Genomic DNA, 55,357 nt, shown 5'->3' on the forward strand with positions numbered 1-55,357 from the left:
CACGGCGCCACCCCCGTGCGCGCCGTGACCGCGTGGCCGCGCGGCTCTTTCTGTCGTGCTCACGCAGACATGGTGGTGATGCCGGTTCCGCGGCGCAACGGAGTTTCCGCCCTCGGAGAAACGCCGGGGAAAGCGCGGGAAAACGACCGGTCTGCACGGATGACCGGCCCGGAACGCCCCGGTCTGCCCTCTTGTGCCGAGCGAGCCGAAGGTCTTGGGTGGGACGAGTTGATCCCGGCCCGGGCCGTCATGAAGCCCGGACCGGTGGCATGGTGGAATCTCAGGAGGATTCAGACATGTCCGATACGTCCAGTGCTCCGGCGGGTGACTGTACCCAGCCCCACAGCGCACTGAACGAAGCAGAGGTCGAGGCGCTGGTCCGCGGCATCTGTTTCAAGACCGGCCCGCCGCGCCGCCTCGGGGTCGAGGTGGAATGGCTCGTCCACGAGCTGCGCGCACCGCAGCTCCCCGTCACACCCGAAAGACTCCGAGCGGCCTACGCCGCACTGCGGACCCTCTCCCTGAGGTCGGCACTCACCGTGGAGCCCGGCGGCCAGCTGGAGCTGAGCTCGCCTCCCGCCGCCTCGCTGACGGAGTGCATCCGTACCGTCTCCGCCGACCTCGACGCCGTCCGCGCGGCCCTGCGCGACGACGGTCTCACTCTCGTCGGCCTGGGCAACGATCCCTGGCACGAACCCAGCCGGTTCCTGCGCGAGCCCCGCTACGACGCCATGGAGGCCTGCCTCGACCGCACAGGCCCGGCCGGTCGCGCCATGATGTGCACCTCCGCCTCCGTACAGGTGTGCCTGGACGCGGGCCACGAGGAACCCGGCCCCCTCGGCTTCGTACGGCGCTGGTGGCTGGCCCATCATCTGGGCCCGGTCCTGGTGGCCGCGTTCGCCAACTCCCCGCTCGCCGGTCACCGGCCGACCGGCTGGCTCTCCACCCGGCAGCTGACCTGGACCAGGATCGGCACCGGCAGGGCGGGCGGACCGCCCCTGGACGCCGACCCGCGCGGCGCCTGGGCCAGGCACGTGCTCGACTCCCCTGTGATGTGCGTACGGCGCGACAGCGGGCCCTGGGACGTCCCGGAAGGGCTCACCTTCCGGGAGTGGACCCGGAAGGGGCTCCCCCGCCCGCCCACCCACGAGGACCTCGAGTACCACCTGACGACGCTGTTCCCGCCGGTCAGGCCGCGCGGCCATCTCGAACTGCGCATGATCGACGCGCAACCGGGCGACGACGGCTGGATCGTGCCACTGGCCGTGACGACGGCGCTGTTCGACGACCCGCAGGCCGCCGAGACCGCCTACCGGGCCGTGAAGCCGCTGGCCGAACGCACACTGGGCCTGCCCGCGCCGCACAACCCGCTGTGGCTCGACGCGGCCCGCGACGGCCTGGCCGACGCCGAACTGCGCGAGGTGGCCGTCTCGTGCTTCACGGCGGCGCTGGACGCCCTGCCGCGGCTCGGCGCCACCCCCGAGGTGACGGACGCCGTCACGGCCTATCTGGACCACTACGTCGTCCGGGGCCGCTGCCCCGCCGACGACCTGCTCGACGGAGAGCGCGGCACGGACGGCCGCGTACACGGGAAGGACCTCCGCCCATGACCGACACCAGCCCCGCCACCGGCACCACCGCCGGAGCCGGGACCGCCGACCCCGAGGTGCTCCGCGACCGCGCCGTCGCCTCGCTGGTCGTCGCCCGTGACCGGACCACCCTGCTGACGAGCTGCGTCGAGGAGCCCGACCTGACCGCGCAGCACTCGCCGCTGATGTCGCCGCTGGTGTGGGACCTCGCGCACATCGGCAACCAGGAGGAGCAGTGGCTGCTGCGGGCCGTCGCCGGGCACGAGGCGATACGTCCCGAGATCGACGGCCTCTACGACGCCTTCGAGCACCCTCGGGCCGAACGCCCGAAGCTGCCCCTGCTGTCGCCCGCCGAGGCCCGCTCGTACGCGGCCGACGTACGCGGCCGCGCGCTGGACGTGCTGGAGAGGGCCGCGTTCCACGGGACGCGGCTGACGGAGGCCGGGTTCGCCTTCGGCATGATCGCGCAGCACGAACAGCAGCACGACGAGACGATGCTGATCACCCATCAGCTCCGGCGGGGCCCGCAGGCCCTGACCGCGCCCGATCCGGAACCGGTGCCCCTGTTCACCGGCCCCACCGAAGTCCTCGTCCCGGGCGGCCCGTTCACCATGGGCACCTCGGACGAACCGTGGGCCCTGGACAACGAACGCCCCGCGCACCGGCGCGAGGTGGCACCCTTCCGGATCGACACCACCCCGGTGACCAACGGCGCCTACCAGGCCTTCATCGAGGACGGCGGTTACGACGACCCGCGCTGGTGGACACCGGACGGCTGGACCCACATCAAGCGGAACTCCATCGCGCACCCGCTGTACTGGCGTAAGGACGGCAGGCAGTGGCTGCGGCGGCGCTTCGGCGTCACCGAGGTGGTCCCGCCGGACGAGCCGGTACTGCACGTGTGCTGGTACGAGGCCGACGCCTACGCCCGCTGGGCGGGACGCCGGCTGCCCACCGAAGCCGAGTGGGAGAAGGCGGCCCGGTACGACCCGGCCGGGGACCGCTCGATGCGCTATCCGTGGGGCGACACCGACCCGGGGCCCGAGCACGCCAACCTGGGCCAGCGGCACCTCCGCCCCGCCCCGGCGGGGAGCTACCCGGCCGGTGAGTCGCCGCTCGGGGTACGGCAGTTGATCGGCGACGTGTGGGAGTGGACGGCGAGCGACTTCCTGCCGTACCCGGGGTTCAAGGCGTTCCCGTACAAGGAGTACTCGGAGGTCTTCTTCGGCTCCGACCACAAGGTGCTGCGCGGCGGTTCGTTCGCCGTGGACGCGGTGGCCTGCCGGGGCACGTTCCGCAACTGGGACTACCCGATCCGGCGGCAGATCTTCTCCGGGTTCCGCACGGCCCGGTCGGAGGAGATCTGATGTGCCGCCATGTGGCGTACGTGGGCCCCGGGGAGCCGCTCGGCCGGCTCCTCGTGGAGCCCGAGCACGGGCTGTACCGGCAGTCGTGGGCGCCGCGGCGGCAGCGGTACGGGACGGTCAACGCCGACGGTTTCGGCGTCGGCTGGTACGCCGAGGGTGACCCGGTGCCGGCTCGCTACCGCCGGGCCGGGCCGATCTGGGCCGACCTGTCGTTCGCCGATCTCGCCCGGGTGGTCCGCAGCACGGCGCTGCTCGGCGCGGTACGGGACGCGACCCTGTCGGGCGCGGACGCGGAGGCCGCGGCGGCTCCGTTCGCCGCGGGGACGTGGCTGTTCAGCCACAACGGGGCGGTCAAGGGCTGGCCCGGCTCGCTGGCACCCGCAGCCCGCACCCTGCCGCCCGAGGACCTGCTGTCGCTGGAGGCCCGCAACGACTCGGCGCTCGTGTGGGCACTGGTCCTGGCCCGGCTGAGGAACGGCGACGAGCAGGGCCAGGCGCTGGCCGACACGGTCCTGGAGGTCGCCGCGGCGGCCCCCGGTTCCCGGCTCAACCTCCTCCTCACCGACGGCGACACCATCACCGCGACCGCCTGGGGCGACACCCTCTGGCACCTCGCCCGGCCCGGCGGCGGCACGGTCGTGGCCTCCGAGCCCTACGACGACGATCCGCACTGGCGGGAGGTCCCCGACCGCACCCTGCTGGCGGCGAGCCGCACGGACGTGCTGCTCACGCCGCTGAAGGAGCCGGCCGACGCCTTCGTCCCCGCATCATCGAAGGAGCCCCGTACGTGAGTCCGTTCCATCTGACCCGCACCCTTCCCGAGGACGCCACGGACGCCGCGCTGCGCTCCGACGTCCACCGGGGCCTGACCGGCCGGCCCAAGACGCTGCCGCCGAAGTGGTTCTACGACGCGCACGGCAGCGACCTGTTCGAGAAGATCACGGAACTGCCCGAGTACTACCCCACCCGCGCCGAACGCGAGATCCTGCTCGCGCGCTCCGGCGACATCGCAGCGGCGACCCGGGCCCGCACCCTGGTCGAGCTCGGCTCCGGCTCCTCCGAGAAGACCCGGCATCTGCTGGACGCCCTGACGGACCTGCGCACCTACGTGCCCGTCGACGTCAGCGAGAGCGCCCTCACCCAGGCCGGGCAGGCGCTCGTCGCCGAGCGGCCGGGCCTCGACGTGCACGCGCTGATCGCCGACTTCACCGCGGAACTGACGCTGCCGGAGACGCCGGGGCCCCGGCTGGTGGCGTTCCTCGGCGGGACGATCGGCAATCTGCTGCCCGCCGAGCGCGCCGCGTTCCTGACGTCGGTGCGTGCCCTGCTCGCCCCGGGCGACGCCCTGCTGCTGGGCACGGACCTCGTCAAGGACGAGGAGGTACTGGTCCGGGCGTACGACGACGCGGCCGGGGTGACGGCCGCGTTCAACAAGAACGTCCTCAGCGTGATCAACCGTGAGCTCGGCGCCGACTTCGAACCCGCCGCGTTCGACCACCTGGCCCGGTGGGACGCCGGGCACGAGTGGATCGAGATGCGGCTGCGCTCCCGTACGGCGCAGACCGTGAAGGTGCCGGCGCTCGGCCTCGCCGTCGACTTCGCGGCGGGAGAGGAGATGCGCACCGAGGTGTCGGCGAAGTTCCGGCAGGAGGGTGTGCGGGCCGAACTGTCCGCGGCGGGGCTGGAGCTGGCCCACTGGTGGACGGACGGTGCCGGCCGGTTCGCGCTGTCGCTGAGCGTGGCGCGCTGACGTCGGTGACCCCACTGACGGCGGCGTGGCGCGAGGTGACGTCTCGCGTTTCGCCGCCACTTGGGGCACGGTGGAGTGACGCGTGACACTCCCGTCACTGAAGAGGAGCAGCGGCATGTCAGACCACACCTACCGCGTCACGGAAATCGTCGGCACCTCCCCCGACGGCGTCGACCAGGCCATCCGCAACGGCATCGGCCGGGCCTCGGAGACCCTGCGCAATCTGGACTGGTTCGAGGTGACGCAGGTGCGCGGCCAGTTGGAGAACGGCCAGATCGCGCACTGGCAGGTGGGCCTCAAGGTGGGCTTCCGTCTGGAGGAGACCGAGTAGAGCGCGCCCTCAGGTCCGGCCTTCCCGCTCCTGCGCCACCTTGAGCTCGGCCGACCGGGCCGCCCAGTCGGCCTGCAGGACGGTGAAGCCCGCGCGCCTGGCGTTCTCGCAGACCAGTTCGTCGTCGTCCACGAGGACACGGATCTCGCGGGTGCGGGCGAGCCGCCGCAGGATCTCCAGCTTGGTGAACCGGGCAGGCCTGCGGTCGGCGTCGCGCCGCATGTACACCCGCCCCTCGGGCAGCTCCTGCGCCGCGAGCCAGTCGAGCGTGTCGCGCCGGCAGCGCTCGGGACGACCGGTGAGGTAGACGATCTCGCACTCCCGGGCGCTCTCCTTGACCAGCGCGACGCCCTCCGGGAGCGGCGGGTCCTGCGGTGCCGCCGAGAAGAAGCCGTCCCAGTCCCGCGGCCTGCGCTCCAGGAAACGCTGCCGGTGCGCGGTGTCGGCGAGCGTGTTGTCCAGGTCGAACACGGCCAGCGGGGTCTTGCTGCGGTCGTCACTCACACCGCCCACCCTAGGCCTTGCCGCCGGCCTTCACCGTCGCAGGCGTACGAAGAGGTTTTGAGACAGCCCGGCCGAAGAAATGGTCCGGACTATTCACCGGCTGACCCTTTCGTGCAGGCCGTCGCAGTACCGCCATCCCCTCGACGGGGGCGTGAACGAGCCATGCACAACCGTCAATTCATCACCACAGTTGATGGCTCAAGCACAGCACTGACATACTCCGCTTTCAGCCTCGCCACCACCCGTGGCCGGGGCTGGTCGGGGCTCTCCACACAGAACCCCGAGGCCGTCCGCGTGATTCCGGACAGCAGTTTTCCCGGTTTCACGAGCCCCCACAGAGCCCGCACCCCCACAGCGTGTTCGGCATCCCTCCACCCTGCCCGAAACGCCGGACACCCATTGACTCGACGGGGTCGAGTGCGGGGCACGAAGCAGCGAAGAAGGTGCGCCTGTGCCCGAATTTCCACCGCGGCGGGAGGACACTCCCACATTTCCGCTTCCGCACATCGAACACACTCCGCCGTCTCGTATATCCGACCATCCTGAATTTCACTCTCTGCGTCGCGCGCAGCGCCGGTTCGGTATCCGGGCGACGATCCTGTCCGTCGGCGGATTCCTGCTGTACGTGCTGCTGTCCTTCTTTGCGCCTTTGGTGATGAACCAGCCGTTGTTCGGCCGCCTCACGATCGGGCTCGTCCTCGGTCTCGGGCAGTTCGTCGTCATGGGTGTGACCGCGTGGTGCTACGTCCGGCACATGCGCACCCGGGTCGATCCGCTCGCCCGCGGCCTCCGGACCCGGTTGCAGGAGGACGAGAACCGTCGCGCGCGTCAGGCCGCGGCGCAGCCCGAAGCCGGCCGGCTCTTCCAGCAGGGCTCGAGGGGGTTCCGCGCGTGGTGACCGTCGCCGCGATCGACGACAGCACTCTCCAGCTGACGTTCGTCCTGTTCCTGACCGTCGTGGTGGTCACCCTGTTCACGGCGCTGCTGACAGCCCCTCAGCGCGACGAGATCAGCGAGTTCTACCTCGGCAACCGTTCCATGTCGCCGCTGCGCAACGGCCTGGCCATGTGCGGCGACTACCTGTCCGCCGCCACTCTGCTCGGCAGTACGGGACTGGTGGCCCTGACCGGGTACGACGGGCTGATGTACCTGGGCGGCACCACGGTCGCCTGGATGATGGTGCTGCTGCTGATCGCCGAACCCCTGCACCGCACGGGCAAGTTCACGCTGGGCGACACCATCGCGCTGCGTCTGCCCCGGCAGCAGCGGCAGGTGCGGCTGGCCCTGTCGGTGTGCATCCTGGCCATCGCGACGCTGTACCTGGTGGCCCAACTCGTCGGCAGTGTGGCCCTGCTGACGCAGTTCACCGGAGCGCCCAGCGCCACCACACGGACCCTGTGCGTGGTGGTGATCGGCACCTTCGTGATCCTGTACGCCTCCCTCGGCGGCATGCCCGGAGCCACCGTCGTCCAGATCATCAAGGCCGTGATGCTGGTGGTGGGTGTGCTGTTCACGGCGGGCTGGGTGCTGCACCACTACGACTGGAACCCCAACGCCCTGCTCACCGCGGCGGCCGACCGCAGCGGAAACGGGGTGCAGTACCTCGAACCCGGGCTGCGCTACGGCGGCACCGTCAGCAACAAGCTGGACTTCCTCAGTCTGGAACTGGCCATCGTCCTCGGCCTCGCAGCCCTCCCCCACGTGCTGATGCGACTGCTCGCCCCCCGCGGCAGCGGCGTACTGCGCTCCTCAGTCCTGTGGGCCATCGGCCTGGTCGGCGCGGTCTGCTTCGGGGCCGGCATCATGGGTCTCGGCGCCACCGCGCTCGTCGGCCAGGACACCATCGTCGACACGGACCGCACCGGCAACGCGTCCGTGCTGCTCCTCGCCCACGAACTCGGCGGCAGCCTCCTCACCGCGCTGCTGACCTGTCTGGCCTATCTCACGCTGCTCGCCGTGGCCGTCGGCCTCACGCTGGCCGCCGCCTCCTCCATCGCCCACGACCTGTACGGCGAGGTGATCCGCAAGGGCAGGGCCAGCGAGACGGAGGAACTGACCGTCGCCCGGCTGTCAGGCGCGGTCATCGGCGTCCTCGGCATCCTGCTCGCCCTCGTCGCCTGGGGCGCGAACACCGCGACGCTGGCCTTCCTGGCCTTCGCCATGGCGGCGTCCGCCATCCTGCCGACGATCGTCTACACCCTCTTCTGGCGGCGTTTCTCGGCGAAGGGAGCCCTGCTCAGCCTTTACGGCGGCCTGGCCTGCTCCGTCCTGCTCGTGGTCTTCTCACCGGTGGTCTCCTCCACCCAGGCCTCGATCTACCCGGACGCGGACTTCGCCTGGTTCCCGCTGCAGAACCCCGGCATCGTCTCCATCCCGGCGGGCTTCTTCCTGGGCTGGCTCGGCACGGTGCGGGACAAGGGCCGGCCCGAGGAGAGCAGCGCCCACGAGGAGTTCGAGGTGCGGATGCTGGTGGGCGCCGACGACTGACGGCCCCGCGGGACACGGGGGCAGGGCACCGGGGACGCACATTGTTAATGGTATCCATTTTCATGTAGCGTCCTCGGTGCCCTGCCCGTGTGGCGCAGGAGTCCCGAGAAGGAGTCCCATGGCTGTCCCGAAGCGGAAGATGTCCCGCAGCAACACCCGTCACCGCCGCGCCCGGTGGAAGGCGGCCACGCCCGTCCTGGTCCCGGTCACGGTCGGCGGCGTCCGTCACCTCGTACCGCAGAACCTCGTCAAGGCCTACGAGCGCGGACTGCTGCGGCCCGAGGACTGACGCCACGGCGTGACCACGGGGGCCGGGTGGGCCGCGATCCAGTGCCGCAGTTCGGCGCTTCGGAACTGGTACGCGGGACCGGAACAGCGCATCAGTGCTACCGCGCCGCCGACGGCCAGACCGCCGAACAGCCCGGTGGAGACGGCGTAGACGAGTCCGCAGACCGTGTCGTCGCGCAGCCCAAGCCGTCCAGGACGGGCGGGTCCGCGAAGAGGCCGCCGGGAATCCCCGCGCTCCAGGGGCGTTGAACATCATGTGAGCTCAGTGATCGCTTCGACCCGTTTCTCCGTCCTCGACCGCTCCCGCACCCGCGAGGGACACACGCACGGCGAGGCGCTGCGTGACACCGTGCGTCTGGCGCGGGAGCTGGAGCGGCTCGGTTATCACCGGGTGTGGGTGTCGGAGCACCACGGGGTGCCCGGGGTCGCCGGTTCGGCGCCGACCGTGCTGGCCGGTGCCGTCGCCGGCGCGACCCGGACGATCCGGGTCGGCACGGGCGGGGTGATGCTGCCCAACCACCGGCCGCTGGTCGTCGCCGAGCAGTTCGGGGTGCTGGAATCGCTGTTTCCCGGGCGGATCGACATGGGGCTCGGACGCTCCGTCGGTTTCACGGACGGGGTGCGCAGGGCCCTGGGCCGCGACAAGGGTGACGCCGACGACTTCGAGGCGCAGCTGCGGGAGCTGCTCGGCTGGTTCGAGGGCACCTCACCCACCGGGGTCCACGCCCGCCCGGCCGAGGGGCTGACCGTACCGCCGTTCGTCCTGGCCATGGGCGAGGGCGCCGGCATCGCCGCCCGCCTCGGTCTGCCCATGGTCATCGGCGACCTCAGGAACCGGGAGAAGATGCGGCGCGGCATCGACCACTATCGCGACCACTTCCGTCCCTCCGTCTGGTCCGCCGAGCCCTACGTCGTCGTCTCCGGCACGGTCGCGGTGGCGGGCACGCCCGAGGAGGCCCGACGGCTGCTGATCCCGGAGGCATGGTCGATGGCGTACTCCCGCACCCGCGGCACCTTCCCGCCCCTGCCGCCCGCCGAGCGGGTCGAGGCGCTGACCATGACCGGCAAGGAGCGAGGTCTCTACGAGGCCGGACTGGCCGGTCATGTCGCGGGCACCGAGGAGCAGGTGGCGCAGGAGCTGGAGACGGTGCTGAAGGAGACCGGGGCCCAGGAGGTCCTGGTCACCACCAGCACGTACGACCGCGAGGCCCTGCTGGACTCCTACCGGCGGCTGGCCGCGATCACCTCCGGTTAGAGTCGGTGTCCATGCACGACCCCCGCAGCCCCCACGACCCGTACGTCCGTGTCCGCGGCGCCCGCGAGCACAACCTCAAGGGCATCGACGTCGACATCCCCCGGGACGTGCTGGCCGTCTTCACCGGCGTGTCCGGCTCGGGGAAGTCGTCGCTGGCCTTCGGCACGATCTACGCGGAGGCGCAGCGGCGCTACTTCGAGTCGGTCGCGCCGTACGCGCGGCGGCTGATCCACCAGGTCGGCGCGCCGAAGGTCGGGGAGATCACCGGTCTGCCGCCGGCCGTCTCGCTCCAGCAGCGCCGCTCGGCGCCCACCTCGCGCTCCTCCGTCGGCACCGTCACCAACCTCTCGAACTCTCTGCGCATGCTGTTCTCCCGGGCCGGCACCTATCCGCCCGGTGCCGAACGGCTCGACTCCGACGCCTTCTCGCCCAACACGGCGGTGGGGGCCTGCCCGGAGTGCCAGGGCCTCGGCCGGGTGCACCGCACGAGCGAGAAGTCGCTGGTTCCCGACCCGTCGCTGTCGATCCGCGACGGCGCGATCGCCGCGTGGCCGGGCGCCTGGCAGGGCAAGAACCTGCGGGACATCCTCGACGCGCTCGGGTACGACGTGAACCGGCCGTGGCGGGAGCTGCCGGCCCACGAGCGGGAGTGGATCCTGTTCACGGACGAGCAGCCGGTCGTCACGGTGCACCCGGTGCGGGACGCGGACCGCATCCAGCGGCCGTACCAGGGCACGTACATGAGCGCCCGCCGGTATGTGATGAAGACCTTCTCGGACTCCAAGAGCCCGACGCTGCGGGCGAGGGCCGAGCGGTTCCTGACCAGCACGCCCTGCCCGGCCTGCGGCGGCAGCCGGCTGCGGCCCGAGGCCCTGGCCGTGACGTTCGGCGGGCGGACCATCGCCGAGCTGGCGGCGCTGCCCCTGGTGGAGCTGGCCGCCGGTCTCGACGCGACGTCGGAGGCCGCCCGGGTGCTCACCGGCGACCTCAGGGCGCGTATCGCACCGGTCGTCGAGCTGGGTCTCGGCTACCTCAGCCTCGACCGGGCCACGCCCACCCTCTCCGCGGGCGAGCTGCAACGCCTGCGCCTCGCCACCCAGCTGCGCTCCGGCCTGTTCGGTGTGGTCTACGTCCTCGACGAGCCGTCGGCCGGGCTGCACCCGGCGGACACCGAGGCGCTGCTCACCGTGCTGGAGCGGCTGAAGGCGGCCGGGAACTCGGTGTTCGTGGTGGAGCACCACCTCGACGTCGTACGCCGCGCCGACTGGCTGGTGGACGTGGGCCCGCACGCGGGCGAGCACGGCGGACGGGTGCTGCACAGCGGCCCGGTGGCCGGGCTGGCCGCCGTCGGGGAGTCGGCGACGGCCCGTCACCTCTTCGACCGCTCACCCGCCCCGGTACGGGAGGTCCGCGAACCGCGCGGGTGGCTGAAGACCGGCCCGGTCACCCGGCACAACCTGCGCGGCGTCATCGCCGAGTTCCCGCTCGGCGCCTTCACCGCCGTCACGGGGGTGTCCGGCTCCGGCAAGTCCACGCTCGTCGGCGAGGTCACCGAGGACACGGCGGGGGTGGGCCGGCTGGTCTCGGTCGACCAGAAGCCGATCGGGCGCACCCCGCGCTCGAACCTGGCCACCTACACCGGCCTCTTCGACGTCGTGCGCAAGGAGTTCGCGGCCACCGACGGGGCTCGCGCCCGGGGCTTCGGCATCGGCCGGTTCTCCTTCAACGTGGCGGGCGGCCGCTGCGAGACCTGCCAGGGCGAGGGGTTCGTCAGTGTGGAGCTGCTGTTCCTGCCGAGCACGTACGCGCCCTGCCCGGACTGCGGCGGTGCGCGGTACAACCCTCAGACGCTGGAGGTGACGTACCGGGGGCGGAACATCGCGCAGGTGCTGGACCTGACGGTGGAGAGCGCCGCGGAGTTCTTCTCGGGCACCCCGGCCGTGGCCCGCAGCCTTCGCACCCTGCTCGACGTGGGCCTCGGCTATCTGCGCCTCGGCCAGCCGGCGACGGAACTGTCCGGCGGGGAGGCCCAGCGCATCAAACTGGCCGGGGAGCTCCAGCGCGGCCGCCGCGGCCACACGCTGTACCTCCTCGACGAGCCGACGACCGGCCTCCACCCGGCCGACGTCGAGGTGCTGATGCGCCAGTTGCACGGCCTCGTCGACGCCGGGCACACGGTGATCGTCGTCGAGCACGACATGTCCGTCGTCGCGGGTGCCGACTGGGTGGTCGACCTCGGCCCGGGCGGCGGCGACGCGGGCGGCCGGATCGTGGCGGCGGGCCCGCCCCGGGAGGTGGCACGGTCGGAGCGGAGCCGTACCGCGCCCTATCTGGCGCGCGCTCTGGCCGGGGAGTGACCGGGCGGGCCGTCGCTGCGGCCCCGGGCGTTGGACACCGCGCGCAGGCGGTCCACGGCGCCGTGAGACTCCCTCCTACGCCACGAGCACCGTGTGCGTCCAGGCGGGCACGGCCGTCTCCCGCGGCTGGGCCGAGGCCGCCAGGGAACGGCGGTCGGGGTGGCTGCCCGGTGGGATGGCGCCCCGTACCTCGACCTCGGCGACCAGGCCGCGGGACATCGCCACCCGCCACAGTGAGGCGAGCAGCGTGTCGTCGCCGACGAACGCGGGGGCGGTGGTGGCTCCGTCGGTGAGCCGGTAGCCGATCCGCACCGGCTGGACCGGCACCCCGGCGTCCAGGGCAGCCTGGAAGACGGCGCGGCGGAAGGTGCCCTGGGCGCGACCGCACCAGGTGCTGCCCTCGGGGAAGGCGGCGACCGCGGCGCCCTCGCGCAGAGCACCGGCGATCCGGGCGACGGTGTCCGGGAGGGCGCGCAGCCGGTCCCGGTCGATGAACAGGGTGCCGCCGCGCGCGGCCAGCGGCCCGGCGACCGGCCACCGCCGCACCTCGGTCTTGGCCAGCATCCGGGCGGGGCGTACGGCGGCGAGCAGCGGGATGTCCAGCCACGAGATGTGGTTGGCGACCAGCAGCAGGCCACCGGTGGGCGGTGCGGTACCGGTGATACGGACCCGGACCCCGGCGGCCCGTACGATCCACCGGCACCACCGCCGGACCAGGGACGCCGGTATGCGCGGGCCGAGGGGCGACAGCGCGGACCCCGCGAGGAGGAGCAGGACGACCGCGGTGAGCCGCAGGACGGCACGCGGCACGGCACGGGCGGTCGCCGCCGCCGGCGCCTCGACACAGGCCTGCGGAGTACAGGGCGCGGTGGGCAGCCAGGCGCTCATCAGGCGGGCACGAGGGAGAGGAAGTGCCGCAGGTAGCGCGGGTTGACCCGGCTCATCGGCAGCAGCACGTACAGGTCGGCGACGCCGAACTCGGGGTCGTGGGCCGGTTCGCCGCACACCCAGGCGCCGAGCCGCAGGTAGCCGCGGAGCAGGGCGGGCAGTTCGACGCGGGCGGCGGGCGCGGGGGCCGGGGTCCACGGCAGCAGCGGCCGGACCCGGTACTCCGGCGGCGCCAGGTGCCTGGCGGCGACCCGGTCCCAGGTGGCGGAGGCGAGGGTGCCGCCGTCCGCCAGCGGGACGGAGCAGCAGCCGGCGAGCCACTCGTGTCCGCGGTCGACCATGTAGCGGGCGATACCGGCCCAGATGAGGCTGATGACCGCGCCGTCGCGGTGGTCGGGGTGCACACAGGAGCGGCCGACCTCGACGAGCTCCGGCCGGATCCCGGCCAGGGACGTCAGGTCGAACTCGCTCTCGGAGTACAGCCGCCCGGCGACCGCCGCGCGCTCGGGCGGCAGCAGCCGGTAGGTGCCGACGACCTGGCCGGTCGTCTCCTCGCGCACCAGCAGGTGGTCGCAGTACGCGTCGAAGGAGTCGACGTCCAGCCCCGGTTGCGGGCCGGACAGCAGGGCGCCCATCTCCCCGGCGAAGACGTCGTGCCGCAGCCGCTGCGCGGCGCGCACGTCCTCCTCGTTCCGGGCGAGGGCGACGGTGTAGCGGGTGGGGGCCGTGGGCTGCGCGGGGCGGTCGACGGTCAGTACGCCGGTCATGGCTCTCTCCTGGTCACGGGCCGGAGGCGGCGAGCGGTGCCGCCGCCCACTGTTGTGCCCATGCCGCCTGACCTCAGCGTGACCAGTGCCAGGAGGGCGGATGCCGAACGGTTGAATGCCAGAAGCCCAACGCCCCCTCAGGGGCGCGGGGAACTGCGCGACCAGCCACAACGCACCGCACCCGGCGACTAGCGCTTGCCCGCCCTCCGCGTAGCCCGCAACCACTCCTTGTTCATGCTGGTGATGGACATCAACGGAATGCCCTTGGGGCACGCGGTGGCACACTCACCAGCCAGCGTGCACCCCCCGAACCCCTCCTCGTCCATCTGCTCCACCATGTCCAGCACCCGTGTCTCCCGCTCCGGCGCCCCCTGCGGCAGCACATTCAGATGGTTGACCTTCGCGGACGTGAACAGCATCGCCGCCCCGTTGGGACAGGCCGCCACACACGCCCCGCACCCGATGCACTCGGCGTGCTCGAACGCGAAGTCGGCATCCGGCTTGGGCACCGGAGTGGCGTGCGCCTCGGGAGCCGCCCCCGTCGGCGCGGTGACGTAACCACCGGCCTGGATGATCCGGTCGAACGCCGACCGGTCGACGACCAGGTCCTTGATCACCGGGAACGCCGACGCCCGCCACGGCTCCACGTCGATCGTGTCGCCGTCCTTGAACGACCGCATGTGCAGCTGGCAGGTGGTGGTGCGCTCGGGTCCGTGCGCGTCACCGTTGATCACCAGACTGCACGCGCCGCAGATGCCCTCACGGCAGTCGTGATCGAAGGCGACGGGGTCCTCGCCCTTGAGGATGAGCTCCTCGTTGAGCGTGTCGAGCATCTCCAGGAACGACATGTCGGGCGAGATCCCGTCCACCTCGTACGTGGACATCGTGCCGTCGGCGTCGGCGTTCCGCTGCCGCCAGACGCGCAGGGTGAGCTTCATGCGTAGCTCCGCTGAGTGGGGTGGACGTACTCGAAGACCAGGTCTTCCTTGTGCAGGGCCGGCGCCTCGCCGGTGCCGGTGAACTCCCAGGCGGCCGCGTACCCGAACTCCTCGTCCTTGCGGGCGGCCTCGCCGTCGGGCGTCTGGGACTCCTCACGGAAGTGGCCGCCGCAGGACTCGGAGCGGTGCAGCGCGTCGAGGCACATCAGCTCGGCCAGCTCCAGGTAGTCGACGACGCGGTTGGCCTTCTCCAGCGACTGGTTGAACTCCTCGCCGGTGCCGGGCACCTTGATCCGCCGCCAGAACTCCTCCCGGATCTGCGGGATCCGTTCCAGCGCCTTGCGCAGCCCCGAGTCGGTGCGGGCCATGCCGCAGAACTCCCACATGAGTTCGCCGACCTCGCGGTGGAAGGAGTCGGGGGTGCGGTCGCCGTCCACGGACAGCAGCAGGTTGAGCCGGTCCTGCGTCTCGGCCAGCACCTCCTGGACGACGGGGTGTTGGTCGCTCACCTCGTCGTGGTGCGGGTTGCGGGCAAGGTAGTCGTTGATGGTCGCGGGGAGGACGAAGTACCCGTCGGCCAGGCCCTGCATCAGCGCGGAGGCGCCGAGGCGGTTGGCCCCGTGGTCGGAGAAGTTGGCCTCGCCGATCGCGAACAGGCCGGGGACGGTGGTCTGGAGGTCGTAGTCGACCCACAGTCCGCCCATCGTGTAGTGCACGGCGGGGTAGATCCGCATCGGCACCCGGTACGGATCCTCGTCGGTGATCCGCTGGTACATGTCGAAGAGGTTGCCGTACTTGGCCTCGACGGCCTTGCGGCCCATGCGCCGGATCGCGTCGGCGAAGTCCAGGTACACGCCCTGGCCGCCGGGACCGACGCCCCTGCCCTCGTCGCAGACGTTCTTCGCGGCGCGCGAGGCGATGTCTCGCGGCACCAGGTTGCCGAAGGACGGGTAGATGCGCTCCAGGTAGTAGTCGCGCTCGTCCTCGGGGATCTCGCCCGGGGGCCGGGTGTCGCCCTTCGCCTTCGGGACCCAGATCCGCCCGTCGTTGCGCAGCGACTCGCTCATCAGTGTCAGCTTGGACTGGTGGTCACCGGTGCGCGGGATGCAGGTGGGGTGGATCTGGGTGAAGCAGGGGTTGGCGAAGTACGCGCCGCGCCGGTGGGCCCGCCAGATGGCGGTGGCGTTGGAGTTCATGGCGTTCGTCGACAGGTAGAAGACGTTGCCGTAGCCGCCGGAGGCCAGCACGACGGCGTCCGCGACGTACGTGTCGATGCGGCCGGTGACGAGATCGCGCGCCACGATGCCGCGCGCCTTCCCGTCGATGACGATCAGGTCCAGCATCTCGGTACGGGGGTGCATCTCGACGTTGCCCGCGGCGATCTGCCGGCTGAGCGCCTGGTAGGCGCCGAGGAGGAGCTGCTGGCCCGTCTGGCCGCGGGCGTAGAACGTGCGCGACACCTGGACGCCGCCGAAGGAGCGGGTGTCGAGCAGACCGCCGTACTCGCGGGCGAAGGGCACGCCCTGGGCGACGCACTGGTCGATGATCTCGACGGAGATCTGTGCGAGCCGGTGGACGTTGGACTCCCTGGCGCGGAAGTCGCCGCCCTTGACGGTGTCGTAGAACAGGCGGTGGACGGAGTCGCCGTCGTTGCGGTAGTTCTTCGCCGCGTTGATGCCGCCCTGCGCGGCGATGGAGTGGGCGCGGCGCGGGGAGTCCTGGTAGCAGAACTGGACGACGTGGTAGCCCTGCTCGGCGAGGGTGGCGCCGGCGGAGCCGCCGGCGAGGCCGGTGCCGACCACGATGACGGTGTGCTTGCGCCGGTTGGCGGGGTTGACCAGCTTGGCTTCGAAGCGGCGCTTGTCCCAGCGCTCGTGCACGGGCCCCGCGGGGGCCTTGGTGTCGGTGACCGGCTCACCGGTCACGTAGTCCGTGTAAGAGGTCATGTCAGCTCACCACTCCGGTCATGACGCCCACGGGCACGGCGATGAACCCGGCCGTGAGCAGCAGCGCGAGGACGTTCGCGACGGTCTTGAGGGCACGGTCGCGGGTGCGGCTCCCGGCGCCGAGGGTCTGGGCGGCACTCCAGAAGCCGTGCCGGACGTGCAGGCCGAGCGCGAGCATCGCGACGATGTAGACGACGTTGCCGTACCAGGTGGAGAAGGTGTCCACGACGTTCTGGTACGGGCGGCCCTCCTGGAAGCCGCCGGGGTGCGCGGTGCCGGTCGTCAGGTCGAGGATGTGCCAGACGATGAACAGGCCGAGGATGATGCCGCCCCACCGCATGGTGCGTGTCGCGTAGGAGGCGCGCGGTTTCTTGTGCACGTACTTGCTGGGGCGGGCCCTGATGTCGCGGCGGCTGAGCTGGTACGCCGCGGTGGCGTGGGCGACGACGGCGACGACCAGGACCACGCGGACCAGCCAGAGCGTCCACTCGTAGTGCATGAACGGCTCGCCGACGGTGCGCAGCCAGTGCGCGTAGTGGTTGAACTCGCCCGCCCCGAAGAAGATCTTCAGGTTTCCGATCATGTGGACGACCAGGTACAGCAGCATGATCAGCCCACTGACCGCCATCACGGTCTTCTTGCCGACGGTGGAGTCCCACACGGTGCGTGCCATGGACGGCCGTCGGTCCGTCCGCGTTGCCAGAGCCATGGCACATGACGCTACGGACCGGCGAGCGATCGGTCCAAGACATGGTCCGGCTTGATTCAATAGGGAGCGACTATCGTACGAGGATGCAGTTCCAGCAGCTCCAGTACTTCGTGGCCGTTGCCGAGACCCGGCACTTCACCCGGGCCGCCGATCTGGTCCATGTCGCGCAGCCGTCGCTGTCGCAGCAGATCAAGGCGCTGGAGCGGGAGCTGGGCGCGGACCTGTTCCTGCGCGCACGCGGCAACATCACGCTCACGGACGCCGGGGAGGCCCTGCTGCCGCTGGCCCGGCGCATCCTGGCCGACGCGGACACGGCCCGGCACGAGGTGCAGGAGCTGGTGCAGCTGCGGAGCGGGCGGGTGCGGCTGGGGGCGACGCCGAGTCTGTGCACGGGGCTGCTGCCGGATGTGCTGCGGGCCTTCCACGACCGCTATCCGGGGATCCGGCTGCTGATCGAGGAGGGCGGGTCGCACGACCTGGTGCGGGAGCTGGCACGGGGTGCGCTGGACCTGGCGCTGGTGGTGCTGCCCCTGCCGACGCCGTCACCGGCGCTGACCACGGTGGAGCTGCTGCGGGAGGACCTCGTCGTGGTCTCGTCCCCGGACGCGCCACGGCCCGGGCAGGGGCGGCGCACCGTGCGGATCTCCGACCTGGAGGGTGAGCGTCTGGTGATGTTCCGGCACGGGTACGACCTGCGGGAGCTGACGGTGGCGGCGTGTCGTGCGGAGGGGTTCGAGCCGGACTTCGCGGTGGAGGGTGGGGAGATGGACGCCGTGCTGGGGTTCGTGCGGGCCGGGCTGGGGGTTGCCGTGGTGCCTCGGATGGTGGCGGCGAGGGCCGGGCGCGGGCTGCGGGTCACTCCGCTGGCCCGGCCCGGACTGCACCGCGTGATCGCCCTGGCACACCGCAGTGACGTGGCTCCGCCGCGGGCGGCGCGGGAACTGCAGCGGATGCTGCTGGAACGGTGACGGGCTCTTCGGAGAGCCTGGCACGGCCACCGCCCGGCCCGCGGCCGGCTGGTGCGGGACGGTGGCTACGGTGCAGCGGGATGACCGGTGGTCACCTCGCGGGAGGACGCCAAGTGCAGGAGTTCGTCGACCGGCCACTGGTCGTAGACGTGTTCGCCGTACTTGGCGGCGAGGACCCGTCCGTCGGGCCCGATCAGGAAGTCGGCGGGCAGGCCGAGGCGGCCGCCGGGCTGACTGGCCGCAGGGAGCCGCCCCCGGCCGCGGATGACCTCCCACCCGCCGCGCAGCACCGCCCGGACGACCGGTCCCCAGGCGCGTGGACTGAGGAGCGCGCGGGGCGCCGACTCCACGCCGAACTCCACGTACAGCCGCTTGTCCGGGTCGGCGACGACCGCGAACGGCAGGTCGGCGGTGTGCTGGTGCAACTCCTCGGCGGGTGAGTGGAAGACCACCACCTCACGGACGCCGGCGGCCTCGATCTCCGTGTGCCTGCGGACGACCGACCGCAGGTGCAGATGGCACACCGGGCAACCGGCGAACCGCCGGAACTGAAGGTGCACCATCCGCTCGGGATCGGGGACGGTGACCGAATCTCCGGAGACAGTGACGAAGCGGCGTCCGGTGACGATGGAGCCGGGCTGGATCGACCGTGCGGGCATGCGCATGAGCGCCCCCCTCGTAGGCGTACGGCGTACTCCTCTGGAGTGTAGGCGTATGTCGTACACCTAACAAGGTAGGCGTATGACGTACGCTGAACGTCGTCATGCCACGTCCCCGCTCACTCACCCACACCAAGCTGGCCTCGGCCGCCCTCGTCGTGATCGACCGCGACGGGCTCGCCGGGCTGTCGATGCGCTCGGTCGCGAAGGAACTCGGTATGAGCACGATGGCTCTCTACCGGTACGTGGACGACCGCGAGGAGCTGGAAAGGCTCGTCGTCGACCACGTGCTCACCAGCGTGGACACCGAGCCGCCCGGCCACGAGGCACCTTGGCAGCAGCGGATCGAGGTGCTGGTGCGGCGGCTGCGCGACGCCGTGGGCGCCCATCCGGAAGTGATGCCGCTGACCGTCGCCCACCGGCACCGGTCCCTTGCCGGGCTGCGCTGGTCGGAGTCCGTGCTCGGCGTGCTCACCGAGGCGGGATTCGGGGGCGAACAGCGGGTGGTGGCGCTGCGGGGGCTCCTCGGGTACGTCATCGGTGCCATCCAGCTGGAGCACCTCGGGCCCCTGTCCGGCGAGGGCACGGTCGCCATCACCGAGCTGCCGCCCGACACCTTCCCCCACATGACCGAGACCGCCCGGCACGCCCGGAAGGTCAGTGCCGACCGGGAGTTCCTGGGCGGTCTCGCGCTGCTGCTGCGCGGGCTGGGCGCCTGACCCGGGCTCCCGCCGTGGTCACCCGCGCGGGTCAGCCCGTGGCGTCCACCAGCGCCAGTTCGTGCAGTCTCTCCGGTGGGCCCGGTCTCGCGTAGTACCAGCCCTGGGCCGTGTCGCAGCCCAGTATGCGCAGTTGTTCGGCCTGGGCGCCCGTCTCCACGCCCTCGACCGTCACCGCCAGGTCCAGGCTGTGGGCCAGGGAGACGATTCCCTCGACGATCTTGAGGTCGACGGGGTCGGCCGGGAACTGCTGCATGCTCTGGGTGAAGGAGCGGTCCAGTTTGAGGATGCTGACCGGGAGGCGGCGGAGGTTGGCGAGGTTGGAGTAGCCCGTGCCGAAGTCGTCGAGGGCGATGTCCACGCCCATTTCGGCCAGGCGGCGCAGCGGCTTCAGGAGGTCGTCGTCCGCGCCGATGAGGGCCGACTCCGTGACCTCCAGGCAGAGCGCGTCCGGTGCCATGCCGGTGCGTTCCAGGATGTCGACCGTGTCCTGGACCAGGCCGGGGTGGGTCAGCTGGCAGGGCGAGAGGTTGACGTTGATCCGCAGCGGCCCCACGGCCTCCGCGCCGCCGTGCAGTTCCCGCCACTCGCGGGCCTGGCGCACCGACTGTTCCAGGACCCACCGGCCGAGCGGCACGATCAGCCCGGTGTGTTCGGCGAGCGGGATGAAACGGTCCGGGCCGAGGACGCCGTGCTGCGGGTGCAGCCAGCGCACCAGGGCCTCGGCGCCGCGGACACTGCCGTCGCCGAGGTGCACCAGCGGCTGGTACTCGATGAAGAACTCGCCCCGCTCCAGGGCCGTCGGCAGCGCGGTCGTGAGGCCGTGGCGGGTGATCGCGCGGGCATCCGCCTCCGGATCGGCCAGTTCGAAGCGGTTACCGCCGGCCGACTTGGCCCGGTACATGGTGATGTCCGCGCTGCGCAGCACCTCCGCGGGGCTTCGCTCCCCGGCCGGGCCCTCGACGATGCCGATGCTGCCGCGCACGGTCAGCTCCCGGCCGTCGACGCTGATGGGGGCGAGCAGCGCGTTCATGATGCGGGCGGCGAGCTCGTCGACCTCGCGCTGGGTGTCGGGGCCGGTGGTCAGCGCCACGAACTCGTCGCCGCCGAGCCGCGCGACCATCTCGCCGGGCGCGGTGGCGCAGGACTGGAGCCGGTCGGCGACCTCCACCAGCAGCCGGTCGCCGGCCGCGTGCCCGAGACTGTCGTTGACGGTCTTGAAGCCGTCGAGGTCGAGGTAGCACAGTCCGAACCGCTGGTCCTTGCCGGCGCCCAGGGCCTTCTCCAGGCGCTCGAAGAAGAACGTGCGGTTCGGCAGGCCGGTGAGGGCGTCGTGCGTGGCCTCGTAGCGCAGGCGCAGGTTGAGCAGCCGCCGCTCGGTGGTGTCCTCCATGAGGGCGAGCTGGTACTGCGGGTTGCCGTCGGCGTCGCGCAGCAGGGAGACGGTCAGGTTGGTCCACAGGACCGTTCCGTCAGGGCGGTAGAACGCCTTCTCCACGTGGTAGTGCTCCCGCTCGCCGCGCACGAGTTCCTCGTAGAGCCGCCAGGTCTGTGGCGCGTCGTCGGGGTGGGTCCACTCCATGACGTTGCGGCTGCGCAGCGCGTGCTCGGAGATTCCGAACATGCGCAGCAGCGCGCCGTTGACCTGGAGGATGTTGCCGTCGAGGTCGGCCATGCCGATGCCTATGGCCGCGCCCTCGAAGACGGCGCGGAAGCGGGCCTCGCTCGCGTGCAGGGCCTGCGCCACCACGCCCTGCGCCTTGAGGGCGGCCTGGGCGATGGCCTCCTGCTCGGCGAGCGTCCGCCGGCGCAGCGCCCGGGCGAAGCCGGCGGCCATCGCGTGCTGCAGTCGCGCGCACCGGGCCCGCAGGTCCTCCTGGTCGCCGTCGCCGCCGCAGTACAGGACGAGGTAGGCGTCCACGCAGTCCAGTGTGCGGCTGAGCGCCTCCGGGTCGGTGCAGTGCGCGTCCACGAGGGCGGCGCCCACCGTCCGGCCCTCGTCGGAGTCGAAGGCGCGGGCTCGCAGCGCCTCGCTCAACCGACGGGCGAGCGGCAGCAGTTGTTCCTCGAACTCCGGCCGGGTCGACGACGTCGAGGTCACCGGGAAGACCGCCCGGCTCCAGATCGTCGCGAACCGGCGCAGTCTGTCCTCCGGCCCGTCCGGTTCCGCGATCACGCCGTACGCCCCACGCCCGCGAAGCCGGAGAACGCATAGGGATCCTCGTCCTCCGGTGCGGTGTCGGGTCGCCAGCACGGCATCGCCACCAGTCCGGGTTCCACCATGTCGTACCCCTCGAAGAACCGCGCGATCTCCTCGCGCGAGCGCATGATCAGCGGGCTGCGAATGTCCTCGTACACGTTCACCGCGCCCCCCGCCCGCTCCTGCGGCAGCGGAATGCCCTCGTACGAGGCGTGGGTGAGCATGAGCAGACTGCCGGGCGCGAGCGCCTCGCCCAGCTCGGCCACCGCCCCGTAAGGGTCGTCCTCGTCTTCCACGAAGTGCAGTATGGCAACGAGGAGCAGGGCCACTGGCTGATTCAGGTCGATCAGCCGCTCCAGCTCGACGCCGCTCAGGATGTCCTGGGGCTTGCGGAGGTCCGCGGCGACGATGTCCGCGTCGGCGTTGCCCTCCAGGACCGCCTGACTGTGGGCGACGGCGACCGGGTCGTGGTCGACGTACATCACCCGCGCGCCGGGGCAGGCGGCCTGGGCCACCTCGTGCACATTGCCGAAGGTGGGGATACCGGAGCCGATGTCCAGGAACTGCGTGATGCCCTGACCGGCCGCGTACCGCACGGCGCGGCGCATGAACGCCCGGTTCGCCTGCATGATCTTGGGCAGTCCCGGCATGAACTCCATGGCCCTGCGGGCCGCTTCCCTGTCGACCTCGAAGTTGTGCGATCCACCCAGGTAGTAGTCGTACATCCGGGAAACGCTGGGCACCGAGATGTCGATGCTCCGTGGAGCCCAGGCGGGACGCTCCATCTATCTCTCCAAGGCGTAGGCGATCCGGTGTTCGAGCAGAGGCTACTGATCGCCCGCCAATGGAGCGACCCGAAACGGAAATTGACCATCCGTTCCCGGTCACTGCCTGCGGCACGTGCCGAATTGATACCCGCCTGCATAGGCTTCGAACACATGACGAAGTGTGTTCGAAGCATTCCGGAGAGTTCCGGAGTGGAACGGGAAGAGCGTCAGGAATTCGATGAGTTCAGGTGAAGCACGGCAAAACGGTCCGCCCCTCCGTGCGGCACGGAGGGGCGGACCGGGTCGGCGTCGCCGGGCGACGAGCTGATCAACCCTGGGGAGGTTTCACTACTTCTCCGACGCGCCGACCAGCTTTCCGTCGGGCCGCACCGCGTACCAGGTGCCGCCGACGCCCTGGCCGTTGGTGTCACCGGGAGCCTTGTCACCGGCGAAGGTGTAGATGGGCGAGCAGTTGATCGTCTGCTGCTTGCCCTTGCCGTCGGTCCGGTCGAAGACCATGTAGCCCTTCTCCTGGATGCCCTTGGTGTCGGCGAAGTCGACGGGCTCCACGAGCGGCCACTTCTTCAGGCACTCGCCGGAGCAGTTGGAGACGGGCTTCGGCCAGGCCTCGTCCTTCTTGAACCGGTAGACGGTCATGCCGTTCTTGTCGACGACGATCTCGCCGAGCTTGGGGTCGTTGCGGGTGGACAGCCCGGCCTGCGCGGCCTCACCCTCCCCGGCCCCGCCACCCTGCGCCTTCTTGCCGTCGGGGGCGAGCGCGTACCACTTGCCGCCCACGCCCTGGCCCTTGACGTCACCGGCGTTGACGTCCTTGGCGTAGCGGTAGGCCGGCCAGCCGCCGACGGTCAGCTGCTTGGTGCCGTCGGCCCGGGTGACCGAGCCGAGCAGCGCCTTGTCGATGCCCTCGCCGGCCTCGGCGTCGTCCGCGGGCACCGGCGGCCAGGTCTTGGCGCAGTCGCCGTCACAGTTCGACTTGGGCGGCTCTTCGGTGTCCTGGTCGAACCGGTACAGGGTCAGGCCCAGGCTGTCGGTGACGACCTTGCCGACCTTCTCGGCGGTGGAGACGGACAGCTTGCCCGCGGGGGTGGACGGGCTGGAAGCGCTCGGCGAGGCCGGGGCACTGGCGCCGCCCGTGGCGCCCCCGGTACCCGTTCCGGCGCCGATGTTTCCGTAGTCTCCGGGCGCCGCCGTGGCACCCACGTTCTGGCTGGCCGCCGGAGGGCTGTCCTGGCCGCACGCCGTCGTCAGAGCCATCACCGCCGCGGCGCTCGCCACGAGCGAAGCGCTCCGCCAGGAGGTCTTCATCGTCAACAACTCCCCATAATCGCAAGGGTGTTGCAGCGCCCTGCTGCGCCGCCGCACGGTCATGAGTACGGATGGGGGCCGCGTCGGTGTTCAATCAGAGGCGAAAATTCTTTCCGGAACCTGTGACGGGCACCGCACACCGCCGTACAGCCGTGCGCCCCGAGGACTCCACTGGCGACCCCTGATCAAACCCGCCGCACCCGGATATCCCCCTTTCGGGGCAATCCCCTTGCATCCCGGCGCGTCCCGGCGGAAGAAGACTCATGATCTTCGTCGTGTATGGACCCCTCTCGACTCAAGCCGCCCTCGCCGCACGGGTCTTGGCGGTGGCGACGGTGACCTGGGCGCTGGTCGGCGCGCCGGCCGGACCGGCGGCGGCCGACGCCTGCGCGTACGCCTCGACGGGGCCGGACGGCACAGTGGCGTTGGCCTACGCCGGAAGCAAGACCTGGCCGACCAAGCCACCGTGCCCATCCCCCACACCGACCCCCACGCCCACGCCGCCACCCCCTCCACCGAAGCCGACACCGCCCCCGAAACCGACGCCACCTCCGAAACCGACACCGACTCCGACGCCGACACCGTCCCCGACACCGTCCCCGACGCCGTCTCCGGAGCCCACACCGCCGCCGAAGCCCCCACCCCCGAAACCGGCACCCACGGTCCGGCCGAAACCACCGCCGCCCGCTCCACGCCCGGCGGCACCCCTGCCACGGCCGGCCCCCAGGCCCGCACCTCCACCGCCCCCGGCCCCGGCCCCGGTTCCGCCGGCCGAGCCCACGCCGCGTCCCACCGCCACGCCGGTGCACTACCCGGCGTACCGCATCGCGCCGCGCCCGCGGCGGTCGAACAACACCCTGTCGCCGCTCACCTTCGTCCTGCTCGTCACGGTGCCCGCGGTGGTCGCCGTCGCCGCGCTGCGCGCGCGCTGATCCCTGAAGCACTGGAGGCACCCCTTGCCGGAATGGCTTGTTCTCACCCTCGCGATGCTCGCCGCCTGCGCCGTGGTGATCGTCATCACCTTCGTACGGCACCGCCGCGCGGCCGACGACGAGGACCCCAGTGAGACCCCGGACGTCATCGAGTACATGACGATGTGGATCGGCGTGGTGTACGCCATCGTGCTGGGTCTGGCGATCGCCGGAGTCTGGGAGGGGCGCAGCGCCGCCCAGGACCACGTCCAGGCGGAGGCCACCGCACTGCACGAGGTCTCGGAGCGGGTACGGGTCTACCCGGCCGACGTACGCGACCGCATCAGGGACGACGTCCAGTCGTACGTGAGCCATGTCGTCACCACCGAGTGGGACACCATGGCCGACCAGGCCCAGGTCACCGAGCGGGGTGACGAGCTCTTCGAGCGGGTCCGCCAGGACGTCACCGACTACGAGCCGACCTCGGACTTCCAGGCCCAGGCCTACCAGCCCCTCCTCGACCAGGTGACCATGGCCAGCCAGGCCCGGATCGCCCGGGCGGAGTCGACCGGGGAGACGATGCCGGGCGTGGTGTGGTTCGGGCTGATCGCCGGAGCCGTGATCACCATCGGGATGATCTTCGCCCTGCAGATCCGCAGAACCACCCGGGAACTGGTCCTCGCCGGTCTGTTCTCGGCACTCATCGCCTTCCTGCTGTTCCTGATCTGGGACTTCGACTCGCCCTACAGCAGGGGGGTGACCGCCTCGGCGGACCCCTTCCTCAACCTCTTCCCGGGCGCCGGGGACTGACCGGCTCCGCACCACGGACACGGGCCGGGGGGCGAGCGACACACCGTCGCCGTCCCCCGGCCGCTCTACCGGGGGTTCCCCCGAGCGGCCGACAGGGGTGCCCCATTCGCGCGACTGCGATCGCGCCGCCGATCGCGAGTTCATAGCGTTTCGGACATCGAGGTGCATATGTGACGTGAGCGGAACAGGTCCGCGGCTGCTCCTCGGGGACCCGGAGGTCACCATGCGCGCGATATGCGTCGCCACGGCCGTACTGCTGGGTGCCGGCGCCCTCACCTCCTGTGTGCCGGCTGCCGACGCGGCGAACCAGAGCGACTACGGCTTCAGCGTCGACCCCTCGACCGTCCCGCCGGGCGGCAAGGTCACGCTGCGGGTGGACCGCAACGCGTGCCGTGGGGAGACGGCGGTCTCCTCACCGGTCTTCGACGTGGTCACCATCGCGCCGTGGCAGTCGTGGACGACCGCCGAGGTCGACTGGGACGCCGAGGCCGGTGCCGTGTACGACGTGGAGTTCGTCTGTGAGAAGACGAGCGGCACCGCACGCCTGACCGTCTCCGGCGGCCGTCCGCCGCACCACCCGCACCCCGGGCACCACGGCGGCCACCCGTCGAAGGGCGTGCACGCCGGTGAGGGCGGCACGCTCGCCGGCTTCGACCTCAAGGAGATCGGTCTCGGCGGCGTGCTCATCGCCGGTTCGCTCGGCGTGGCGTACCACTTCACACGCCGCCGCACCGACGAGGACGCCACCTGACCGCCGTCTGCGCCCCCTACCCCCATCCATCACCCACACATACAGGTCTTCGCCCCGGATCCGTCGAGGGATCCGGGGCGAAGACCGTTCACGTGCGAGGCGACCGATCGTCCGGGAAGCGGGGAGCGTGGCGTCAGATGCGCCGCTCGGCGCGGCGCCGCATCCAGAACACGCCACCGCCGACGACCGCCGCGGCCACGAGTCCACCGCCGATGGCCATGTCGGTCGGGGTCGCGCCGGTGGTGCTGCCGCCGCCGATACCGCCGCGCACACCACCGATGACGGTGAAGGCCTGCGGCTTGGTCAGCCGCCTGCCGTCGCAGATGACGGTGATGTCGTACGGCCCGGGGCGGGCGTTGTTGTTGATGACGGCGGTGCCCTTGGCGGTGCCGCTGGTGCCGCGGACGGGTGTCAGCCTCGTCGGCCCGAACGCGTTGGAGGTCGCCGTGCCGCCGTTGCGGCAGCCGTCGACGGTGATGGTCAGCTGGCCGCCGCGGGAGATCACGCTGGGCAGGGCGACGATGTTGCTGGGTGTGTCCCACGCGACGGCCGCGGGGGCGGAGAGGCCGAGGACGGCGACCGCGGCGCCGGCGACCGCCAGGGCACGAGTGTCAGGCATGTGAACCTCCGCGGAAGACGCCCCGGGACCCGTCCCCGGTCGATCGGCGAGAAAGCGCCTCCCAGAAAGACAGTCAGTTGCCTTTTCTCCGACCGCATTTCGGGAGTGGTCCGTCCTGGTGATCAAGCACAGGGTGGGAAAACCGAACATTCGGATATCGCCGCAGGTCACGGACGATCAGAAATTTCCTCACGGCGGCAACTCGGATGGCGCACCACGTCCCGGTCGGCGTACCGGACCGTGAGGCGGCCACCCATTCGCCCCTGCCCCGTCGCCGCTTTCGCGCACGGCACTTAGCGTTCTGGTATGCGCGAATGACACGGCGACGGCCGCGTCGAGAGGGGATGGCACATGCTTGCGTCCGAGCTGGCTGAGGCGGAGGAAGAGGAGGCGCGGCGGAGGAAGCGCGTCCCGTGGGGCGTGATAGCGCTTGTTCTGCTGACCGGCCTCGCGCTCATTCGGAATGGTTCGGGCGAGTTCGACGAGGGTCCGCCGCAGCCGGCGACGGCCGCCGCGGCGGACAGCCGGGTGCCCGGAGGCACGTTCGCCGGGGCCGTGCGGCCCCTGCCCTTCGCCCCGCCGGCCCGGGTCAGGATCCCGGCGATCCAGGTCGACGCGCCCGTGCTTCCCGTGGGCCTGGACGCGGACGGCTGGGTCGGAGCGCCGCCGCCGGAGGACCCGAACCTGGCCGGCTGGTTCACGGGTGCCGTCACCCCCGGCGAGAAGGGCACCGCGGTCGTCGTCGGCCATGTCGACAACCAGCAGGGCCCCGCCGTGTTCTACGCGCTCGGCGCCCTGAAGAAGGGCAGTCGCGTCGAGATCGACCGACAGGACGGAAAGACCGTCGTGTTCGAGATCTACGGCATCGAGGTGTTCGAGAAGGACAACTTCCCGGGAGACCGCGTCTACGGTTCCAAGGGCGCCGCGGAACTGCGGGTCATCACCTGTGGCGGCGGGTTCTCCCAGCAGGGCGGCTACGCGGGCAACGTCGTGGTCTTCGCCCGCCTGGTCGAGGCACGCTGAGCGTCCCCGGCCGGGCGGGCGAAGGCCCGCCGTCCGCTACGCGTAGTCCCGCCGGGGCACCGTGACGTGGTAGCCGGAGTCCAGCAGTTCGGGCAGATAGCGCCGCAGGGCGCGCACGCTCTGCGAACGGTCGCCCCCGGCGTCGTGCGAGAGCACCACGACGCCGGGGGCGGCGCCGTCCTCGACCCGGTCCACGATGAACCGGGTGCCGGGCGCGGTCCAGTCGAGGGTGTCGACCGTCCAGGCGAGCGGTTCCATGCCGAGTTCGGCGCCGAGCCGGAACGTGGTGCGGTTCCAGGCGCCGTAGGGGGCGCGGAACCACTGGGGGCGCTCCCCGTAGGCGTCCTCGATGACATCGCTGGTGCGTGCCATCTCGGAGCGGATCTGCCGGCGGGTGAGGCGGGTGAGCAGCGGGTGGGACCAGGTGTGGTTGCCGACGACATGGCCCTCGTCGGCCATCCGGGCCAGCAGTTCCTTGTGGTCGACGGCCATCTCGCCGCACACGAAGAACATCGCGCGTACGTCGTATGCGGCGAGGGTGTCCAGGATGGCCGGGGTGTAGCGGGGGTCCGGGCCGTCGTCGAAGGTCAGCACCATGGTGCGGCCGCGTCCGGAGACGCGCAGCAGCGGTTCGCGGCGGACCAGGGTCCGGCGGGGCGCGGCGCGCGGCGGGGCGTATCCGGTCAGGGGCTGGAGCCGGTACGCCGAGGAGTTGAGCGGTCGGCGGGCCTGCGGGCCTGCGGCCGAGACGGACCCGGCAGGGCCGTCCTCGGTGACTCCCGTGAGGACACCGGCCGTTGCGGCCGCTCCCACGAGGCCGGTGCCGGCGATCAACAGCCGGCGCCGGGTGAGCAACTGATCCTTCTTCATGACTCATCAGTCGCCCGGCGGGAGGCCGACGCACCTGAGCAACACCGGTGCGGCGGCACGGTTTCACCCGGACGGCCGACGCAGACGGGTCAGTGGCGGCGCACCAGAGGGAAGGGCAGGGTCTCCCGGATGGTCAGGTCCAGGGGTCGGTGCCGGCGGCGCGCAGCCGGTCGAGTCTGTCGTGCGGACGCGGACCTGGTCGGACAGGCCGGCGAAGGGGCCGGCGGGCTCGGTCCCGTCCCCTCCGGCGAGGCCGAGCGCCGCCAGTGACGGCAGCCCCTCCGTGGTGGCGGGCCGCTGTCCGCCCTTCGGGTGCCCTCTTCCCCACAACTGAACAGGGTGGCGGCGGCGTTCAGCAGGGCGAGCGCGCCGAACAGGCCGAGCAGGAAGTGCAGAAGGCCGCCCGCTCGGTCATGGGGTGGCCGTATCGGGCCCCCGGTGTCCGCGGTGGCACTCCTGTATCGACTCCAGGAACACCCGCGTACTCCCGCCCGGCGTCCGCACCTGCGCCCTCCGATAGCCTCGCGGCGTGACGGAACAGCACTCCCATCAGTTCGAGCGGGGCACGGACGGACCGAAGGTGATCGTGGTCGGGGTGGACGGCTCCGACTCCTCCCTGCGGGCCGCGGCCTACGCCGGCGGTCTGGCCCGGCGGCAGCACGCGCTGCTCGCCGTGGTGTACGTGCAGCCGGTGCTGGCGGCGGGCGCGGCGCTCGGGGCTCCGGTGGCCGAGACGACCGACGAGATCGCCGAGGACCTGGTGGCGCAGATCCGGGACGCGGCCGAGCGGCTCAAGGGGGTGTTCGAGGTCCGCTGGGAGTTCCACACGTTCCGCGGCGACCCGTACAACGGCCTGGTGCAGGCGGCGGACGAACTGAAGGCGGACGCGGTGGTGGTGGGCGCGTCCGAGCAGGCGGGGCACCGGTTCGTCGGTTCGGTGGCGATACGCCTGGTGAAGGCGGGCCGCTGGCCGGTGACGGTGGTGCCCTAGAGGCCGGGCGCGGAGGGCCGGGTGCGCAGGCAGCGGTCCGGGCTACTCCCCCATCTTCAGGCCGTCCTCGGCCGCGCCCCTGCTGAGCACGATGTCGCGGATGCGGTCACGGACGGGCTGTACCTCGGCGCCCTGGGCGATCGCCCGGTTGAGGTTGACGACCCGGCCGGCGTCGACGTCGAACAGCTGGGGGACGAACTCGGCCTTCGTGACCTCCCAGCGGCCACCCGGCCGTGCGGGCGGGGCGAAGGTGAAGCGGCCGAGGCTGGACTGGTTGCCGCGAGGGTCCTTGGCTCCCTGGTGGTTGGTCATCTCGCCGGCGATCTGGTCGCCCATGCAGTAGACGACCCAGGTGCCGTTGACCTTCTCGTACGCCTGCGGAACGTGTGCGTGAGTACCGAGGATCAGGTCGATGTCGGGGCGTCCTGCGGTTCGAGCTGCGGTGAGGCTGCGGGCGAGGGTCAGCTGCCACTCGTCGGGGGCGTCCTGCCATTCGGTGCCCCAGTGCAGCGAGACGACGACCACATCGGCGCCCGCCCGGCGCGCGGCCCGGGCGTCGGCGAGGATCTTGGTCTCGTCGATGAGGTTGACGGCCCAGGGCTGCCCGGCCGGGAGCGGCAGGCCGTTGGTGTCGTAGGTGTAGGCGAGGTGTGCGATCTTCGCCGAACCGGCCTGGAGCATCGTCACCGTGTTCGCCTCCTTCTCGGCGCGGGCCGAGCCGGCGTGCCGTAGGCCCGCGCGGTCCATGGCGTCGAGGGTGCGGTGGATGCCGGCGGCGCCGTCGTCGAGGGTGTGGTTGGAGGCGGTGGAGCAGCCGTCGTAGCCGGTGACGGCGAGGGCGCGGGCCACCTCGGGCGGGGACTTGAAGCTGGGGTAGCCGGTGTAGACGCCGTTCGCGCCGTACACCGTCTCCATGTGGCACAGGGCCACGTCGGCCCGGGAGACGACGGAGCGGATCCCCGCGAGCATCGGCTGGAAGTCGTAGCCGGCGCCGTCGGCGTCGAAGCGGGCCCGGTCGATGATCGAGCTGTGCGGGAGGACGTCGCCGGAGGCGACCAGGGTGAAGCCGCGGGGCTCGGCGGCGGACGGTGCCGAGTGTCCGGGGCGAAGCGTCTCGTGGCTGCGGGCTTGGCAGGCGGCGCCCGCGGCGAGGACGAAGGTCAGGGCGAGGGCCACCTGTCGGCTGCGTGCGATCATCCGTTCACCCCGTCATGCGCGCTGTTGTCGTATTTACGGACAATCAGGAAAGAAGGCTCAGGACGCCTCACGCGGCTCCGACACGCTCTTTAGCCCGTCTGGCGTGCGCCGGGTGGACGGCCACGACCGTTCGTCGAACCGTTCGTCGACGCGATCGACCGTCCGCCGCACAGCCGGGTACGTGCCCTGTCCCCCGCGCTGCGCCCTGCGGTGGCATACGGCCATGACGGCCGGATCCACGCTCACGAACGGGACGACCGCCGAGCACGAGCTCGCCGCACTGCAGCGGGAGCACGGCCGGCCCCTCTTCGCCCTCCTGCTCCGGCTCTGCGACGGCGACCGGCAGCGCGCGGAGGACCTGGTCCAGGAGACGCTGGTGCGCGCCTGGCAGCATCCCGAGGCCCTGCGCGCCGACGACTTCGAGTCCGTGCGGCCCTGGCTGATGACCGTCGGGCGGCGCCTCGCGATCGACGCACGGCGCGCCCGGCAGGCCCGGCCTGCCGAGGTCGGCGACGCGGTGCTGGAGAACGCGCGGGTCAGCTCCGACCACGCCGAGCGGGCCGCGGCGACGCTCGACGTCCGCCGGGCTGTGAAGACACTCACTCCGGAGCACCGTGAAGTCCTGGTGCTCGTGTATTTCCAGGGGGCGAGTGTGGCGGAAGCCGCGGCGGCCCTCGGGATCCCGCCCGGTACCGTGAAGTCCCGCGCGTACTACGCGCTGCGCGCCCTGCGCCGGGTGCTTCCGGGATACGCCACCGACCTGCGCTGAAACCAACAGTCGAGTCAAGCCTCCGTAAAGCGCCTTGCTGAGGACCCCGGTTGAGTAATCGGCTGTTCTCATCCGTGTTCCGGAGGGGGCCGTCAGCGCCCCCGGGGCCCGGTGTCGGGCGACGCGCACGTACCGGAGGAAGGCAGGAAGGGATGCAGCACAGAGGGCAGGAGAGCACGGACGGCAGCGGCGGTGAACTGACCGTTCCCATGGCGTGGTTGTACGCCGAGTACATCGCCGACGAGCTGCTGCGGACCGGCGATCTGATGCCGCCGACGTCCTTCGAGTTCCGCGCCGGGCGGGATGCCCTGGCGCTGACCATCTTCCTCTCCGACACCGAGGGCGAACTCTCGGGCATCAGAGTGGTCACACAGCTGGAGACCTGGCTGTCGCTGACCGCGTACGACCAGCCGTGGCAGGAGTGGGTGCGCGACCGGCTGGCCGAGCTCGCGGCCGAGGCCGCCGGGTCCCACCGGCCGGCACCGGACCTGGAACTGGCGGAGGAGGCGTGGCGCTGGCTCCAGGAGACGGAGCTGCTCGCACCCGATCTGAACGCGGTTCCGGGCGGCGCTCCGGTGGTCGGCGAGGACGAGGGGCCGAAGGTCTGGACGCCTGCCTGGCAGCTCGGACTGCCGCTGGGACACCTCGCGATCCATCTTTTTTAGATTTCTGCGACCCGGGACCAATCCGCGGGCCGGAGCGCTCCGAATCCTTAGGTTGCGATTGTGTCACCGGCTTGAGTGATTCCGCTGCCTGGTCCGTACCGGTGGGAGCAAGGAGTAACCCCACCCGCACCCAACGGCACGAGGATTCGGCATGAGGTCCCTGGAAAGGCATCGCGACGTCGGCGCCTACGCGCTCGGCGTGCTGGACGAGGCGGAGGCATTCCGCTTCGAGGACCACCTCATGGAGTGCCCTCGGTGCGCTGCAGAGGTGACGGAATTCGGCGTGACGACACGGCAGTTGATGCTGTACCGGCGGGCGACACCACGGTTCGTGCACCCGATGGCGCAGCCCGGTCCGCGCATGCTGGACGGGCTGCTGGCCGAGGTGGCGACGCGGCGCCGCACGGGACGCCGCAGAATGCTGTTCGCCATGGCCGCGTCGGTGGCGTTCGCGGTGTCGCTGCCGGGGATCGCGATGATGGCCGAGGGCAGCGACGAGGCACCCGCGCCGCTCGCGGCGACCGACGCGCGGACCGGGGTGTGGGCGCAGGTCACCACGGAGGACGAGGCCTCGGGCAGCCGGGTCGAGCTGAAGGTGAAGGACTCGGCCGACTCCCGTGCCTGCCATCTGGTCATCGTCGGTCACGACGGCAGCGAGGAGACCGCGACGAGCTGGCACGGGCCGGGTCACGACGCACAGCCCCACTCGATGATGGCCAGTTCCTCCAAGCACCCCGACGAGATCGCTCGCTACGAGGTCCGCACGGCGACCGGCGAACGACTGGTGACACTGGAGCCGCCGCGCTAGAGGGCTTCTGCTGATTTGCCAGCGCACAGCGTCGGACGGAGACTGAAAGTACCGACGCGGAGCGTCTGTTGGTCGGTAGACGGTGGGCTCCGCGCCGCCCCTGCGAGCACGAGCGAAGGGGCTTAGCCGGTGGAGAACCGATTGACGATCCTCCTTTCCGAGGAGGAAGCGGACGCCGAACGCGTGGCGGAACTGACCGGGTATTTGCGCGAGGAACTTCTCGAAGTCGAGGTGGACGACGTCACCGCGCTGCCCGCCGGAGAGGTACCGCCCGGCGCGCGAGCCGTGGACGTGACGCAGGTCGGTTCACTGCTCGTCGCCCTGGGCAGCTCGGCGACCGCCCTGAATCAGGTGGTGACCGTGATCCGGTCCTGGCTCGGCCGGTCCCATGACACCCGTCCCTCGTTGCACCTCGAGATGGACGGCGACGTCCTGGAGGTGTCCGAGGCGACCGACGAGCAGGTCGAGGAGGCGTTCCAGGCCTTCGTCCAACGCCATGCCACGGCGGGAGCCCCGCCATGACCGAATCCCGGCACGCGCTGATCATCGCCAACGACCGCTATACCGACCAGGGGCTCAAGAAGCTCCGGGCGCCCGCCCAGGACGCCGCGGCACTCGCCGGGGTCCTGCACGACGCGCGGATCGGCGACTTCGAGGTGGAGGTGGTGCGCAACGCGACCGCCGACGCCATGCGCAGGCACATCCAGCGCTTCTTCAACGACCGCCGTCGCGACGACACCCTCCTGCTGCACTTCTCCTGCCACGGTCTCAAGAGCGAGTCCGGCGAGCTGTACTTCGCCGCCGGAGACACCGAGCCCCGGATGCTGGACGCCACGGCGATCCCCGCCCAGTTCGTCCGTGGGTGCATGTCCCGCACGAAGGCAGGCCGGACCGTCCTGTTCCTGGACTGCTGCTACGGAGGCGCCTTCTCCCGGGGCTCGTCCTCGGTGCGCGCTTCGGGGGATGTGAACGTCCTCGAGTCCTTCCCGAGCGAGAAGCCGGCCGGCGGGCGCGGCTGGGCCGTCATCACGGCGTCCGACTCCATGGAGTACGCCTTCGAAGGCGACCAGCTGGCCGAGAACTCGGCCCCACGGCCCTCGGTGTTCACGCACGCGGTGGTGCAGGGCCTGGGGACCGGCGAGGCCGACCTCGACGCGGACGGTGAGGTCTCCCTCGACGACCTGTACGACTACGTCTACGAGCACGTCCGGGAGCAGAACCCCAACCAGACGCCGAAGAAGACGGTGGAGATGCGGGGCGAGTTCCATCTGGCGCACAGCCGACGTGGCCGCATCAAGATCGCCGCCGTGCCCACCCCGGCCTCGCTGCGGGCCGCCCTCGACAGCGACAACGTCCTCACCCGGCAGGGTGCCGTCCTGGAGCTGGACAACCGGGTGCGGGACGAGAGCCTGCCCGTGGCGGAGGGGGCGCGTCAGACCCTGGTGGAGGTCGCGGGCAACGACATCCGGCAGATCGCCGCTCTGGCACACCGCGCCCTGCGCGAGATACGCCTCTCGCCGTCCCCGGACCGTCTGGACTTCGGCCTGGTGCCGAGGGGCTCGCCCTCTCGGGAGAAGTCCGTGACTTTGCAGGGCCCGCCGCTGGCCAGGCACTGCGTGGCCCAGCCCGCCCAGCCGTGGCTGCGCGTCGAGCCTGCCGCGGACGGCCTCCGGGTCCGCGTCGACGCGGTCGCCGAGGGGCAGCTGTCCGGAGAGATCACGCTGAAGGGCGTGGCCGACGAGGCGGTGATCCACGTCGAGGCCGTGGTGGGCCCGGCGCACGAGCCTGCTCCCCCGGCCGGGCCCGCCCCCGAGGCCTCGCCCGGCCCCATGCCGCGACAGCGTGAGCCGGGCCAGGGAGCGCACGACCAAGAGACGGCGATCATCGAGTCACCACCCTCCCGGCCGCCGGCTCACAAACCCCCGCCCTCCCGGCCGCCCACGCACAAGCCCTCGACGCCCCCGCCCCCCGAGCGCAAGCCCTCGACGTCCCCGCCCTCCACGCACAAGCCCACGACGCCCCCGCCCTCCACGCGAAAGCCCGCGACGTCGTCCACACCACCGAGCCATGTGCCAACGCCCCCGACCTCGCCATCCCCGAAGGCCCGCCCCACACCGGCCCGGGAGCAGACCCACCCCCTTGCCCCCGCCCTCGCCGGAGCGGCCCTCGCCCTCGCCGTCGCCGCGGTCATCACGCTCGTCGTGGCGGTCCAGGCGGCAGCGGTGGCCGTCGCGGAACGCAGCGACGAAGGGCCCGGCGGCAACATCGAGGACAACCTGTACGCGCACGGAGCGTTCACACCGCTCATCGTGTCCCTGATCACCGCCGCGCTCGCCCTGGTCGTCGGCGCGCTCGCCCGGCAGGAGCTGGGAAAACGGCGGGACCGCTACTCCGAGCGGACGGCCGGCGGCACCCGGACGCTGACCTCGGTCGCCAAGGGGCTGGCGATCCCGGTACTGATCCTGGCCGTCCTCATCGGCATCGGCTACCTGGTGGGCAGCGGCTACTGGTGACTACTTCAGCAGCCGGGACATCCTGCGGTCCGCCAGCGGTTTGCCGCCCGTCTGGCAGGTCGGGCAGTACTGGAGCGAGGAGTCGCTGAAGGACACCTCGCGGATGGTGTCGCCGCACACCGGGCAGGGCTCGCCGGCGCGGCCGTGGACCCGCAGGCCGCTCTTCTTCTCTGCCTTCAGCCGGCCGGCCGCGACTCCCCGGGAACGCTCGACCGCCTCGGTGAGGGTGTCGCGCAGGGCCGCGTACAGTCGCGCCGTCTCCGCCTCGCTCAGGGAGGCGGCCAGTTTGAAGGGCGACATCTTCGCCGCGTGCAGGATCTCGTCGCTGTAGGCGTTGCCCACTCCGGCGATCAGGCCCTGGTCGCGCAGCGCGCCCTTGAGCTGACGCCGTTCACCGGCCAGGAGCCGGGCGAGGCTCCGCTCGTCGAAGTCGTCGGCCAGCGGGTCCGGGCCGAGCCGGGCGACGCCCGGGACCTCCTGCGGGTCCCCCACGACGTACACCGCGAGCCGCTTCTGGGTGCCGGCCTCGGTCAGGTCGAAACCCTCGCCGGTCTCCAGCGCCACGCGCAGGGCGAGGGGGCCCTTGCCGGGGCGGGGCGGGCCGTCGGGGAGGCGGTCCTTCCACTGGAGCCAGCCTGCGCGGGCCAGGTGCGTCACGACATGCGGGCCGTCCGCGGTGGCGATGTCGAGGAACTTGCCGTACCGGCGCACGGCGGCCACCTCGTGGCCCTCGACGGCGGACAGCGGCGGGTCGAACGTCTTCAGGACGCTGATCGCGACGGGCAGCACGCGGACGATCTCGCGGCCGACGAGGTGCTCGGTCAGGAAGTCCTTGAGCGCCTCGACCTCGGGGAGTTCCGGCATGGGTCCAGAGTGCCACGCGAGGTCAGTCGTGGCCCGGCACCACGAACTCGCACCACACGGCCTTGCCGCCGCCCCGGGCCTCCACGCCCCACACGTCGGTGAGCTCGTCGACCAGCAGCAGGCCCCGCCCGGAGACGCCCGACTCGCCCGCGTCGCGGCGGCGCGGCAGGGCGCTGGAGGAGTCCTCGACCTCGACGCGCAGCCGGCGCCCGGAACCGGTGAGGACCCGCAGGGTGACGACCGCCGACCCCTCGGTGTGCATCAGGGCGTTGGTGATCAGCTCGTCGGCGACCAGCTCGATCTCGTCGGCGCGGTCCCCCGCGCCCCAGGCTCCGACCGAGATGCGGATCATGTGCCGCGCCTCCGTCAGGGCAGCCGGGTCCCCGGGCGCCACGTGCCGCCGGAGGCGGCGGCCGGAGTGCGGGCCCTCGCCGCGCCGGCGGAGCAGGAGCAGTGCCACGTCGTCGTCGCCGCCGCGTTCGGCGGCCACGTCGATGAGCCGGTCGGCGAGGTCCCGTACGTCGGCGGGGCCGGTGGCGACGAGCGCGGTGAGGGTGCGCATGCCGTCGTCGAGATCGGCGCCGGGCTGCTCCACCAGGCCGTCGGTGCACAGCAGCAGGGTGTCGCCGGGATCGAGTTCCAGAGTGGCCACGGGGTAGTCGAGACGGCCGAACTCCGCGGACAGGCCGAGCGGCAGTCCGCCCGGGACGGTGGCACGGCGGCAGGTGCCGTCGGTGTGGCGTACCAGCGGATCGATGTGGCCGGCCCGGACCATCTGGAGGACGCCCGTCGTCAGGTCGGCCTCCGCGTAGAGGCAGGTGGCGGACCGGTCGGTGTCGAGTTCGTGCAGGAAGACGGAGGCGCGGGCCATCACGGCGGCCGGGGTGTGCCCCTCGGCGGCGTAGGCGCGCAGCACGATGCGCAACTGGCCCATGACGGCGGCCGCGTGCGTGTCGTGGCCCTGGACGTCGCCGATGACGGCGCCGACCCGGCCACCGGGCAGCGGGATCAGGTCGTACCAGTCGCCGCCGATGTCACGGCCCACGGAGCCCCCGACGGTGGCGGCGCGGTAGCGGACGGCGACGTCGGCCCCGGGGACGCTCGGGATGGTCCGGGGCAGCATGGCCTGCTGGAGGCCCTGCGCCAGGTCCATCTCCTGCTCGTAGAACATCGCGCGCTGCATGCTCTGCGCGATGCTGCTGCCGAGCGCGACGAGGATGTCGCGTTCCTCGGGGGTGAAGCCCCGCCGGTCGCTGTAGAGCAGGCCCATCGCGCCGATGGGCCGGGCCTGGACGATCAGCGGCAGGTACGCGGCCGACGTGATGTTCAGGTCGGTGAGGTGCGGCCAGAGGGCCGGGTAGCGCTCGGCGAACTCCTCCGGCGACTCGATGAAGCGGGGGCCGAGGGTCCGTACGGCCTCGCTCATCGGGTAGGGCTCGTCGATCCTGGTGACCCGGGTGCCGGGCACGAAGCTGCCCACCGGCCCCTCGGCGACCAGGCGGATGCGGCCGGCCTCGACCAGGCCCACGACGAGGCTGGTGGCACCCAGGTGGGTCACGCCGTGGGTGTCCTTGAGGACGTCGATGACGTCCTGAACGGTGCGGGCGTGGGCGAGGGCGGCGGTGGTGAGTTCGACGACGCTGGCCTGCTGCCCGCGGGCCCCGTCCTGGGCGGCCTGGTGGAGGCGGGCGTCGCTCTCGCCGAGCTCCTGGGTGGCGTCCCGGATGATGCCGATGATGCGGCGGGGGCGACCGGTGTCGTCGCGCCGGATGTAGCCCTGGGTGTGGGTCCAGCGCAGGGTGCCGTCGCGGCGGCGGATGCGGAAGTAGGCGCCGTAGTTCTCGCTCCCGCCCTTCAGGGCCTGGGAGACGGCCGTGTCCAGACGCCGGGACTCGTCGGGCGGGACGCGCTTGGCGAGGGTCTCGGGGTGGTCGTCGTACTCGTCGGCGCGCAGGTCGAGGACGGCGTGGGCCTGGGCGTCCATCTGCATCAGGCCGGTGTCCAGATCCCAGTCGAAGCTGCCCATCCGGTTGAGCGCGAGGATCGGGTCCGGCTGGGCGGGCCAGTCGTCCGGGAGTGACAGGGCGCTCGCTCCCCGATCAACCATGGGCCCACCTTGCCAGGATTCGTCCGATTCTTCGACCGGATGCGCCGAGTCTACGGGCCGCTACGCGGCACCGGGCCCCTTCAGTTGGTCAAGACGCCCGCAGGCATGCCGGGCGGGCCGTCCGTGTCGTTCGATTCACTCGCTCGGGGTACGCGTCCGGAGCGGTGGTACACGGAGCGTGACACTGGGGTCCGGCGCCGCACCGGGAGGAGCACACGGCAGTGGACTGGTTCACCGCATCCGAGTACTGGCTGAGCCGGCTGGTCTTCCAGCGGGCGCTGGCCGCCGTGTACCTGGTCGCGTTCCTGACGGCCGCGCTGCAGTTCCGTGCGCTCATCGGGCGGCGCGGCATGCTGCCGGTGCCGCGGTTCGTGGGGCGGGTGCCGTTCCGGCGGGCGCCGAGCCTGTTCCAGCTGCACTACTCGGACCGCTTCTTCGCGCTCTGCGCCTGGGCGGGTTGCGCGGTGTCGGCGGCGCTGCTGGCCGGGCTGGACTCGCTGCTGCCGCTGTGGGGCGGCATGCTGCTGTGGCTGGTGCCGTGGGTGCTGTACCTGTCGATCGTCAACGTCGGGCAGACCTGGTACTCCTTCGGCTGGGAGTCGCTGCTGCTGGAGGTCGGCTTCCTCGCCGTGTTCCTCGGCAACGACGAGGTGGCGCCGCCGGTCGTCGTGCTGTTCCTGCTGCGCTGGATCCTGTTCCGGGTGGAGTTCGGCGCCGGGCTGATCAAGATGCGCGGTGACGAGTGCTGGCGGAAGCTGACCTGTCTGGACCACCATCACGAGACCCAGCCGATGCCGGGCCCGATGAGCTGGTTCTTCCATCATCTGCCCGGGCCGGCGCACCGGGTCGAGGTGGCCGCGAACCACGTCACCCAGCTCGTGGTGCCGTTCCTGCTGTTCGCCCCGCAGCCCGTCGCGACGGTTGCCGCCGCGCTGATGATCGTCACCCAGCTGTGGCTGGTGCTGTCGGGGAACTTCTCCTGGCTGAACTGGATCACGATCGTGCTGGCCCTGCCGGTGGTGCGCTTCCCGGCCGATGCGCCGGACGTGCCCGGCGCTCCGCTGTGGTACGTGGTGGTGGTCCTCGCGGTGGCGGCGCTGCTGGCGGGCCTCAGCTACCAGCCGGTGCGCAACATGGTCTCCCGCCGCCAGGTGATGAACCGGTCCTTCGACCCGCTCCACCTGGTCAACACCTATGGGGCGTTCGGCAGTGTGAGCCGGGTCCGCTACGAGGTGGTGGTCGAGGGCACCGGGGACGACGTGCCGCGTGCGGACTCGGACTGGCGGGAGTACGAGTTCAAGGGCAAGCCGGGCGATCCGCGGCGCTGGCCGCGCCAGTTCGCGCCCTACCATCTGCGGCTCGACTGGATGATGTGGTTCGCCGCCCTCTCCCCCGCCTACGCCGACGCCTGGTTCGGCACGTTCGTGGAGCGGCTCCTGGAGAACGACCGGGACACGCTGAAGCTGCTGCGCCGCTCGCCGTTCCCGCCGGACGAACCCCCGCGGTACGTGCGCGCCCGCCTGTTCCGCTACCGCTACACGACGTGGCGCGAGCTGCGGGAGACGGGCGCGTGCTGGGAGCGGACGTTCGTGCGGGAGTACCTGCCGCCGACGCGGCTGGCCGAGACCGCTCAGAGGCCGTAGACGCGGGTGGCGGTGGTCGTGAGGATCCGCTCCCGGTCGCGCGGGGACGTCAGGTCACGGGTGAGTTCGAGGGTGTCGGCGTAGCGGACGGCGAGCGTGCAGACCGGCCAGTCCGAGCCGTACATCAGACGGTCCGGCCCGAAGGCCTCCAGCGCCACCTCGGCGTACGGGCGCAGGTCCGCCGGCGTCCAGGAGGCGAGGTCGGCCTCGGTGACCAGGCCGGACAGTTTGGCGACGGTGTTGGGCAGGGCGGCGAGGGCGCGCAGGTCCGCGGCCCAGGGTTCAAGGGTGCCGGCGGCGACGGGTGGTTTGCCCAGGTGGTCGAGGACGAAGGTGAGCCCGGGCAGGGCGGCGGCCGCCCGCGCGCAGGCCGGGAGCTGGTGCGGCAGGACGACCAGGTCGTAGACCAGCCCGGCGTCGGCGACGGCGGCCAGGCCCCGCAGGACGTCCGGGCGCAGCAGCCATTCCGGGTCGGGTTCGCCCTGGACCTGGTGGCGGATGCCCTTGAGGTACCGCCCGCCGGGGAGCTCCCGCAGCCGGGCGAGTTCGCCGGCGACATCGGGACCGGTGAGGTCGGTCCAGCCGACGACGCCCGCGATCAGCTCGTGCGCCTCGGCAAGGGCCAGGAACTCCGGGGTCTCCTCGGGCACGGTGACGGTCTGGACGAGGACCGTGCGGCCCACTCCGGCGGCGCTCGCCTCGGGTTCGAGGTCCTTGATCGTGAAGTCGCGGCGGAGCGGGCTCAGTTCGGGGCCGGTGATCCAGTCCTGGTCCCGTACGGACAGGTCCCACACATGGTGGTGGGCGTCGACCACGGTCATGCCGGCAGCTCCCACACGACGGGCAGACCGGCGTCCGCGCCCTCGCCGGAGTAGTCGTGCACGACCTCCAGCAGTTCGGCCATGCGGGCCTGCCAGGCGACGTTCACGGGCAGTTTCTCCAGCGCGGCGAGGAGACGGGCGTAGTCCTCGCACTCCAGGACGTGGAACAGGTCGGTGCCGCTGCGCCAGATCGTCCAGGAGGTGGCGCCGGCGGCGCGGATGGCGTCGGTGAGTTCCTCGGGGACCTCACGGTGGGCGGCCTCGTAGTCGGCGACGCGCTCGGCGCGGACCTTGGTGTGCAGGGCGACTCTCATGACGGCTCCTCGGACGTGGCCCCGGCGGGCACGGGGGCGTCGGCGGGCAGCAGGCCCTTGGTGCGCAGCTCCTGCCAGAACCCTTCGGGCACGTGGGCGGCGAACTGGTGGGCGCAGTCTCGGACTTCGTGCGCCGAGCGGGCTCCCACCAGGACGCTCGCGACGGCCGGGTGGGCTGCGCAGAAGGCCAGGGCGGCGGCGCGCAGCGTGGTGCCGTGGCGGTGGGCGACGGACTTCAGCCGCAGGGCACGCTCGACCAACTCGGAAGGTGCCGCGGTGTAGTTGTAGGTGGCGCCGGGCCTGGGGTTCGCCAGCAGGCCGGAGTTGAAGGCGCCGCCGATGACGACGGACGCGCCGCGCTCGTGGGCGGCGGGCAGCAGGTCGGTGAGGGCGCTCTGGTCGAGCAGGGTGTAGCGCCCGGCGCACAGCACCACGTCGACGTCGGTGTCGCGGATGAAGCGGGTGAGCATCTCGGCCTGGTTCATGCCGGCGCCGATCGCGCCGACCACGCCTTCCGAGCGGAGTTTCTCCAGGGCCGGGTAGCCCTCGCGGAAGGCCCACTCGGCGTGCTCGTCCGGGTCGTGGAGGTAGACGACGTCGACCCGGTCGAGGCCGAGGCGTTCCAGGCTGGCCTCCAAAGTGCGGCGCACGCCGTCGGCGCTGAAGTCCCAGACGCGGCGGTGGGTGGCCGGGACGGCGAAGCCGTTCGCGAGGTCGTCGCCGGGGCCGTCCGCGGGCTCCAGGCGGCGGCCGACCTTGGTGGAGACGGTGTAGCGGTCCCGGGGGTGCTCGCGCAGGGCGGCGCCGAGGCGGCATTCGGCGAGGCCCAGGCCGTAGTGCGGCGCGGTGTCGAAGTAGCGGACGCCCCGCTGCCAGGCGGCCTCCACGGCCTCGTGGGCCTGGGCCTCGCCGACCTCGGTGTAGAGGTTGCCGATCGCGGCGGCGCCGAAGGACAGGGCGGTGACCTCGACGCCGCTGCCGCCGAGCCGGTTCACCGGGCCACCGGGCGCAACCGCACGCCCTGCATGCCGCCGTCGACGGCGAGCGCGGTGCCGGTGGTGGCGCCGGACAGCGGACTGGCCAGGTAGGCGATGGCCCCGGCGACCTCGGCGGCGCCGACCAGCCGGCCGGTGGGCTGGCGGGCCTCCAGGGCGGCGCGTTCGGCGGCCGGGTCGGGAGCGGCGTCCAGGAGACGGCCGACCCAGGGGGTGTCGACCGTGCCCGGGTTGACGCAGTTGACGCGGATGCCCTCGCGGACGTGGTCGGCGGCCATGGCGAGGGTCAGGGAGTACACCGCTCCCTTGGAGGCGCTGTACAGGGCGCGCTGCGGCAGGCCCGCGGTGGCGGCGATGGAGCAGGTGTTGACGATCGCCGCGTGCGCGGAGGCGCGCAGGTGGGGCAGGCAGGCGCGGGTGGTGCGGACCATGCCGACGACGTTGACGTCGTAGACGCGGTGCCAGTCGTCGTCGGAGTTGTCCTCGACGGTGCCCTGGGCGCCGATGCCGGCGTTGTTGACCAGGACGTCCAGACCGCCGAGGCCGGCGACCGCGGCCGCCACGGCCTGGCGCACGGACGCGTCGTCGGTGACGTCCGCGCGGTGGGCGAGCAGTGGCTTGTCGACCGACGACGGGTCCAGATCGAGGACGGCGACCTGGGCGCCGCGCTCGGCCAGGAGTTCGGCGGTGGCCCGGCCGATGCCGGAGGCGCCGCCCGTCACCAGGGCTTTGATGCCCTCGAAGTCGCTCATGCGGCCTGACCCTTCTTCCGCTCGTCGAGGTCGGCGGCCCAGAACTCGCCGCCCGGGTAGGTGTAGCGCGCCAGGGACTCGGGCCGCATGGCGGCCGAGAAGCCCGGAGCGGTCGGTGCCGTGTAATGACCTTCGCGGATGACCACCGGGTCGAGGAAGTGGTCGTGCAGGTGATCGACGTATTCGATGACCCGGTCCTCGGTGGTTCCGGACAGGGCCACGTAGTCGAACATCGACAGGTGCTGGACGAGTTCGCAGAGGCCGACACCGCCCGCGTGCGGGCAGACCGGGACGCCGAACCTGGCCGCGAGCAGCAGGATCGCCAGGTTCTCGGGGACGCCGCCGACGCGGGCGGCGTCGATCTGGACGACGTCGAGCGAGCCGGCCTGGAGGAGCTGTTTGAAGACGATCCGGTTGTGCACGTGCTCGCCGGTGGCGACCTTCACGGGGGCGACGGCGCGGCGGATCGCCGCGTGGCCGAGGATGTCGTCGGGGCTGGTCGGTTCCTCGATCCAGTACGGGTCGAACTCGGCGAGGGCCTTGGTCCAGCGGATCGCCTCGTCGACGTCCCAGCGCTGGTTGGCGTCGACGGCCATGCGGATGTCGGGGCCGATGACGGACCGGGCGACGCGGCAGCGGCGGATGTCGTCGTCGAGGTCGGCACCGACCTTGAGCTTGATCTGCCGGAAGCCGTCGGCGACGGCCCGGCCGGCCAGCCGGGTGAGTTTGCCGTCGTCGTAGCCGAGCCAGCCGGGTGAGGTGGTGTAGGCGGGGTAGCCGCGCTCCAGCAGCCGGGCGGTGCGCTCCTCGGCGCCCTGTCTGCCCTGGCGCAGGAGGGCCAGTGCCTCCTCGGGGGTGAGGGCGTCGGTGAGGTAGCGGAAGTCGATCTGGCGCACCAGCCATTCGGGCTCGGCCTCGGCGAGCAGCCGCCACAGCGGCAGGCCGGCGCGTTTGGCCGCGAGGTCCCACACGGCGTTGACGACCGCGCCGATCGCCATGTGCATCACGCCCTTCTCGGGCCCGAGCCAGCGCAGCTGGCTGTCGCCGATCAGGTCGTGGTTCAGGGTGGACGGGTCGGCGCACAGGTCGTCTACGGAGCGGCCGAGCAGGTGTCCGCGGAGCGCGTCGATCGCGGCGACCTGCACCTCGTTGCCCCGCCCGATGGTGAAGGCGAATCCGTGCCCCTCGTGCCCGTCGGCCGCGTCGGTGCGCAGGACGACGTAGGCTGCCGAGTAGTCGGGGTCCGGGTTCATCGCGTCGGAGCCGTCGAGCTCACGCGAGGTGGGGAAGCGGATGTCGTGGGTGTCGAGCGCGGTGATGCGGGCGGGCGTCGGGGACACGGAGGGCCTTTCGGTTGCAGGGGGCGGGGGCGTCAGTCCTGGGCCCGGCCGGTGGTGACCCGGGCGATCATGAGCGCGACCAGGATGATCCCGCCGTAGATGGCCTGGATCCAGAAGGACGGCACCTGGGCGAGGGTGAGCAGGTTCTGCACGACCCCCAGAAGGAGTACGCCGGTCAGGGCGCCGAACATGGTGCCCTTGCCACCGTCGAGGGCGATGCCGCCGATCACCGCGGCCGCGAACACCGTGAAGATCATGTTCTGGCCCTGGTTGGCGCTGATCGCGCCGACGTACCCGGTCTGCATGATGCCGCCGACCGCGGCGAGGACACCCGCGACGACGAACACGCCGAGCATGACGCGTTCCACCCGGATGCCCGCCGCCCGGGCCGCGTCCGCGTTGCCTCCGATGGCGTACAGGGCGCGCCCGACGCGGTGGTACTTCAGGACCAGCCCGGCGACGGCGAAGGCGAGCGCGGCCACCCACACCGACAGCGGGACGGTGAGGAAGGTGGTGGTCGCCAGCGAGTAGAAGCTGTCGGGCATCCCGAACAGCGTCTTGCCCTTGGTGGCGCCGACGAGCAGGCCCCGCAGCACGATCAGCATCGCGAGCGTCACGATGAACGCGTTGAGTTTGAACTTCACGACGAGTACGCCGTTGAAGGCGCCGACGGCCGCACCGGCCACCAGGACGGCCGGCAGCGCGAGTGCGGCGGGGAGTTCGGTGCCCCAGCCGGACTGGGCGGCGGGCAGTACGAGCAGCGCGCCGACGGCGGGCGCGATACCGACGACCGACTCCAGCGACAGGTCGAACTTGCCGGTGATCAGCACGAGCGACTCGGCGAGCACGACCATGGCGAGGGCGGCGGAGGCGCCGAGGATCGAGACGATGTTGCGCTCGGTGAGGAACGAGTCGTTGACCACCGCGCCGAGCACGAGGAGCAGCAACAGGGCCGGGACGAGGGCGAGTTCACGCGCCCGGCGGAGCAGGACTGCCTTGGCGGCGCGCGGGTCGGTGGCTCGCGCGGGCGCGAGCGGCGGGGCCGCCTTGGTGTCAGCCATGGTCCACTCCTTCGATGGAGGCGATGAGCTCGTGGTCGCGCCAGCCCGCCCGGTGCTCGGCGACGACCCGGCCGTGGAAGAGGACGAGGACGCGGTCGCAGCGTCTGAGGTCGTCGAGTTCGTCGGAGACCACGAGCACGGCGGTGCCGTCGTCGCGGGCGCTGTCCACCCGGGCGAGCAGGGACTCCTTGGACTTCACGTCGACGCCCGCGGTCGGGTTGACGAGGACGAGGAGGCGGGGGTCGGAGGCGAGGGCCCGGGCCATGACGACCTTCTGGGCGTTGCCGCCGGACAGGTCGGAGACGGGCTGGTCGGGTCCCGCTGCGTGGATGTCGAGGCGTTCGATCAGGGCGGTGGCGACATCGCGCTTGTTGTCGGTGCCGACGAAGCCGAAGCGGCCGAGCCGGTCCAGGACGCTGAGGGTGGCGTTGTCGCCGATGGACATGCCGAAGACCAGGCCCTGCTCGTGCCGGTCGCGTGGGACGAAGCCGACGCCGGCCTTCAGCGTGGCCTGGACGTCGCCGAACGGCAGCGGTGCGCCGTCGACGCGGGCCGTCCCGCTCGTGGGGGTGTGCAGGCCGGTGAAGGACTCGGCCAGCTCGATCTTGCCGCTGGCACTGGACCCGGCGAGTCCGACGACCTCGCCGCGGCGGACGGTGAGGTCGATGTCCCGGTACGCCGGTGAGGTGAGCCCGCGGGCCTCGAGGAGCACGGGGGCGTCGCGGTCGGCGTCCCCGGGGTCCACGGCCTGCTCGGCGAGGACCTCGATCGACTCCCCGGCCATGGCCTCCACCAGGTCCCGGCGCGGGAGGTCGGCGACCGGCGCGGTGGTGATCCAGCGGGCGTCGCGCAGGACCGTGACGGTCTGGCAGACCTCGTACACCTCCTGGAGGTGGTGCGAGATGAACAGGAAGGTGACGCCCGAGTCCTGGAGGGCCCGCATACGGCTGAACAGCCGCTCGATCTCCCGGTTGTCGAGCTGGGCGGTGGGTTCGTCCAGGATGATGAAGCGGGCGCCGAAGCTGAGCGCGCGGGCGATCTCCACCATCTGCCGGTCCTCGACCTTGAGGTCGGCGGTGCGGGCGTCGGGGTCGACGCGCACGTCCCAGGTGTCGAGGAGCCGGGCCGCCTCCGCCTTCAGCCGACGCCAGCTGATGAACCCTCGCCGGAGAGGCTGACGGTTGATGAACAGGTTCTCGGCGACGGTCAGTTCGGGGACGACCGTCGGGTGCTGGTAGACGCAGGCGACCTTGGAGCGCCAGGCGTCGCGGTCGGTGAGCGGGGGCGCGGGGTCGCCGTCGAAGCGGACGGTGCCCTCGTCGGGTGCCTCCAGGCCGGTGAGGATCCGGACGAGGGTCGACTTGCCTGCGCCGTTGCGGCCGACGAGGGCGTGGGACTCGCCGGGCAGGACGGCGAGCCGGCCGTCGGCGAGGGCGGTGGTGGGGCCGTACCGCTTGACGACGCCCCGCGCTTCAACCAGTGGGGCGCTCATTTGACCGTGTTGCCCCAGAGCTTGGGGTCGTCGACGTTGTCCTTGGTCACCAGCGGCGCGGGCAGCTGGTCCTCCAGGATGCCGCTGGGCAGCTTGACGACGGTCGAGTCGTGGTCGGTCGGGCCGGGCTTGAACTCCTTCCCGGCCATCGCCGCCTTGATGTAGTACATGCCGTACTTGGCGTAGGCGTCGGCGGGCTGGGAGACGGTCGCGTCGATCTCGCCCTTGCGGATCGCGTCGAACTCCTGCGGGATGCCGTCGTTGGAGACGACGGTGATGTGTCCCGACTGCCCGGCCTTCTTCAGCATGCCCTTGGACTTGAGGGTCTGGAGCGTCGGTGCGAGATACACACCGCCGGCCTGCATGTAGATGCCCTTGAGGTCGGGGTTGGCGTTGAGGAGGGTGTCGAGTTTGGAGGCCGCGGTGTCGGACTCCCACTTGGCGGGGATCTCCAGGACCTTCAGCTTGGGGAAGTTCTTCTTCACGCAGGCGCGGAACGCCTCTGAGCGGTCCCGGCCGTTGACCGAGGCGAGGTCGCCCATGATCTGCACGACCTTGCCGGAGGTGATGTGCTCGCCGAGGTACTGGCAGGCCTTCTCGCCGTACGCCACGTTGTTCGCCCGGACCACCATGGCGACCTTGCCCTTGTCGGGCGCCACGTCCACGGCGACGACCGGCACGCCCTTGCGTTCGGCCTGGTCGAGGCCGGCTTCGATGGCGGCGCTGTCCAGCGGGGCGACGACCAGTCCCTTGACGCCCTGGTTGAGCTGGTTGTTGATGTCGGTGATCTGCTGCGAGGGGTCGCTGTTGGAGTTGACGGTCTTCATCGCGTCGACGCCCTCGGACTTCGCCATCTTCGGCACGTAGTCGTTGTACGACTGCCAGAACGGCGAGGTCAGCAGGGGCAGGACGACCCCGACCTTGCCGCTGCCGCCGCCACCGCCGGCCCCGGAGGCGCCGGTGTCCTTGGTGCTGCCGCACGCGGCGAGCACCAGGGAGGCTCCGGCGGCCAGGGCCACCGCGCCGAGGGTCCGGGACGTGTTCCGTTTCCGCACTGTGCTTCCGGGCATCTCAGGGGGCTCCCATCGACCGGTGTTCCAGCAGATGACCGCATACTTATCAGACCACTCCCCCGCCAGAACACCCCACGGCGCCAGATTTCCGCGCTCCGTACTCATAGTGGTCCGACCACCCTGCTGGTTAGACTGCGCCGGAGCGCGTGATCGGAGGAACGGCGTGGACGACGAGACAGCCCCGCAGAAGGGCACCGTGACGCAGCGCGCCATCGAGCGGATCAAGGCGATGATCGGCGAGGGTCTGCTGGAGCCGGGCCAGCGGCTGCCGACGGAACGGGACCTGGCCGCCCAGCTCGGCATCTCCCGCAGCTCGATGCGGGAGGCGATCCGCGCACTCACCGTGCTGGGTGTGCTGGAGGCCCGGCACGGGTCGGGCATCTACGTGACGCGGCTGGAGGCCGGCGACCTGCTGGAGACCTTCGGCGTGGTGGCCGACCTGTCGCGCGGCCCGCGCCTGGTGGAGCTGCTGGAGGTACGGCGGATCCTGGAGTCGACGGCGACGGCGCTCGCCGCCGCCCGTATCACCGGGGACCAGCTGGCCGAGGTCGAGGAGCACCTGGCGGCGATGAACGCCACGGACGATCCGGAGGAGATCATCGCCCACGACCTCGCCTTCCACCGTGTGATCGCGACGGCGGCGGGCAACGAGACCATGGCCGCGATCCTGGAGGGCCTGTCGTCACGGACCTTCCGGGCCCGCGTCTGGCGTGGCTACCAGGAGGAGGGGGCCTTCGAACGCACCCGCCGCGAACACGCCGCGATCCACCGCGCCCTGGCCGCCCACGACCCGGAGGCGGCCCGCGCGGCGGCGGCCGCGCACGTGGGCGAGGTGGAGGAGTGGATGCGGGCACAGCTCGGGCCGTGAGGGGTGGCGCCGTTACGTGAACTGTCCCGGCTGGTAGTCCCCGGCGGGCTGCTGGAGGATGACGTTCAGCCGGTTCGCCGTGTTCATGAAGGCGATCAGGGTCACCAGCGCCATCAGCTGGTCCTCGTCGTAGTGCTTGACGGCCCGCTCCCACACCTCGTCCGGGACCCCACCGGCCCCGTCCGCGATACGGGTTCCCTGCTCGGCCAGCTCCAGCGCGGCACGCTCGGCCTCGGTGAAGACCGTGGCCTCCCGCCACCCCGCGACCAGATGCAGCCGCACGGCGGACTCGCCCGCCGCGGTGGCCTCCTTGGTGTGCATGTCGATGCAGACCGCGCACCCGTTGATCTGGCTGACGCGCAGCGAGACCAGTTCCCGCGTGGCGGCCGGCAGCGGTGATTCCACCACCAGCCGCCCCACGGAGGTGAGCTGCTTGACCAGCTTGCCGGCACTCGGAAGGGAGAAGGGGTCCAGACGCGCGCTCATGGTGAGCTCCTCTGTCGTCGTCGGTGCGTACACCCCTATGAGTCGGCGGCTCACCGCGATGTGACATCGACGCATGTGATCTGCGTCATGAACCGCTCAGACGCGGGACCGGTACAGCCCGAACTCGGCGATGCGCACGGGACCTCGCGCCCCGGTCACCCGCACCCGCCACCGCCGGGCCCGCACCGCGGCGGGCAGCAGCAGGATCCGGCTCGCGCCGATCACACCCGCCCGGCTCACCTCCGTCCAGCCGCCCTCGACGTACGCCTCCACCACGAAGGTCTCCACCTGCTGGCCGTGGCGGATGTCCTCCGCGAGCCGGACCCGGTCGGCCTCTCGCGCGACGCCGAGGTCGACGGTGACTCCGGTCGGTGAAGTGGCGGTCCGGGCACCGCGCGCCAGGTCCTCGGGCAGTTCCCGGTCGATCCGCTCCCGGAACTCCCGCAGGCGCGTCACGTCGGCGGCGGGAAGCAGACCGTCGGTGTCCGGGGGCACGTTGAGGAGCAGGACCGAGTTCCGGCCGACGGACCGGAAGTAGATGTCCGTCAACTGCTCGACGCTCTTCGGCCGCTGGTCGGCGTGGTAGAACCAGCCGTCCCGGATCGACACGTCGCACTCGGCGGGCCACCACTGGAGGTAGTCGGCCACCGGCCGCGCCGCCACCAGCGCGTCCCGGCTGCCCATGTCGGGGGCGTCGTAGGACAGGGCGTAGTCGGTCCGCCCATAGTCCTTCTCCTGCACGGGGACGACGCTCCACTCGTCCTCGCGGGCCAGTCCGCCCTCGTTGCCGACCCAGCGCACGTCCGGCCCGGTCACGGCGACCACGGCGTCCGGGGCGAGCGACCGTACGAGGGTGTACCAGCTGTCCCAGTCGTACTTCTCGACCTTGTCCGGCGGGATGCGTCCCTGAGCCCCGTCGAACCACACCTCGTCGACCGGGCCGTACTCGGTGAGCACCTCGTAGAGCTGGTTGAGCATGTGGGCGCCGTAGTCGGTGGCGGGCAGCGTGTACGAGCGGGGCGGTGTGCGGTCGTCGCCCTCGACGAGGGTGGGGACGGTGCGCGGGGCGCGTGCGCTGCCGTTGGCGTACACCCCGTGCAGGTACTGGTTCTCGTCGGCGGGCGAGATGTAGACGCCGACTTTGATGCCGTGGCGCCGCATGGAGTCGGCGAAGTCGCGCAGGACGTCGCCCCGCCCGGCGCGCCAGCTGCTCGACGCCACCGTGTGTCCGGTGTAGCGGGAGGGGTAGAGGACGAAGCCGTCGTGGTGCTTGACGGTGAGGATGGCGAGCTCGAAGCCGCCGTCGCGCAGGGCGCGGGCCCACTGGTCGGTGTCGAGGCCGGCCGGCTGGAAGACGTCCGGGTCCTCGTCGCCGGTGCCCCACTCCAGGCCGGTGAAGGTGTTCACGCCGAAGTGCAGGAAGGCGGTGCGCTCCAGGCGCTGCCAGGCGATCTGGCGTGCGGTGGGGCGGACTTGGGAGGCCTTGCGAGCGAGGTCGTCGCGGGTGTCGTCAGGGCTGACCGGGACGCGGCCGCGGGGGTCGGCGGGTGCTGCCAGTGCGGATGCCGGCATGCCGGTGGTCGCGGCGAGGACGGTGGCGGTCGCGAGGAAGACGCGTCGGGAAACGGCCATGGCGGTGACTCCTCAGGTCAGGTGCCAGACGGCGGGGGTGCGCTGGCCGGGCGGGTACTGCGCGAGTCGGCCGTCGTCCGTCACGCCCACCGTCATGCGGGTGATGGCGTTGACGAGCCGGTAGCCGCTCCCGGTGGGTTCCAGCTCCCAGCGCTGCAGGGTGTTGCGGTCGTCGCACGTCTCGGGCGTCGCCTCCGTGCCGGGCTGGAGCGGCACGTTGAGCGTGAGCTTGCCGCCGCGCACCTCGAGACAGCCTTCGGCGGTCCGCAGGGTCGCGTAGCCGTCCGCCGTGCGGGTCAGCCGGGCCGTGAAGGTCCGGCCGGCCGTCCGGAAGGTGTACGTCCCGTCCGCCACCGGCAGGCGGGTCAGGTCCCGTCGTCCGGGGGCCTGGCCCACCTCCGTCCCGCGTGCGGTGAACCCGGCGTACGTGGCGTCGGGATGCGGGTCGCCCCACGTGGCCTGCGCGATGTGCCGCAGGGCGGGCCACAGGGCGACGGCGACCTCGTTCTCGGTCTCCCCGCGGCCGTTGTCGGGCCAGAGGCTGATCTTCGCACCGGTGATGCCGGCGCTGGAGGCGAGTTTCTCGCCCTCGAAGCTGCGCGGGTCCCAGCTCTGGTCGTACAGCCCCTCGGTGTCGCTGTGGAATCCGCCCCGGACGAGGTAGAGCGCGTACGCCGCGTTCATCACGGGGTAGCCCTGGGCGATGAGCCGACCGGGCGTCACCGCCACGTTCAGCCAGTGTTCGACGGTCGTCCCGGCCGCGACCGGCACGGTGTTGGCGCCGGTGAGCCCGTCGTTCCAGATGCGCAGCCGTTTGCCCCGGCCCGCCGCGTAGGAGTGGACGCGGTTGACGAAGTCGACGAAGGCGTCCTGGGGCGTGGCGTCCGGGCCGTACCTCTCCCGCGCGTACTTCAGGACCTGCGGGTACCTGGCGAAGTCGGAGCCGAGCATGTACTCGTCGGCGCCCATGTGCCAGTCCCGTGCGGTGAAGACCTCGGCGTACTCGTCCATCAGGCTCGTGTAGTAGGCGAAGGCCTCGGGCCGGGTGATGTCCAGCCGGCTCGGCTGCTTGACGCCGTCGGTGTCGGTGAGCTGGAGGTCGGGGCGGTTCTCGATCCACGGGTCCATGTGTCCCGGTGAGTTGATCTCCGGGATGATCTCGACGTGGTACTTCTCGCCGAGGGCGACCAGCCGGCGGATCTCGTCCTTGGTGTAGTAGCCCCAGGTGTTGGCCTCGGGGTGGGTGTCGCTCTTCACCTTGAGTTCGAGGAGCAGCTGGTTGAGCTTGTGGTACGCCATCTCGCGCACCAGGTTCTCCAGCCAGGGCAGCGAGACGTGGATGTAGCAGGCGCAGACGCCGGCCCCGCGTTCCTTGTAGCGCGGCATGTCGACGGTGCGTCCGGCGGGGACGCGGGCGCCCTGTGCCAGGAGCTGGAGGAGGGTCCGGGTGCCGTAGAAGGCGCCGGTCTCGGTGGCGCCGGTGACCGACAGCCGTCGGCCCGCGTGGAGTTCGTAGCCTTCGGGGCCGAGTGCGGCCCTGCCCGGCCTGATGTCGATGACGATGTCACCGGCCTGGGCGCCGCCCCCTACGACGGGGACCGTGCCGTGGCCGGCCGCGCGCAGGTCGGCGGCGAGGGTGCCGGCGACCCTGCGCTCGGCTCCGGTGTCCGCCACGAGCCGGGTGTCCCGGCCGTAGGCGTAACTGCCGGGTTCCGGCGACCAGTCGGTGAGTGCGGGCACGGTGACCGGCGTTCGGGGTTCGTCCCGCGCGGCCGCCGGGGCCGCCGGTGCCGCGGTGACGAGCAGCGTCAGCGCCGCCAAGATGCCGGGCCACCGCACCCGCCGTCTTCTGCGCTCAGTCATACGGCTCCCCATTCATCGGATGTCTGATCATTGAGCCGGTATCGGTGACTGTCAATGGACCGCGCAGGCACGCTCGTTGAGCGATTGATCCGATGTCCGGGGGGCGCGTCGGGCCAACGGAGGTGCATGGAACGGCCGATGGCCTCGACGTGTGCCCCTCTCCGGTGCACAGTTCTCCCTACGTACTCGCCAGTAAGCCCGTCCCTCACCACATTCCCGAGGAGCTCCTGTGACCACCTGGGCCGGCCGCACCGCCGCCGAGATATCCGCCGCCGTCCGCGAGAAGCGGGTCACCCCTCGCGAGGTGGTCGCCGAGCACCTCGAACGGATCCGGCGGCTCGACGGCCGGGTCGGGGCCTTCCGTGCGGTGCGTGCCGAGGCGGCACTGGCCGAGGCCGAAGAGGTGGCGGCGCGTGGCGACTTCGGCGAGCTGCCCCTGGCCGGGGTGCCGGTGGCCGTCAAGGACAATCTCGCGGTGCGCGGCGAGTCCACCCGTGTCGGCTCGGCCGCCACCCCGGAGACGCCGGCCGAGGAGGATCATGTGACCGTGGCGCGGCTGCGGGCGGCGGGCGCGGTGGTCGTGGGTCTGACGAACGTGCCGGAGCTGTGCGTCTTCGCCACCACGGAAGGGGTGTTCGGCACGGCGCGCAACCCCTGGGACCCGAGCCGTACGGCGGGCGGCTCGTCGGGCGGCAGTGCCGCCGCCGTCGCCGCCGGGATGGTGCCGATCGCCCTGGGCAACGACGGCATGGGCTCTCTGCGCATACCGGCCGCCAACTGCGGTCTCGTCACCATCAAGCCGGGCCGGGACGTGGTCCCGACGGGTGCCGGTGACAGCGACTGGTTCGGCATGTCGGAGAACGGACCTCTCGCCACGACCGTCGAGGACGCCCGGCTGATGCTCTCGGTGCTCGCGGACGACGAGCCCGCCCGGCGCTCCGAACCCGGGACCCTCAGGGTCGCCGTGTCGCTGCGCAGTCCGCTGGCCGGCGTCACCGTCAGCCGGCCGTACGCGGCGGCCACCCGGGAAGCGGCCGGGGTGCTGATGAAGGCGGGCCACCAGGTCCGGCGCGCCGACCCGCCCTACCCGGCGTCACTGCCCCTGACGTCGCTGGTCCACTGGACGGCGGGCACCGCCGCGAACGCCCAGGACCTCGACCCCCGCCTGCTGACCCGCCGCACCCGGGTCCACGCGAGGCTCGGCCGGCCCCTCATCGGTACCGCGCGCTCCGGAACGGGCCGGGAGCGGCTGCGCCGACGGCTGGAGCCGTTCTTCACCGAGTACGACGTGCTGCTGACGCCCGCGCTCGCCCGCCGCTCGCCGAAGGCCGGGCCCTGGCACGAGAGGGGCTGGCTGAGCAATCTGCTGGCGAACACCCACCACTCACCGCTGACGCCCCCGTGGAACCTGACCGGCTGGCCCGCCATGTCGATCCCGTGCGGAACCCTTCCTTCCGGCGCGCCCTGTGCCGTGCAGCTGGTCGGTCGCCCGGGCTCCGAGCAGCAACTCCTCGCTCTGGCGGAGCAGTTGCAGGAGCGAAACCCTTGGCGGCGGACAGCGCCGATGGACTAGGGTCGGCCGGGTGACTGCCGGGTCGGCCGTAGGCCATGCACGAGTGAGGCGCCCGGCCTCGGCGTGAGCGCGGCGGGGGCGACCCCGCGCAGACTCGGCCGAGTGCCGGAGAGGGCACGAGCCCCGCCTCCCGTCTCCGTGTCCCCGTCCCCCGCGCCGCAGCGGCGCGGCACACGCATCCCCAGACCTGGAGACGAACACTCGCATGTCCCACGCACCGCACGCACCCGAACTGCCGACCGCGGTCGCCCACCTGAACCACACCGCTGTCTTCGCCTCGGACCGCCGCCTGTCGGCCGAGTTCCTGGCGGCCGTCCTGGGCCTGGAGGTGGGCGCCCCGTTCGGCCCGTTCCTCCCGGTCGACCTCGGCAACGGCGTGACCCTCGACTACTACGAGAAGCGCGACGAGCCCGTCCAGTCGCAGCACTACGCGTTCCTGGTGCCCGAGGAGCAGTTCGACGCCATGATCGCCCGCCTGGAGGCGCTGGGGGTCACCTACTACGCCGACCCCAGCCATACCGAGCCCGGCCGGGTCAACGACCTCTTCGGTGGTCGCGGCGCCTACTTCGCCGACCCGAGCGGCCACAACATGGAGATCATGACCCGGCCGTACGTCCGTCCCTGACGGTCGCCGGCCGAACCGTCCTGGCGACCACCCAGTGGTTCTTGCCGAGGCGCCGGATCCGCTCGAAGCCCTGCTGCCCGAACAGTGCCACGGTGCCGCTGTACAG

The 55,357-nt window shown here is 71.7% G+C and carries 54 protein-coding genes (1 of these 54 cut by a window edge); 26 read left to right on the forward strand and 28 right to left on the reverse strand.

What is annotated here, in order from left to right; genetic code table 11:
* Nucleotides 1–296: 296 nt before the first annotated feature.
* From egtA to ABZ016_RS07105, 5 genes are all read left to right on the forward strand, one after another.
* Nucleotides 297–1,610 carry an ergothioneine biosynthesis glutamate--cysteine ligase EgtA gene (gene egtA, locus ABZ016_RS07085; protein WP_356915515.1) on the forward strand — a complete coding sequence of 438 codons (1,314 nt, stop codon included), beginning with the start codon at nt 297–299 and terminating at the stop codon, nt 1,608–1,610.
* Nucleotides 1,607–2,956: an ergothioneine biosynthesis protein EgtB gene (egtB, locus tag ABZ016_RS07090; protein ID WP_356915516.1), complete on the forward strand. Its 1,350-nt coding sequence runs from the start codon at nt 1,607–1,609 to the stop codon at nt 2,954–2,956. Before egtA ends, egtB begins: the two co-directional genes overlap by 4 nt.
* On the forward strand, nt 2,956–3,747 hold the full coding sequence (gene egtC, locus ABZ016_RS07095) for an ergothioneine biosynthesis protein EgtC (RefSeq protein WP_356915517.1): 792 nt from the start codon (nt 2,956–2,958) through the stop codon (nt 3,745–3,747). The genes egtB and egtC overlap by 1 nt, the downstream gene beginning before the upstream one ends.
* Nucleotides 3,744–4,706: an L-histidine N(alpha)-methyltransferase gene (egtD, locus tag ABZ016_RS07100; RefSeq protein ID WP_356915518.1), complete on the forward strand. Its 963-nt coding sequence runs from the start codon at nt 3,744–3,746 to the stop codon at nt 4,704–4,706. Before egtC ends, egtD begins: the two co-directional genes overlap by 4 nt.
* 115 nt (nt 4,707–4,821) lie before the next feature.
* Nucleotides 4,822–5,037, forward strand: a complete 216-nt coding sequence (locus tag ABZ016_RS07105) for a dodecin (RefSeq protein ID WP_356915519.1) — start codon at nt 4,822–4,824, stop codon at nt 5,035–5,037.
* Nucleotides 5,038–5,046: 9 nt separating this feature from the next.
* On the opposite strand, the gene ABZ016_RS07110 is transcribed toward ABZ016_RS07105, so the two are convergent.
* Nucleotides 5,047–5,541 carry a hypothetical protein gene (locus tag ABZ016_RS07110; RefSeq protein ID WP_356915520.1) on the reverse strand — a complete coding sequence of 165 codons (495 nt, stop codon included), beginning with the start codon at nt 5,539–5,541 and terminating at the stop codon, nt 5,047–5,049.
* Between the two features lie 451 nt (nt 5,542–5,992).
* Here ABZ016_RS07110 and ABZ016_RS07115 point away from each other — a divergent pair, with 451 nt between their 5' ends.
* The 5 genes from ABZ016_RS07115 (at nt 5,993) to ABZ016_RS07135 (ending at nt 11,928) form a co-directional block, all read left to right on the forward strand.
* A complete protein-coding gene (locus ABZ016_RS07115) occupies nt 5,993–6,439 on the forward strand; it encodes a DUF485 domain-containing protein (protein ID WP_356915521.1) in 447 nt (148 codons plus the stop codon).
* Entirely contained in the window at nt 6,433–8,028 is a 1,596-nt protein-coding gene (locus tag ABZ016_RS07120; RefSeq protein ID WP_356915522.1) for a cation acetate symporter, read from the forward strand. Before ABZ016_RS07115 ends, ABZ016_RS07120 begins: the two co-directional genes overlap by 7 nt.
* Nucleotides 8,029–8,146: 118 nt before the next feature.
* Entirely contained in the window at nt 8,147–8,317 is a 171-nt protein-coding gene (gene rpmF, locus ABZ016_RS07125) for a 50S ribosomal protein L32 (protein ID WP_356915523.1), read from the forward strand.
* Between the two features lie 255 nt (nt 8,318–8,572).
* A complete protein-coding gene (locus ABZ016_RS07130; protein ID WP_356915524.1) occupies nt 8,573–9,571 on the forward strand; it encodes an LLM class flavin-dependent oxidoreductase in 999 nt (332 codons plus the stop codon).
* A gap of 11 nt (nt 9,572–9,582) precedes the next feature.
* Nucleotides 9,583–11,928, forward strand: a complete 2,346-nt coding sequence (locus ABZ016_RS07135; protein ID WP_356915525.1) for an excinuclease ABC subunit UvrA — start codon at nt 9,583–9,585, stop codon at nt 11,926–11,928.
* Nucleotides 11,929–12,003: 75 nt separating this feature from the next.
* Here the strand turns inward: ABZ016_RS07135 and ABZ016_RS07140 are convergent, their stop codons facing one another.
* From ABZ016_RS07140 to ABZ016_RS07160, 5 genes are all read right to left on the reverse strand, one after another.
* The gene (locus ABZ016_RS07140; protein ID WP_356915526.1) at nt 12,004–12,816 is read right to left on the reverse strand and encodes a lysophospholipid acyltransferase family protein; all 813 of its coding nucleotides are present in this window, start codon (nt 12,814–12,816) and stop codon (nt 12,004–12,006) included.
* The gene (locus tag ABZ016_RS07145) at nt 12,816–13,583 is read right to left on the reverse strand and encodes a GNAT family N-acyltransferase (RefSeq protein ID WP_356915527.1); all 768 of its coding nucleotides are present in this window, start codon (nt 13,581–13,583) and stop codon (nt 12,816–12,818) included. The genes ABZ016_RS07140 and ABZ016_RS07145 overlap by 1 nt, the downstream gene beginning before the upstream one ends.
* 188 nt (nt 13,584–13,771) lie before the next feature.
* Nucleotides 13,772–14,521, reverse strand: a complete 750-nt coding sequence (locus ABZ016_RS07150; RefSeq protein WP_356915528.1) for a succinate dehydrogenase/fumarate reductase iron-sulfur subunit — start codon at nt 14,519–14,521, stop codon at nt 13,772–13,774.
* Entirely contained in the window at nt 14,518–16,467 is a 1,950-nt protein-coding gene (locus tag ABZ016_RS07155) for a fumarate reductase/succinate dehydrogenase flavoprotein subunit (RefSeq protein ID WP_356915529.1), read from the reverse strand. Before ABZ016_RS07155 ends, ABZ016_RS07150 begins: the two co-directional genes overlap by 4 nt.
* A 1-nt stretch (nt 16,468) precedes the next feature.
* Nucleotides 16,469–17,140: a succinate dehydrogenase gene (locus ABZ016_RS07160; RefSeq protein ID WP_356915530.1), complete on the reverse strand. Its 672-nt coding sequence runs from the start codon at nt 17,138–17,140 to the stop codon at nt 16,469–16,471.
* A 119-nt stretch (nt 17,141–17,259) separates the two neighbouring features.
* Between ABZ016_RS07160 and ABZ016_RS07165 the strand changes: the two genes are divergently transcribed.
* Nucleotides 17,260–18,144, forward strand: a complete 885-nt coding sequence (locus ABZ016_RS07165) for a LysR substrate-binding domain-containing protein (protein ID WP_356915531.1) — start codon at nt 17,260–17,262, stop codon at nt 18,142–18,144.
* A gap of 65 nt (nt 18,145–18,209) precedes the next feature.
* Here ABZ016_RS07165 and ABZ016_RS07170 read toward each other — a convergent pair whose 3' ends face one another.
* Nucleotides 18,210–18,809, reverse strand: coding sequence for a peroxiredoxin-like family protein (locus ABZ016_RS07170; protein ID WP_356915532.1), 600 nt, complete (start codon nt 18,807–18,809; stop codon nt 18,210–18,212).
* A gap of 98 nt (nt 18,810–18,907) precedes the next feature.
* Between ABZ016_RS07170 and ABZ016_RS07175 the strand changes: the two genes are divergently transcribed.
* On the forward strand, nt 18,908–19,522 hold the full coding sequence (locus ABZ016_RS07175; RefSeq protein WP_356915533.1) for a TetR/AcrR family transcriptional regulator: 615 nt from the start codon (nt 18,908–18,910) through the stop codon (nt 19,520–19,522).
* A 31-nt stretch (nt 19,523–19,553) separates the two neighbouring features.
* Here the strand turns inward: ABZ016_RS07175 and ABZ016_RS07180 are convergent, their stop codons facing one another.
* The 4 genes from ABZ016_RS07180 to ABZ016_RS07195 all read right to left on the reverse strand — a co-directional run bounded on the left by ABZ016_RS07180 (nt 19,554) and on the right by ABZ016_RS07195 (nt 24,233).
* Complete coding sequence (locus ABZ016_RS07180) at nt 19,554–21,698, reverse strand: EAL domain-containing protein (protein ID WP_356915534.1); 2,145 nt, start codon at nt 21,696–21,698, stop codon at nt 19,554–19,556.
* On the reverse strand, nt 21,695–22,507 hold the full coding sequence (locus ABZ016_RS07185; protein ID WP_356915535.1) for an SAM-dependent methyltransferase: 813 nt from the start codon (nt 22,505–22,507) through the stop codon (nt 21,695–21,697). Before ABZ016_RS07185 ends, ABZ016_RS07180 begins: the two co-directional genes overlap by 4 nt.
* A 330-nt stretch (nt 22,508–22,837) precedes the next feature.
* The gene (locus tag ABZ016_RS07190; protein WP_356915536.1) at nt 22,838–23,815 is read right to left on the reverse strand and encodes an SCO0930 family lipoprotein; all 978 of its coding nucleotides are present in this window, start codon (nt 23,813–23,815) and stop codon (nt 22,838–22,840) included.
* 295 nt (nt 23,816–24,110) lie between these two features.
* Nucleotides 24,111–24,233 (reverse strand): hypothetical protein, encoded by a 123-nt coding sequence (locus ABZ016_RS07195; protein ID WP_356915537.1) that lies wholly within the window; start codon nt 24,231–24,233, stop codon nt 24,111–24,113.
* Between the two features lie 385 nt (nt 24,234–24,618).
* Between ABZ016_RS07195 and ABZ016_RS07200 the strand changes: the two genes are divergently transcribed.
* The 3 genes from ABZ016_RS07200 to ABZ016_RS07210 all read left to right on the forward strand — a co-directional run bounded on the left by ABZ016_RS07200 (nt 24,619) and on the right by ABZ016_RS07210 (nt 26,287).
* Complete coding sequence (locus tag ABZ016_RS07200; protein ID WP_356915538.1) at nt 24,619–24,747, forward strand: hypothetical protein; 129 nt, start codon at nt 24,619–24,621, stop codon at nt 24,745–24,747.
* Between the two features lie 24 nt (nt 24,748–24,771).
* Nucleotides 24,772–25,536, forward strand: coding sequence for a DUF4239 domain-containing protein (locus tag ABZ016_RS07205; protein ID WP_356915539.1), 765 nt, complete (start codon nt 24,772–24,774; stop codon nt 25,534–25,536).
* Nucleotides 25,537–25,759: 223 nt separating this feature from the next.
* Nucleotides 25,760–26,287, forward strand: a complete 528-nt coding sequence (locus tag ABZ016_RS07210) for a hypothetical protein (RefSeq protein WP_356915929.1) — start codon at nt 25,760–25,762, stop codon at nt 26,285–26,287.
* A gap of 133 nt (nt 26,288–26,420) precedes the next feature.
* Here ABZ016_RS07210 and ABZ016_RS07215 read toward each other — a convergent pair whose 3' ends face one another.
* Nucleotides 26,421–26,906 (reverse strand): hypothetical protein, encoded by a 486-nt coding sequence (locus tag ABZ016_RS07215; protein WP_356915540.1) that lies wholly within the window; start codon nt 26,904–26,906, stop codon nt 26,421–26,423.
* A 351-nt stretch (nt 26,907–27,257) separates the two neighbouring features.
* Between ABZ016_RS07215 and ABZ016_RS07220 the strand changes: the two genes are divergently transcribed.
* On the forward strand, nt 27,258–27,929 hold the full coding sequence (locus ABZ016_RS07220) for a class F sortase (RefSeq protein ID WP_356915541.1): 672 nt from the start codon (nt 27,258–27,260) through the stop codon (nt 27,927–27,929).
* 36 nt (nt 27,930–27,965) lie between these two features.
* On the opposite strand, the gene ABZ016_RS07225 is transcribed toward ABZ016_RS07220, so the two are convergent.
* Nucleotides 27,966–28,799, reverse strand: a complete 834-nt coding sequence (locus ABZ016_RS07225) for a polysaccharide deacetylase family protein (protein WP_356915542.1) — start codon at nt 28,797–28,799, stop codon at nt 27,966–27,968.
* A 529-nt stretch (nt 28,800–29,328) separates the two neighbouring features.
* Between ABZ016_RS07225 and ABZ016_RS07230 the strand changes: the two genes are divergently transcribed.
* A complete protein-coding gene (locus ABZ016_RS07230) occupies nt 29,329–29,790 on the forward strand; it encodes a universal stress protein (protein ID WP_356915543.1) in 462 nt (153 codons plus the stop codon).
* Between the two features lie 42 nt (nt 29,791–29,832).
* Here the strand turns inward: ABZ016_RS07230 and ABZ016_RS07235 are convergent, their stop codons facing one another.
* Nucleotides 29,833–30,987 carry a CapA family protein gene (locus ABZ016_RS07235; protein ID WP_356915544.1) on the reverse strand — a complete coding sequence of 385 codons (1,155 nt, stop codon included), beginning with the start codon at nt 30,985–30,987 and terminating at the stop codon, nt 29,833–29,835.
* Nucleotides 30,988–31,210: 223 nt separating this feature from the next.
* Here ABZ016_RS07235 and ABZ016_RS07240 point away from each other — a divergent pair, with 223 nt between their 5' ends.
* The 5 genes from ABZ016_RS07240 to ABZ016_RS07260 all read left to right on the forward strand — a co-directional run bounded on the left by ABZ016_RS07240 (nt 31,211) and on the right by ABZ016_RS07260 (nt 35,742).
* Entirely contained in the window at nt 31,211–31,756 is a 546-nt protein-coding gene (locus ABZ016_RS07240) for a sigma-70 family RNA polymerase sigma factor (RefSeq protein WP_356915545.1), read from the forward strand.
* A gap of 152 nt (nt 31,757–31,908) precedes the next feature.
* On the forward strand, nt 31,909–32,421 hold the full coding sequence (locus ABZ016_RS07245; protein WP_356915546.1) for a hypothetical protein: 513 nt from the start codon (nt 31,909–31,911) through the stop codon (nt 32,419–32,421).
* Between the two features lie 151 nt (nt 32,422–32,572).
* On the forward strand, nt 32,573–33,229 hold the full coding sequence (locus ABZ016_RS07250; protein WP_356915547.1) for a zf-HC2 domain-containing protein: 657 nt from the start codon (nt 32,573–32,575) through the stop codon (nt 33,227–33,229).
* Between the two features lie 141 nt (nt 33,230–33,370).
* On the forward strand, nt 33,371–33,751 hold the full coding sequence (locus ABZ016_RS07255) for a hypothetical protein (RefSeq protein ID WP_356915548.1): 381 nt from the start codon (nt 33,371–33,373) through the stop codon (nt 33,749–33,751).
* Nucleotides 33,748–35,742, forward strand: a complete 1,995-nt coding sequence (locus ABZ016_RS07260) for a caspase family protein (RefSeq protein WP_356915549.1) — start codon at nt 33,748–33,750, stop codon at nt 35,740–35,742. The genes ABZ016_RS07255 and ABZ016_RS07260 overlap by 4 nt, the downstream gene beginning before the upstream one ends.
* Here ABZ016_RS07260 and ABZ016_RS07265 read toward each other — a convergent pair whose 3' ends face one another.
* Entirely contained in the window at nt 35,743–36,606 is an 864-nt protein-coding gene (locus ABZ016_RS07265; RefSeq protein WP_356915550.1) for a DNA-formamidopyrimidine glycosylase family protein, read from the reverse strand. It lies immediately after the preceding gene.
* Between the two features lie 22 nt (nt 36,607–36,628).
* The gene (locus tag ABZ016_RS07270) at nt 36,629–38,713 is read right to left on the reverse strand and encodes a SpoIIE family protein phosphatase (protein ID WP_356915551.1); all 2,085 of its coding nucleotides are present in this window, start codon (nt 38,711–38,713) and stop codon (nt 36,629–36,631) included.
* 221 nt (nt 38,714–38,934) lie between these two features.
* Between ABZ016_RS07270 and ABZ016_RS07275 the strand changes: the two genes are divergently transcribed.
* The gene (locus ABZ016_RS07275) at nt 38,935–40,356 is read left to right on the forward strand and encodes a lipase maturation factor family protein (protein WP_356915552.1); all 1,422 of its coding nucleotides are present in this window, start codon (nt 38,935–38,937) and stop codon (nt 40,354–40,356) included.
* Here the strand turns inward: ABZ016_RS07275 and ABZ016_RS07280 are convergent.
* Genes ABZ016_RS07280 through ABZ016_RS07315 form a run of 8 tightly spaced genes read right to left on the reverse strand, consistent with a single transcriptional unit; the run spans nt 40,344 to nt 48,201 of the window.
* Nucleotides 40,344–41,177, reverse strand: coding sequence for an amidohydrolase family protein (locus ABZ016_RS07280; protein WP_356915553.1), 834 nt, complete (start codon nt 41,175–41,177; stop codon nt 40,344–40,346). The two genes, ABZ016_RS07275 and ABZ016_RS07280, sit on opposite strands and share 13 nt — an antisense overlap.
* Nucleotides 41,174–41,491 carry an L-rhamnose mutarotase gene (locus ABZ016_RS07285; RefSeq protein WP_356915554.1) on the reverse strand — a complete coding sequence of 106 codons (318 nt, stop codon included), beginning with the start codon at nt 41,489–41,491 and terminating at the stop codon, nt 41,174–41,176. The genes ABZ016_RS07280 and ABZ016_RS07285 overlap by 4 nt, the downstream gene beginning before the upstream one ends.
* Nucleotides 41,488–42,486, reverse strand: a complete 999-nt coding sequence (locus tag ABZ016_RS07290) for an aldo/keto reductase (RefSeq protein ID WP_356915555.1) — start codon at nt 42,484–42,486, stop codon at nt 41,488–41,490. The genes ABZ016_RS07285 and ABZ016_RS07290 overlap by 4 nt, the downstream gene beginning before the upstream one ends.
* A complete protein-coding gene (locus tag ABZ016_RS07295; RefSeq protein WP_356915556.1) occupies nt 42,483–43,238 on the reverse strand; it encodes an SDR family oxidoreductase in 756 nt (251 codons plus the stop codon). Before ABZ016_RS07295 ends, ABZ016_RS07290 begins: the two co-directional genes overlap by 4 nt.
* The gene (locus ABZ016_RS07300; protein WP_356915557.1) at nt 43,235–44,578 is read right to left on the reverse strand and encodes an L-fuconate dehydratase; all 1,344 of its coding nucleotides are present in this window, start codon (nt 44,576–44,578) and stop codon (nt 43,235–43,237) included. The genes ABZ016_RS07295 and ABZ016_RS07300 overlap by 4 nt, the downstream gene beginning before the upstream one ends.
* Nucleotides 44,579–44,610: 32 nt before the next feature.
* Complete coding sequence (locus ABZ016_RS07305) at nt 44,611–45,639, reverse strand: ABC transporter permease (RefSeq protein WP_356915558.1); 1,029 nt, start codon at nt 45,637–45,639, stop codon at nt 44,611–44,613.
* Entirely contained in the window at nt 45,632–47,131 is a 1,500-nt protein-coding gene (locus ABZ016_RS07310) for a sugar ABC transporter ATP-binding protein (RefSeq protein WP_356915559.1), read from the reverse strand. Before ABZ016_RS07310 ends, ABZ016_RS07305 begins: the two co-directional genes overlap by 8 nt.
* The gene (locus tag ABZ016_RS07315) at nt 47,128–48,201 is read right to left on the reverse strand and encodes a sugar ABC transporter substrate-binding protein (RefSeq protein WP_356915560.1); all 1,074 of its coding nucleotides are present in this window, start codon (nt 48,199–48,201) and stop codon (nt 47,128–47,130) included. The genes ABZ016_RS07310 and ABZ016_RS07315 overlap by 4 nt, the downstream gene beginning before the upstream one ends.
* Nucleotides 48,202–48,367: 166 nt before the next feature.
* Between ABZ016_RS07315 and ABZ016_RS07320 the strand changes: the two genes are divergently transcribed.
* Nucleotides 48,368–49,072, forward strand: coding sequence for a FadR/GntR family transcriptional regulator (locus tag ABZ016_RS07320; protein ID WP_356915561.1), 705 nt, complete (start codon nt 48,368–48,370; stop codon nt 49,070–49,072).
* A gap of 12 nt (nt 49,073–49,084) precedes the next feature.
* Here ABZ016_RS07320 and ABZ016_RS07325 read toward each other — a convergent pair whose 3' ends face one another.
* The 3 genes from ABZ016_RS07325 to ABZ016_RS07335 all read right to left on the reverse strand — a co-directional run bounded on the left by ABZ016_RS07325 (nt 49,085) and on the right by ABZ016_RS07335 (nt 53,053).
* On the reverse strand, nt 49,085–49,558 hold the full coding sequence (locus ABZ016_RS07325; RefSeq protein WP_356915562.1) for a carboxymuconolactone decarboxylase family protein: 474 nt from the start codon (nt 49,556–49,558) through the stop codon (nt 49,085–49,087).
* Nucleotides 49,559–49,654: 96 nt separating this feature from the next.
* Nucleotides 49,655–51,190: an alpha-L-fucosidase gene (locus tag ABZ016_RS07330; RefSeq protein ID WP_356915563.1), complete on the reverse strand. Its 1,536-nt coding sequence runs from the start codon at nt 51,188–51,190 to the stop codon at nt 49,655–49,657.
* A gap of 12 nt (nt 51,191–51,202) precedes the next feature.
* Nucleotides 51,203–53,053, reverse strand: coding sequence for a beta-N-acetylhexosaminidase (locus ABZ016_RS07335; protein ID WP_356915564.1), 1,851 nt, complete (start codon nt 53,051–53,053; stop codon nt 51,203–51,205).
* A gap of 229 nt (nt 53,054–53,282) precedes the next feature.
* On the opposite strand from ABZ016_RS07335, the gene ABZ016_RS07340 reads away from it, so the two are divergent.
* Nucleotides 53,283–54,626: an amidase family protein gene (locus tag ABZ016_RS07340; protein WP_356915565.1), complete on the forward strand. Its 1,344-nt coding sequence runs from the start codon at nt 53,283–53,285 to the stop codon at nt 54,624–54,626.
* Nucleotides 54,627–54,831: 205 nt separating this feature from the next.
* The gene (locus ABZ016_RS07345) at nt 54,832–55,251 is read left to right on the forward strand and encodes a VOC family protein (protein ID WP_356915566.1); all 420 of its coding nucleotides are present in this window, start codon (nt 54,832–54,834) and stop codon (nt 55,249–55,251) included.
* On the opposite strand, the gene ABZ016_RS07350 is transcribed toward ABZ016_RS07345, so the two are convergent.
* Nucleotides 55,223–55,357: the final stretch of a GNAT family N-acetyltransferase gene (locus ABZ016_RS07350; protein WP_356915567.1), read on the reverse strand. The gene runs 459 nt beyond the window's last position; 135 of the gene's 594 nt are visible here — the last part of the coding sequence; the start codon falls outside the window, past its right edge — the gene reads right to left on this strand; its stop codon occupies nt 55,223–55,225. The two genes, ABZ016_RS07345 and ABZ016_RS07350, sit on opposite strands and share 29 nt — an antisense overlap.

It is taken from the genome of Streptomyces sp. NPDC006372 (assembly GCF_040612515.1).
In the GTDB taxonomy this organism is placed as follows: domain Bacteria; phylum Actinomycetota; class Actinomycetes; order Streptomycetales; family Streptomycetaceae; genus Streptomyces.

Coding starts and splice junctions, on each gene's coding strand:
- ABZ016_RS07250 (WP_356915547.1), top strand. CDS start 32,573: ATGAGGTCCCTGGAAAGGCATCGCGACGTCGGCGCCTACGCGCTCGGC.
- ABZ016_RS07335 (WP_356915564.1), bottom strand. CDS start 53,053: ATGACTGAGCGCAGAAGACGGCGGGTGCGGTGGCCCGGCATCTTGGCG.
- ABZ016_RS07175 (WP_356915533.1), top strand. CDS start 18,908: ATGCCACGTCCCCGCTCACTCACCCACACCAAGCTGGCCTCGGCCGCC.
- ABZ016_RS07265 (WP_356915550.1), bottom strand. CDS start 36,606: ATGCCGGAACTCCCCGAGGTCGAGGCGCTCAAGGACTTCCTGACCGAG.
- egtB (WP_356915516.1), top strand. CDS start 1,607: ATGACCGACACCAGCCCCGCCACCGGCACCACCGCCGGAGCCGGGACC.
- ABZ016_RS07135 (WP_356915525.1), top strand. CDS start 9,583: ATGCACGACCCCCGCAGCCCCCACGACCCGTACGTCCGTGTCCGCGGC.
- ABZ016_RS07165 (WP_356915531.1), top strand. CDS start 17,260: ATGCAGTTCCAGCAGCTCCAGTACTTCGTGGCCGTTGCCGAGACCCGG.
- ABZ016_RS07225 (WP_356915542.1), bottom strand. CDS start 28,799: ATGAAGAAGGATCAGTTGCTCACCCGGCGCCGGCTGTTGATCGCCGGC.
- ABZ016_RS07190 (WP_356915536.1), bottom strand. CDS start 23,815: ATGAAGACCTCCTGGCGGAGCGCTTCGCTCGTGGCGAGCGCCGCGGCG.
- ABZ016_RS07150 (WP_356915528.1), bottom strand. CDS start 14,521: ATGAAGCTCACCCTGCGCGTCTGGCGGCAGCGGAACGCCGACGCCGAC.
- ABZ016_RS07215 (WP_356915540.1), bottom strand. CDS start 26,906: ATGCCTGACACTCGTGCCCTGGCGGTCGCCGGCGCCGCGGTCGCCGTC.
- ABZ016_RS07325 (WP_356915562.1), bottom strand. CDS start 49,558: ATGAGCGCGCGTCTGGACCCCTTCTCCCTTCCGAGTGCCGGCAAGCTG.
- ABZ016_RS07330 (WP_356915563.1), bottom strand. CDS start 51,190: ATGGCCGTTTCCCGACGCGTCTTCCTCGCGACCGCCACCGTCCTCGCC.
- ABZ016_RS07305 (WP_356915558.1), bottom strand. CDS start 45,639: ATGGCTGACACCAAGGCGGCCCCGCCGCTCGCGCCCGCGCGAGCCACC.
- ABZ016_RS07105 (WP_356915519.1), top strand. CDS start 4,822: ATGTCAGACCACACCTACCGCGTCACGGAAATCGTCGGCACCTCCCCC.
- egtA (WP_356915515.1), top strand. CDS start 297: ATGTCCGATACGTCCAGTGCTCCGGCGGGTGACTGTACCCAGCCCCAC.
- rpmF (WP_356915523.1), top strand. CDS start 8,147: ATGGCTGTCCCGAAGCGGAAGATGTCCCGCAGCAACACCCGTCACCGC.
- ABZ016_RS07310 (WP_356915559.1), bottom strand. CDS start 47,131: ATGAGCGCCCCACTGGTTGAAGCGCGGGGCGTCGTCAAGCGGTACGGC.
- ABZ016_RS07240 (WP_356915545.1), top strand. CDS start 31,211: ATGACGGCCGGATCCACGCTCACGAACGGGACGACCGCCGAGCACGAG.
- ABZ016_RS07210 (WP_356915929.1), top strand. CDS start 25,760: ATGCGCGCGATATGCGTCGCCACGGCCGTACTGCTGGGTGCCGGCGCC.
- ABZ016_RS07285 (WP_356915554.1), bottom strand. CDS start 41,491: ATGAGAGTCGCCCTGCACACCAAGGTCCGCGCCGAGCGCGTCGCCGAC.
- ABZ016_RS07160 (WP_356915530.1), bottom strand. CDS start 17,140: ATGGCACGCACCGTGTGGGACTCCACCGTCGGCAAGAAGACCGTGATG.
- egtC (WP_356915517.1), top strand. CDS start 2,956: ATGTGCCGCCATGTGGCGTACGTGGGCCCCGGGGAGCCGCTCGGCCGG.
- ABZ016_RS07140 (WP_356915526.1), bottom strand. CDS start 12,816: ATGAGCGCCTGGCTGCCCACCGCGCCCTGTACTCCGCAGGCCTGTGTC.
- ABZ016_RS07245 (WP_356915546.1), top strand. CDS start 31,909: ATGCAGCACAGAGGGCAGGAGAGCACGGACGGCAGCGGCGGTGAACTG.
- ABZ016_RS07155 (WP_356915529.1), bottom strand. CDS start 16,467: ATGACCTCTTACACGGACTACGTGACCGGTGAGCCGGTCACCGACACC.
- ABZ016_RS07235 (WP_356915544.1), bottom strand. CDS start 30,987: ATGATCGCACGCAGCCGACAGGTGGCCCTCGCCCTGACCTTCGTCCTC.
- ABZ016_RS07280 (WP_356915553.1), bottom strand. CDS start 41,177: ATGACCGTGGTCGACGCCCACCACCATGTGTGGGACCTGTCCGTACGG.
- ABZ016_RS07185 (WP_356915535.1), bottom strand. CDS start 22,507: ATGGAGCGTCCCGCCTGGGCTCCACGGAGCATCGACATCTCGGTGCCC.
- ABZ016_RS07295 (WP_356915556.1), bottom strand. CDS start 43,238: ATGAGCGACTTCGAGGGCATCAAAGCCCTGGTGACGGGCGGCGCCTCC.
- ABZ016_RS07270 (WP_356915551.1), bottom strand. CDS start 38,713: ATGGTTGATCGGGGAGCGAGCGCCCTGTCACTCCCGGACGACTGGCCC.
- ABZ016_RS07220 (WP_356915541.1), top strand. CDS start 27,258: ATGCTTGCGTCCGAGCTGGCTGAGGCGGAGGAAGAGGAGGCGCGGCGG.
- ABZ016_RS07345 (WP_356915566.1), top strand. CDS start 54,832: ATGTCCCACGCACCGCACGCACCCGAACTGCCGACCGCGGTCGCCCAC.
- ABZ016_RS07315 (WP_356915560.1), bottom strand. CDS start 48,201: ATGCCCGGAAGCACAGTGCGGAAACGGAACACGTCCCGGACCCTCGGC.
- ABZ016_RS07260 (WP_356915549.1), top strand. CDS start 33,748: ATGACCGAATCCCGGCACGCGCTGATCATCGCCAACGACCGCTATACC.
- ABZ016_RS07145 (WP_356915527.1), bottom strand. CDS start 13,583: ATGACCGGCGTACTGACCGTCGACCGCCCCGCGCAGCCCACGGCCCCC.
- ABZ016_RS07170 (WP_356915532.1), bottom strand. CDS start 18,809: ATGCGCATGCCCGCACGGTCGATCCAGCCCGGCTCCATCGTCACCGGA.